We start from the raw sequence: 57,671 nt of genomic DNA on the forward strand, positions 1-57,671 counted from the left end.
TATTTAGAAAAGAATTAATTAAAGTTGATTTTCCTACATTGGGACGTCCTATTATTGAAAAACGAGGAATAAATTCGTTTTTCAATATTTCTTCTTTTTCTTTTAAAAATTTTTCCTTTTTGAATATTTCTATTAATTTATCTAGTAATTCTCCCGTACCACTTCCATTTATAGCTGATATATAGTAATATTTTTCAAATCCTAAATAAAAAAAATCTGTGTCAGAATATATAGATTTTACGTTATCTACTTTATTCACAACTAATAAAATTATTTTTTGACATTTTCTTAATATTTTCGCAATTTCTCTATCTGCATCTAATATTCCTATTTTTATATCTACTAAAAATAAAATAACATCAGATTCTTTGATAGCTATGAAAATTTGATTTTTAATTTCTTTTTCAAGTACATCATTTTTTGAAATATAAAAACCACCAGTGTCTACCACAGAAAATTTGATTCCATTCCATTCTGAATTTCCATAAATACGATCTCTTGTTATTCCACTTGTTACATGAACAATCGCTTTTCTTCTTCCTACAAGACGATTAAACAAAGTTGATTTCCCTACATTGGGACGTCCTATTATAGATACGATATAATTCATTTGAAATAGATTATTCACAAAGGTAGAATTTTTTCATTAGTTTCATTATTAGATTATTAGTCAAAGTGTATATTGATAAATAAAAAATAATACGTTGCGGATAGATATTGTAAGTATAATGCCTGAAATTTTTCATAGCCCTTTTTCAAATTCTGTTATTAAAAGAGCTTTGAAGAAAGGGTTAATTGATATTCATGTTCATGATTTACGTAAATATGGTTTAGGAAAACGAAAAAATGTGGATGATTATCCTTATGGAGGGGGATCAGGGATGGTAATTAGAATAGAACCTGTATATCAATGTTTTTCGAAGCTTTTATCCGAAAGAGATTATGATGAAAAAATTTTTATGACCCCTGATGGAAAGTTATTTTCACAAAAATATGCTCAAGATTTAACTAATAAAAAAAATATTATCATTCTTTGTGGACGTTATAAAGGAATTGATCAAAGAATTAGAGATCACCTAATATCCAAAGAAATATCTATTGGAAATTACATTTTATCTGGAGGAGAACTAGCTGCTGCTGTTGTTGTAGAATCTGTAGTTAGATTGTTGCCTGGAGTCATACAAAATCAAGATTCCATTTTTACAGACTCTTTTCAAAAAGAATCCTTTATCGCTCCTCCCATTTATACTCGTCCAGTGATTTATAAAGGATGGTCTGTTCCAAAAATACTTGTGTCTGGACATCATAAAAAAATAAAAGATTGGTTGTATAAAAAATCTATGCAATTCAAACAAAAATTGGATCCTTACGAGGATTCGTCAAAATAAATTTCGCTATAAATTAAACGTTTTATAACTTGGTTAGTTTTATGAAAGTAAAATTTATTTATTACATTTTGCATTAAATTTCTAATTTGTGTGTTACACAAATTACCTATACTTCCTTCGTGAGAATAACAACCCTGAGTAAAGGGTTTAAAATATCCATTTTGTATATCTAAACCTACTTTTTTATAAGCTTCTCTAAAAGAATATCCTTTTTCAATAACTAGTTTGTTTACAACTTCTACACTAAACAAGTATTTATATTTATCATCCTGAATAATATCCTTTTTTACTATGATATGATTCAACATATATTGAAACATGGAAAAACATTTTTTCGTTTCTTCAAAAATAGGAATAAATCTTTCTTTAATAAGCTGAAAATCTCTATGATATCCAGAACATAAATTAGAAGAAATCAAAGAAATTTCGTTGGGTAACGAAGTCATTCTATTACATTTAGCTCGTATGAGCTCAAAAACATCTGGATTTTTCTTATGAGGCATAATGCTAGACCCGGTAGTAAGGTGATCAGGAAAGCTAATGAAATTGAAATTCTGACTTAAATATAAGCAAATGTCTTGTGCCATTTTACTTAAAGTTCTTGCTAAAGAAGCAATAGATTCTGAAACGATTCTTTCCATTTTTCCACGTCCCATTTGAGCATACACCACATTATAATTTAAGTCTTCGAAGCCCAATAAATCAGTTGTCATTTTTCTATTTAAAGGAAAAGAAGATCCATAACCTGCAGCTGAACCTAAAGGGTTTTTGTTCACAATACGATATGCAGTGCGCATTAATAGTAAATCATCTATTAAACTTTCTGCATATGCGGCAAACCAAAGACCAAAAGAAGAAGGCATTGCTATTTGATAATGAGTATAACCAGGCATCAATATGTTTTTATGTTGTTCACTTAGTTTTAATAATAAATCAAAAAAAGAATAAGTCATATATACAATTTCTTTTATTTCTGCTCGAATAAAAAGTTTCAAATCAACCAAAATTTGATCATTTCTAGATCTACCACTATGTATTTTTTGTCCTACGTTTCCTAAACGATGAGTTAACATAAATTCTATCTGAGAATGAATATCTTCTATTCCTTCATCTATCTTGAAATTATTATTTAAAATTTCGTGAACATAAATGTTACGCAATTCTTGAATTAAAATTTTTAAATCTTTTTGGTTTAATAATCCTACGCTTTTCAACATAATAACATGAGCAATGGTCCCTATAACATCATGTGGAGCTAAAAGTAAATCTATTTTTGAATCTCTGCTTGAAGTGAAACTTCCTATTTCTTTATCAAAACTAAAATTCGTTTTTTTTTCCCAGATTTTCATGGAATAATTTATTTTATGAATTCTATATAAATAAATTTTATGTAAATAAGAAAAATTTATAATAAAATTAATGTATTATGAATAAAAATAAAAAACATAATTATACAGCAGATAGTATTCAATCCCTAGAAGGGATCGAACATATTAGACTCAGACCCTCTATGTATATTGGAGATATAGGAATTAGAGGATTGCATCATTTAGTTAATGAAGTAATAGATAATTCTGTAGATGAAGCTTTAGCAGGTTTTTGTAATAAAATATGGGTTACAATTCATAAAAATGGATTTATCACTGTACTTGATAATGGTCGTGGAATTCCAATAGATATTCACAAAAAAGAAGGAAAATCGGCACTAGAAGTAGTTATGACTAAAATTGGTGCAGGAGGAAAATTTGATAAAAATTCTTATAAAGTTTCTGGAGGATTACACGGTGTAGGAATTTCTTGTGTCAATGCTTTATCTAAAAAACTTATAGTGACAATTTATCGTAACGGAAAAATTTATCAACAAGAATATTTTAAGGGAAAACCCCTTTATTCTGTAAAATGTTTAGGAAAAACGAATATGCAAGGAACAAAAATTTATTATCTTGCTGATCATTCTATTTTTAATTCCATTATATATAATTATGAAATTTTATCTCATAGATTAAAAGAATTATCTTTTTTAAATAAAGGTCTGTCCTTATTTTTTAAAGACGAGAGAGAAGATATGAAAGAACATTTCTTTTCTAAAAATGGATTAAAAGAATATCTTACAATTTTAAATAAAAATCAGGAATCTTTAACTAAAGATATAATCTTTATTGAAGGAGAGAAAGATAATACTTTTTTAGAAGTTGCAATGCAATATAATACTTCTTTTAAAGAAAAAATTTATTCTTATGTTAACAACATCAATACTTATGAAGGAGGAACTCATATTTCTGGATTCCGAAGAGCATTAACAAGAACGTTAAAAAAATATGCAGATGGATATGGTAGTATTTTATCTAATAAAATAGAATTAACTGGAGACGATTTTAGAGAAGGAGTTACAGCTATTATATCTGTTAGAGTAATGGATCCTCAATTTGAAGGACAAACTAAAACAAAATTAAGTAATCACGAAGTAGGAGGAATTGTGGACAAAATTGTAGGAGAGATGTTGTATAGTTATTTAGAAGAACACCCTGGGGATAGAAAAAAAATTATTGATAAAATTATATTAGCAGCTAAAGCGCGTCAAGCCGCTAAAAAGGCTCGAGAATTAATACAAAAAAAAACTTCTATAAGTAGTATTTTACCTGGAAAATTAGCAGATTGTTCTTTCAATAATCCAGAAAACTGTGAAATTTATTTAGTAGAAGGAGATTCTGCCGGAGGGACGGCTAAACAAGGTAGAGATAGAAATTTTCAAGCTATTTTGCCTTTACGAGGTAAAATACTAAATGTAGAAAAAGCGATGCAATATAAAATATTTGAAAATGAGGAAATAAGAAATATATTTACTTCTTTAGGGGTTTCTATGGGAACAGAAGAAGATCAAAAAATATTAAATATAAAAAAACTAAGGTATAATAAAATTATTATTATGACAGATGCGGATATAGATGGAAGTCATATTTCTACTTTAATTTTAACATTGTTCTTTCGTTATATGAAACCATTAATAGAAAAAGGACATATTTATATTGCTACACCTCCACTTTATTTAATTCGAAAAGGAAATCATTATCAATATGCTTGGAATGATCAAGCAAGAGAAAATATTATCCATAAATTAGGAGGAAGAAAATATGTCAATATACAACGATACAAAGGATTAGGAGAAATGAATGCAGAACAACTTTGGGAAACAACTATGAATCCAAAAAAAAGAACTTTACGTAAAGTGAATATAGACGATTATTCGGAAGCAGACAAAATCTTCTCCATTCTTATGGGAGATGAAGTTCCACCACGAAGAAATTTTATAGAAAAAAATGCGATACATGCAAAAATTAATGTTTAGTTAATTAAATCGATCATATCGTTATGAATTATATTCAATCAATCCTATTAGGGATTATTGAAGGAATTACAGAATTTTTTCCTATTTCTTCTACAGGTCATATGATCCTTGCGGCTTCCATAATGGGAATACTAAAAAATAAAATAACGAATTTATTTCTTGTTTCTGTTCAATTTGGAGCCGTTTTATCTGTAGTTTTTTTGTATAGAAACAAATTTTTTATGAAAAAATTGAATTTTTATCTAAAAATTTTTATAGCTAGTTTTCCTGTTGGTATTTTTGGTTTTTTATTGAACAAAATCATAAATTTTTTTTTAGACAAACCACTCATAGTGGCTTTATCTCTTTTAATAGGAGGATGGGTAATTTTGAAAGTAGAAATTTTTTATGAAAAAAATTTTTGTAATAGAAAAAAAAATAGTATTACTTATTTTAAAGCTTTTATTATTGGATTATTTCAATGTTTGGCTTTAATTCCAGGAGTATCTAGAAGTGCCGCTATTATTGTCGCTTGCATGCTCCAAAATGTGAATAGAATAAAAGCTATTGAATTTTCTTTTTTTTTATCTGTCCCTGTTATCGGAATTGCTACGTGTAAAAAATTATTTGACTACTATTTTCAATTAAATTCTTTCACATTTAAAGATATAGAATTATTGTTATTAGGAAATATAGTATCTTTTGTCACTGGAATGATAGCTATCAAATGTTTCACAAAATATTTAAAAAATTTTAAATTTTTCGGATACTACAGAATTGTTTTAGGTACTTTTTTTCTGATTATCCATTATTTAAATTTAATAAAACCGATTGTAAAATTTTGATTCAAAATTTTTCACAAGTAATAATAAAAGTTATATTTTTACAGCTATGATAAAAAAATTTTAAAATCGGACATGCAGGGACTTTAGTTTTTACATTAATTAATCGTCCTAAGGAAAGAAATCATAATCTAAAGTATAAAATTTTTTTTTGCGGAAAAGAAACTTATATTTAGCCCAAATTAAATGTTTAAAATCATTTCCATGTTATTTAACTTATTATATTAAATTTTATATTTTTTGTACCATGTATGAAACTTTTTTTGGAATTCTTCATTAGTTAATACGCCTTTTTTGACTCCTTGTAATAAATGTTTTTTAAATAATACACCGGTTTTAGAAAAAATGGATTTTACCGTATTGGTTGGTTGTGCTCCTTTCATTAACCAGGATACAGCATTTTTCATTTTTAATACAGTTGAAGGAGGATCCGTGTGAGGATTATAAGTTCCTAATTTTTCAATAAATTTTCCATCTCGTGGAGCACGAGAATCCGCTACAACTATATGATAAATAGGTTTATGTTTTTTTCCAATTCTTTTTAAACGAATTTTTACGGACATAATTTGATTAATTTATGTTATACATGAAACCTTTAAAGGTTTTTATAGTAAAAGTAAAGTCGCCCAAATTTAGATATAATTATCATGTTTTTGAAAAAAAATGGTATATATTTACATTTTTCATAGACCCGTTGTGTAACGGTAGCACAGCAGATTTTGGTTCTGTTAGTTGGGGTTCGAGTCCCTACGGGTCTGTTACCTTACCATATTGGTTAATTTTTTGAAATGAGTATTGGAATGAAAATAAAAAAAGAAAAAGTTTTATTAATTGCTTTTTTAAGTGTTTTGGCATATGTATTTATTCATTTATCAAAATCCTTGTTAGGATTGGATAAATTTACTCTTTGCATATTAAGATGTTTCGTGATATCTATTTTCATATTGTATTCTTTGATGAAAAAAGACTTAACTACTTGGATATTATTATCCATTATCATAGGAATAGAAATAGGATTAGATATACCAAAAATTGCTGTAGAACTAAGATTTTTATCAAAAATATTTTTGAGATTAATCAAAACGATCATTGCTCCAATATTGTTTTCAACTTTGGTAGTTGGAATCGCAAGTCATTCTAATATTAAACAATTAGGGAGCATGGGATGGAAATCCCTACTATATTTTGAAGTGGTGACCACTTTAGCTTTGTTTATTGGTCTTATTGCTATTAATGTATCCCAAGCTGGAGTTGGCATTGTTATGCCTTCAGGAATCACGGAACAACAATTACCAAAAGTAGAAAGTAAAACTTGGCAAGACACAATTATTCATGTATTTCCTGAAAATTTTATAAAATCCATATATCATGGAGATGTATTACCGATAGTGGTATTTTCCGTTATATTTGGCATATCCATGGTTTTTTTAGAAGATAAAAAACGAAGTTCTATATTATTATTTGCAGAGAGTCTTTCCGAAATCATGTTTAAATTTACTAAAATTATTATGTATTTTGCTCCTATAGGAGTTGGATCTGCCATTGCTTATACAGTAGGACATATGGGTTTGGATATTTTATATAATTTATTTCAGTTATTGTTGACTCTTTATATTGCTTTACTGATTTTTTTGATGGTTGTTTTGCTCCCTATTCTCTTATGGATTAAAGTTCCTTTAAAAGCTTTTATCAAAGCATTAACTGAACCTGTATCACTTGCATTTGCGACTACAAGTTCGGAATCAGCTTTACCTTTACTTATGGAAAATTTAGAAAAATTAGGTGTTCCCAGAAAAATTATAGCTTTTGTGATTCCTACAGGTTATAGCTTTAACTTAGATGGGACAACTCTTTATTTATCTTTAGCAACTGTTTTTGTTGCACAAGCATCTGGGATTCCTTTGAGTTTTAGTCAACAAATATTTATAGGACTTACGTTAATTTTAACAAGTAAAGGAGTCGCTGGAGTTCCTAGAGCATCTTTAGTAATTCTTTTAGCCACTGTCGCTTCTTTTGGATTACCAACTTGGCCTATTTTAGCGATTATAGGTATAGATGAATTAATGGATATGGCTAGGACTACCGTAAATGTGATAGGAAACGGATTAGCTAGTTGTGTCATAGCTCGTTCTGAAGGAGAATTGGACGATAACAAAATGTTAGATTATATAAAAAAATGAAAATGATTTGTAATTGAATTATGAAAACTAATTGTTTTTTTTATAGGAAAAAAAAATATTATATACCCCCTAATGGAGTCGTCACGAGGAAAAGTTATTCCAATATTGCTTTAATTAAATACTGGGGAAAACAGAATAATAAAATTCAAATACCATTGAATTCATCTATTAGTTATTCTTTAGGAGAAGTATACACGGTGACTCGATTAATTTATAAAGAAAAAAAAAAAAGTAATTTACCTATAAGAATATTTTTTTCAGGAAAAGAAAAAACTAGTTTTCTTCCAAAAATTTTAGAATTTTTTCATAGAATTTCACTATATTGTTCCTATTTGCGAAATTATAATTTCACTATAGAAACCTATAATACTTTTCCACACAGTAGTGGAATCGCTTCTTCTGCTTCTTCCATGAGTTCTTTAGCATTATGTATTATGGAAATAGAAAAAAAATTAGTTTCTTCTTTAAAAGAAGATTTTTTTTTAAAAAAAGCTTCTTTTTTAGCCAGATTAGGCTCTGGAAGTGCTTGCAGATCTATTTATCCTGGACTTGTTGTTTGGGGATGTCATCAATCTATAAAAAGAAGCAATAATCTTTATGCTATACCATATCCATATGATGTACATTCCATTTTTACAAAAATAGAAGATACTATTTTAATTGTAGATGATGAGCCTAAAAAAATATTGAGTTCAAAAGGGCATCAATTAATGAATAATCATCCTTATGCTAGAGATAGATTAAAATGTGCTAATAAAAATATGAATAAACTTATATCTATATTAAAAATAGGAGATTTCCAAGAATTTGGAGAATTAATAGAACATGAAGCTTTGACTCTTCATGCCATGATCATGACCTCTCGTCCCTATTTTTTATGGATGAAACCAAATACTCTGAACGTGATTCATACGGTATGGGATTTTAGAAAACAGAGTAAGAAAAATATCTATTTTACATTAGATGCAGGAGCCAATGTTCATCTTTTATATCCTATTCAAGAAAAAACATTCATTATAAAATGGATATATAGTGATTTATTTGCTTATTCTAAAAAAATTATAGAAAGTTTTTGTTTATAATTATATTGGTGGACGTAGCTCAGTTGGTTTAGAGCATCAGATTGTGGTTCTGAGGGTCGCCGGTTCGAATCCGGTCGTCCACCCAAAATTAATTACAATAATTTAATTAATTAACTTAATCCCTTTTTAATTCTTGTAAAAGCTTCTATGATTTTATCGTCTGATGATGCGTAAGAAATTCGTAAACATTGATGATCACCAAAAGCACTTCCACTAACGGTAGCTACTTTAGTTTTTTCAAGTAAAAATTCAGAAAATTCATCTGAATTTTGAATTATTTTTCCATGTAACTTTTTTCCAAAAAAATATGAAACTTTTGGAAAAATATAAAAAGCTCCATTTGGTTTATAAAATTGAAATCCATCAATTTCTTTGATCATATCCAAAACTATATTTCTTCTTTTCTCAAATTCTTTGATCATATATTCTATTTTATTGGGATGAGCTTCTAATGCAGTAATAGCAGCTATCTGTGCAATAGAATTGGCACAAGACGTCATTTGACCTTGTATTTTATCACAAGATTGAGCAATCCATTTTGGAGCTCCAATATATCCAATTCTCCAACCTGTCATTGAAAAAGCCTTCGATAATCCATTAACTGTGATAACTTGATGATAAATATCAGGAAATATAGCAATACTAGTATGTTTTTCTGAGTAACAAATATGTTCATAAATTTCATCAGAAATAATCATGATTTCGGGATGTTTTTTTAAAACTTCCGATAAATCTTTTAATTCTTTATAAGAATATACGCTTCCTGTAGGATTACAAGGAGTACTGAAAAGAAATAATTTTGTTTTAGATGTAATCGCTTTTTCTAATTGTTCTGGATGAATCTTAAAATCATTCTTCATTATTGTTGGAATTATAACTGGATAAGATTCACAAAACTTTACCATTTGTAAATAACTAACCCAATAAGGCGCAGGAATAATAACTTCATCATCTTTATTCAACAAAGATAAAAGAACATTCATTATAGCTTGTTTTGCTCCGGTAGAAACTACAATTTGAGAAGGTGAATATTTTAAACGATTATCACGATAGAATTTTTTGCATATTGTTTTTTTAAGTTCTAAGTATCCAGATACGGGTGTATAATAATGATATCCTTCATCTATAGCTTTTTTTGCAGAGGATAAAACAAAATTAGGAGGAAGAAAATCTGGTTCCCCCAAACTTAAGTTTATAATGTCATAACCTTTATTTTTTAATTCTCTGGCTTTCGATGACATAGCTATGGTTTGTGAATAAGATATATTCTGTAAACGATGGGATAATCTATTTTTCATATCATAAATATATTAATTATTTGAAATGATATTACAAATCTAAATAAATTTGGGTACTAAGCTAAGTTTAGTGATTCAAATAATTAAAATATGAAATTAATTGAAAAATATTTTCCAAATCTATTGGATCAACAAATCTATAGATTGTCTTCTTTAAAAAATTTATATATGTATTGGAATGCATATGTAAATCTAGTCTCTAGAAAAACATTTCATGATTTTTATCAACAACATGTTCTTTTTTGTTTAGGAATAGCTAAAGTATTTTATTTTTATCCTGGATCATGTGTTTTGGATTTAGGAACAGGAGGAGGATTCCCTGGAATTCCTTTATCTATAATTTTTCCTCATACAAAATTTATATTAGTAGATTCTATTAGAAAAAAAATTAAAATTATAGAAAAAATTATAGATAATCTTCATTTAAAAAATGTGTATCCTATTTGGATACGTGCAGAAAAATTAGAAAATAAATTTGATTTTGTGGTAACTAGAGCTGTAAATAAAATAGATATTATCCATAATTGGATAAAAGATAAATTTAAATATAAATCCAATTATAAAATTATAAATGGAACTTTCTACCTGAAAGGAGGAAATCTTTATGATGAATTAAAAAAATTTCCTCATGCCATAGAATATCCTTTAAATCATTATTTTGAAGAACCATTTTTTATAACTAAAAAAGTTGTTTGGATTTCTAATATTTAAATAGAATAGAAAAATGAATCCTAAAAAAATTTTTGTAGAAAAAGTAAAACAAAAAGGTGGATGGGTGAATGCTCATGCTCATTTAGATAGAGCTTATACTCTCACAAAAAAAAATTTTAAATATTCTTATTCTCCCCTTCAAAAAAAATGGTATCTGATTGATGAAATGAAACGTTTAGCTACAGAAGAAGATATTTATATTCGTATGGAAAAAGCTTTAGAATATTTTTTAATGCAAGGGACACAAGCTTTATGTTCTTTTATCGATGTAGATGAAATTATAGAAGACAGAGCCTTGAAAGCCGCTAAAAAGTTAAAAAATAATTATGGAAATTCTATTCATATTTGTTTTGCAAATCAAGTTCTTAAAGGCGTATTGAATCAAAAATCAAAATATTGGTTCGATAAATCAATAGAATTTGTGGACATTATTGGAGGATTACCTGCAATAGATTTTGGAAAAGAAGATGACCATTTAGATATCTTATTACAAACAGCTAAAAAAAAAGGAAAAATGGTGCATGTCCATGTAGATCAATTTAATACTAGCGGAGAAAAAGAAACTGAAAAATTAGCAAAAAAAACGATTGAATATGAAATGCAAGGAAAGGTAGTAGCGATACATAGTATTTCTTTAGCTGCACATGCTAGAGATTATCGTTATAAAATATACCAATTAATGAAAAAAGCGGATTTAATGGTAATATCTTGTCCCATTGCTTGGATTGATCATACCAGAAGTGAACGTTTAACTCCTAGCCATAATTCTATCACTCCAGTGGATGAAATGGTTCCTGAAGGAATTATAGTAGCTTTTGGAACAGATAATATTTGTGACATATATAAACCTTTTTCTGATGGAAATCTATGGATAGAGCTACGAGTTATGTTGGAAGCTTGTCATTATTATGATATAGATCATTTGGTGAAAATTGCGACAATAAATGGATTAAAAGTATTAGGATTGGTAGATAAGTAACTTATTTTTTCACTATTTTTTCGGGACGCATTTGTGGAAAAAGTAAAACTTCTTGAATCGATTTTTTTTGAGTAAGTAACATAACTAAACGATCTATTCCAATTCCAATACCTGCAGTAGGAGGCATACCAAATTCTAAAGCACGTATAAAATCTTGATCTATAAATAGAGATTCGTCTTTTATGTTCTCTCTTTCAGAGAATTTCATCTGTTCTCGTAAACGATCAAGTTGATCGATAGGATCATTAAGTTCTGAATAAGCATTAGCAATTTCTTGTCCATTTATAATGAGTTCAAAACGTTCTGATAAATTTTCTTTATCACGATGTCTTTTAGTTAAAGGACTCATTTCAACAGGATAATCAATAATAAAAGTAGGATTTATGTAATTTTTTTCGCATTTTTCTTCAAAAATGTTCTCAATCAGTTTAGCTTTACTCATTTTTATATTTTCTTCTATATGCAATTTTTTACAAACTTTTCTTAACTCTTCTTTTCCCATTTCTTTAAGATCAAATCCGGTATATTTTTTAATAGAATCCAATATGGAAATCCTAGGAAAAGGAGTTTGAAAACTAATAAGATTATTTTCTTTTTTTGTAAATTCGTTCCAGATACATTTCATAAACTTTTCTGTAAAATTCATCATCCAGTAATAATCTTTATAAGCGACATAAAGTTCTAATACAGTAAATTCTGGATTATGAAGACGATCCATTCCCTCATTTCTAAAATTTCTAGAGAATTCATATACACCGTGAAATCCACCAATAATCAATCTTTTTAAATAAAGTTCATTAGCTATACGTAAATACAATGGAATTCCTAGTGTATTATGATACGTTTCAAAAGGACGAGCTATAGCTCCTCCAGGGATAGATTGTAAAATAGGAGTATCTACTTCTAGATATCCTTTATCATCCAAAAAATTTCTTATTTTTTGGATGATACGAGTTCGTTTCAAAAAAATTTCTTTTACATGATCATTGACAATAAGATCAACATAACGCATACGATAACGTTGTTCCGTATTAGAAAAAGCATCATATATTTTTTTATTTTTATCCATTTTTACTTGTGGTAAGGGTCGTATAGATTTGGATAGTAAAGTCAATTGATGAACATGTATGGTCATTTCATCCATTTTTGTCTTAAATAAAATTCCTTTTATTCCAATAATATCTCCTGTGTCTATAAGTTTTTTTAAAAAAATATTGTAAGCATCTTCTTTTTTTATTTGATCCGAAAATAAATGATTATGAGTCAAATATATTTGCATACAACCCGTATGATCTTTAATCTCTCCAAAAGAGGCTTTTCCTAAAATTCGCAAACGCATTAACCGTCCAGCTATACTTATAGTTTCTTTTTCCGTGAAATTTTTTTGTATATTATAAATGGTAGTAGTTACTACATATTCTTCTGCTGGATAAGGGTTTATTCCCAACATTTTCAGTTGATCTAGTTTTTTTCTTCGGATAATCTGTTGTTCTGATAAATAGGTCATAGACTGATTTGTGTATATGTCTACTATATGAAACGAATGAATTGAACAAAACGAAGGTACATTTGTTTTTTTTATTATATAAATTTTTCAAAAACTATGAAAAAAAAAATACTTTTTTTTGAAGATCTAGGAAAAAAAGAATATCAAGAAACTTGGAAATATCAGAAAAAATTATTTGATGACATCATACAAAAAAAAGTCAATAATATACCGGATAAAAAAGCAGGATATCTTCTCTTTGTAGAGCACCCTCATGTATATACTATAGGTAAAAATGGTAAAAAAGATAAACATTTGTTGGTTTCGTCAGATTTTTTAAAAAAAATCGATGTTTCTTTTCATCAAACAGATAGAGGGGGTGATATCACTTACCATGGACCTGGACAGTTGATCGGATACCCTATTTTAAATATGGATTATTTTTTTATGGATATTCATAAATACCTTCGTCTTTTAGAAGAAGTGATGATCCATTTTTTATGGAAAAATTATGCAATAAAGGGAGAAAGAAAAAAAGGAAAAACAGGGGTTTGGTTTAGGGTAAAAAACGGAAAATCCAGAAAAATATGTTCAATAGGAATCAGAATGAGTAGATGGGTTACTATGCATGGATTTGCTTTAAATGTAAATACAGATTTACAGTATTTTAATTATATTATTCCTTGTGGAATTTATAATCAAGAAGTGACTTCTTTAAAAAAAGAATTGAAAAAGAATGATATTTCTTTTCAAAAAGTTAAAAGTATGGTAAAAAAATCTTTTCAAGAAATTTTTAATGTAGAATTCATCAACGTACCGAAAAAATTGAATTTTTAATTTATTGGTTCGGCGATCATAATTCCATCTTTGTCTACTTTTGTGATTAATACATCTTGTAATGTATTTTCATATGTAGTATAAGAGTTGTATAAATTTAATGGCATCTTAATTCGAATATAATTTTCTGTATATCCATACAAATATTTTTTATTGTGATTATTCTTTTCGAATAAGACGGTTTTTTTAGTAAAAATTTGCTTTTTACAAAAAAAACGATATTTTTTGTTTGAAAGGATTCTCAAAATTTTATTCCGTTTCCATTGTATTTTTTTAGATACATTTTCCTGCATAGCACTGGATTTTGTATTTGGTCTCGCAGAATAGGTAAATATATGTAAAGATGAAATTTCTAATTTTTTCAAAAAATGATAAGTTTCCAAAAAATGTTTATGTGTTTCTCCAGGATACCCAACAATAATATCTGAACCGATATAAGCATCTGGCATTAAACATCGAATTTTTTTTACTTTTTCTTGATAAAGTTCTCGTATGTAACGTCTATGCATTTTTCCCAAAATATCATTGCTTCCAGACTGTAAAGGGATATGAAAATGTGGGACAAAATGTTTGCTTTTAGACAAAAATTCAATACATTCATTTTTAAGTAAATTCGGCTCTATAGAGGATAAACGGATTCTTCCTTTTTCTTGTATTTGATCTATAGCTTGTATTAAATCAAAAAATGTGTATAACCGTCGATTTTCTCCGTATATATTTTTTCCATAGTCTCCTATATTAACACCTGTTAACACGATTTCTTTGACTCCTTGATTAAAAAGAAATCTAATATTTTTCAATATATTTTCTATACTCTCAGAACGAGACTCCCCTCTCAACATAGGAATAATGCAATAACTGCATTTATAATCACATCCATCCTGTATTTTTAAAAAAGAACGAGTTCTATCTCCAATGGAAAACGATGAATAATAAGTTCTTTTCGAAAGAAAATTTGCATAATATTTATTTTCTTTATCTCTATTAAGATAATCTATGATTTTAAATTTTTCTTCATTTCCTAGAACGATATCTACTCCAATAATAGAAGACACTTCTTTAGGATTCAGTTGAGCATAACATCCTATTGCTACAATAATAGCTTCTGAATTTTTATTCATAGCAGAACGTACAATATGCTTCAATTCCATTTCTGCATTTTTTGTTACAGAACAACTATTGATCACATAAATATCTGCATAACTCTTGAAAGAAACATGTTGATAATATAAGTTAGAAAATTTTCTTGCTATAGTAGAGGTCTCTGCGTAATTGAGTTTACACCCCATGGTATAAAATGCTACTTTTTTTTTCAACATTCTGTCCGTAGAATACAATTCTCTTTAATTAATTAAGATGAAAAATAATCTTCAATCCCACTATGACTGGCTTTTATAGCTTTTTTTCCTTTTTTCCAATTTGCTGGACATACTTCTCCACTTTTTTCATAATATTGAAGAGCATCTATCATACGAATAGCTTCATGTACATTTCGACCTAAAGGAAAATCATTAATTAAAAGATGTCTTATGATTCCTTCTTTATCTATTAAAAATAATCCTCTATAAGCAATAAGTTCTCCAGTCGCTTTCAATCCTTCATTATTACAAATCCAATTTCCAGATAATACTCCATAATTATGAGATATGGTCTTATTTATGTCAGAAACAATAGGATAAGTGATCCCATGAATTCCCCCTTTTTCTTTTGGTATCTGTAACCAAGCCCAATGAGATTGTTCTGTATCCGTAGATACAGCAATAATTTGTACATTTCTCATTTCAAAATCCTGAATTTTTTCTTGAAATGCATATATTTCTGTAGGACAAACAAAAGTAAAATCTTTAGGATAAAAAAAAAGTAAAACATATTTACTTCCTTTAAATTGTTCTAAAGTAAAATTTGGTACAATATTTTTTCCATTTAATACCGCACTAGCCGTAAAATTAGGCGCTTTTTTTGAAATCAATGTATTCATTTTTTCGTATTTATATGCACGAATTTACCAAAACTTAAAAAAAGAAAAAAATAATTAAAAAAAAGAATTATACATATCTATGTAACTTTTTATGAAGTTTATTTTTTATATTTGTTAAATGCATAATTTTTTTTATAAAAACTTTTCTATCTTCATCTTTTGCAAGATAATTCTGATAATGTATGATTTCTTTTTGAATCAATTTAGAAATATATAAAGATTTATATCTCAATAAAATATCAATCATATATTGATTCATGTGATCCTCTTTAGAGGAAACTTGTATTCCTTTTTTATCCCATTTGGATAATGAATAAAATTTTGTATTTTTTTTATAAAAAAATTTTGATAAATTCGTTTTTTTCTTTTGTAAACAAATTTGATCAAATATTTCTTGGTTCTTATTCAAAGAAAAACGTAAATTCCAGCATTTAAAAACGTGTAATACTTCTTCTAAAACCGTTGTGTTGTATTTTTCTTTTTTTATGATTTGATTTCCATGATTTAAAATCAATTGAATTAATTCATCTTCAAGAACAAGAATAGTGTTTGTTTTTTTTGAAAAAAACGTTATGTTTTCCTTAACGAAACTAAGTTTATGCACATTCTTTTCGCTTATTCTTTTCAGTTCTGAAATCAGAATTTTTTGACGAATATTCAGTATTTTTGAAGCTTCTTGCAGATATAATTCTTTTTGAATAACATTGGATATTTTTGAAATACTATTCAAAATATTTTTTACTAAAAATGATTTTTTTATGGGATCATGTTTATGAAACTTTTCATATATTTTTTGTTTAAAGGAAACAAAATTATAACTATTTTTTGCTAAAAAATCTCTGAGTTGAGAAAAAGAATATTTTTTGGATATAAAATCTGGATCTTCTCCATTATAAATAAATAATATGCGTAAATTCATTTCTTGTTCTAGCATCATATTAATTCCTCTTAAAGAGGCTTTAATTCCAGAACGATCTCCATCATAAAAAAGAACAATATTTTTTGTAAATTTTTTTATTAATAAAATTTGATCCACAGTAAGTGAAATGCCAGAAGAAGATACTACATTTTTTATCCTAGATTGATATAAAGAAATAACATCTGTATATCCTTCCACTAAATAACAAAAATTTTCTTTTAAAATGTTTTTTTTAGCTTGAAACAAGCCATATAAAATTTTACTTTTTTGAAAAATATTACTTTCTGATGAATTTATATATTTAGTGGAATATCTATAATCAATATTTCGACCTCCAAAACCTATAACTTTTCCTGATAAATTATGGATTGGAAACATCACACGTTGACGGAAACAATCAAAAAAATGATTGTATTTATTGAGAACTGTTAACCCAGATTTTTTTATATTACGTATTGTAAATCCTTGTTTTAATGCTGTTTTTGTAAGTATATTCCAAGAAATTGGAGCATATCCTAATTCGAATTTTTTAATTATTTTTATGTCAAAACCCCTTTTTTGAATTAAATAATTCAATCCATTTTCCTGTCCTTCTTTGGTAGAATGTAATTGATTCATAAAAAAACGTTTTGCATAATCTTGTATCAAGTATAATTGATCATATTCTTCTTCTTTATATTTACTACGTTTATGATCGTTATTATCTATCTTAATATTATATTTCTTGGCAAGAAAACGTAATGATTCTTCATAAGTAAAATGTTCATGTTCCATAAGAAAAGTGATGATATTCCCTCCTTTTCCAGAACTAAAATCTTTCCATATTTTTTTCGTAGGAGAAACTATAAGAGAAGGTGTTTTTTCATGAGAAAAAGGACTTAGTCCTCTATAATTTAAACCACTTTTTTTTAATTCTACAAAATTTCCAATAACATCTTCTATGCAAGAAACAGAAAGTATTTTTTTTATAGTTTCTTTATAAATCATAACATAATATCATTGTTTAATTTCCGAATTTCATTCTATGAATAATTTTTTTTGGGTTAGAATCAGAAAAAATAGTAGTGCCTGCCACTAATATATCTGCTCCATTTTTGAATAATAAAGAAGAATTTTCTAAATTAATTCCTCCATCTACTTCTATAAGAGCAGGAGAATCTTTTTTTAAGATTAAATCTTTAGTATCTTCTAATTTTTTATATGTTTGATAAATGAATTTTTGTCCACTATAACCAGGATTTACACTCATCAATAAAACAAAATCTATATCTTTAATAATATCTTGTAAAAGAAAAATTGGAGTATGTGGATTCACAGCGACACCCACCTTCATTCCATTTTTTTTAATATAATAAATGGTTCTGTTTAAATGAATGCAAGCTTCATAATGAATATGTAAATGATCGGCTCCACAAGCTTTTAACTGTTCTATATAGCGTTCTGGTTGCAATATCATTAAATGTACATCTATAGGTTTATGAGCGTATTTTTTAACATATTTAGTAAACAAAAATCCAAAAGAAATATTAGAAACAAAAGAAGAATCCATTATATCAATATGAAACCAATCTGCTTCACTTTTATTCAGCATTTCTATATCACGATATAAAAAAGCTAAATTTGCTGAAAGTAAAGATGGAGATATAATTTTTTTCATATTTAAGAGTTCATTCAGATTTAGAGGTTTTTTTTTGATTATGAAATCATAGCTTCACTAATTCCAGTATGAGAAAAACCTCCATCATGATATAAATTTTGCATAGTTACTTTTCTTGTTAAATCTGAAAAAAGTGTAATTATATAATTAGCACAATCTTGTGTAGAAGCGTTTCCTAACGGAGATATTTTTTCAGATAATATGAAAAGTTTATTAAACCCTTTAATGCCTTTTGCTGATCGTGTGATACTAGGAGATTGTGATACCGTATTCACCCTTACCTTTTCTTTGATTCCCCAATGATATCCAAAATTACGTGTAATACTTTCTAAATATGATTTATAATCTGACATATCTCCATAATGTGGAAAACTTCGTTGAGAAGCTATATATGTTATAGCTACAATAGAACCCCATTTATTCATCGCTTTTTTATTCCAAGCAGTTTGCATAATTTTATGATAAGAGACAGCAGATATTTCCCATCCTTTTCTTAAAAAATCATAATTTAAAGAGGGATAAGTTAAATCTTTTCGTATATTCATAGACATAGCTATAGAATGCAATATAAAATCTATTTTTCCTCCAAAATGATCCAATGTTTTTTCAAATAAAATATTTAGATCTGGGATGGAAGTAGCATCTGCTGGAATCACCATAGATTTTGTTTTATTAGATAATTCATAAATTTTACCTATTCTTAAAGAAGCTGGCGTATTGGTTAATACGAAAGATGCTTTTTCTTCATAAGCGCGTTCTGCAACCTTCCAAGCAATAGAATTCTCATCCAAGGCTCCAAATATAATTCCTTTTTTTCCTTTCAATAGATTGTAAGACATAGTTAAAAAATATTTCACTAATAAAAATACCTATTTTTTGAAATATTAAATATTTCCTTTATAACGGATAAATAGTCTAACTTTTCCCATGTGAAAAGTTCTACTTCTTGTTTTTTTTGATTCCCTTCTGTATCCAAAAAAGATTTATTCACTTTTTTTGGAATTTTTCCCATATGTCCATACACAGATGTTTCTTCATACATTGGGTTCCGCAATTTTAATCTTTTTTCTATAGCATAAGGACGTAAATCAAAAATTTTATTTATATTCGACACAATGTTTTCATTATCTATTTTTGATTTACCATAAGTATTTACAAAAATTCCTATGGGTTCTGCAATGCCTGCCGCGTAAGATATTTGAATCTGTAATTCATCTGAAATTCCTGCTGCCACTAAGTTCTTAGCTATATGTCGAGCCGCATAAGATCCAGATCTATCCATCTTAGATGGATCTTTTCCAGAAAAAGCTCCTCCTCCATGAGATCCTCTTCCTCCATAAGTATCTACTATAATCTTTCTTCCGGTAAGACCCGTATCACCATGAGGTCCTCCCGTGACAAATTTTCCTGTTGAATTGATGTAATATTTTGTTTGATCCGTAAATAATTTTTTTACATTCTTTATATTATTCATTACTCTTGGTATGAGAATATTTTTAACATCATCAACTATCCGTTGATGCATTCTTTCTTTTGTATCAAATTCATCATGTTGAGTTGAAATGACAATAGCGTGAATATGAACTGGAACATTAGCATCAGAATATTCTAAAGTTACTTGAGATTTTGCATCTGGACGTAAATAAGTCATTTTTTTTCCTTCATTTCTAAGATATGAAAGTTCCTTTAATATATGATGTGATATCTCTAATGACAAAGGCATATAATTTTCTGTTTCTTTCACAGCATAACCAAAAACAATACATTGATCCCCAGACCCTTGTTCTTCTTTTTTTGATCGTTGAATCCCTTCTAATAAATCCAAAGATTGTTCTTGAATAGAAGAAAGAACACCACAAGAATCTGCATTGAATCTATATTCATTTTTAGTATACCCTATTTTCCTAAGAGTGTCACGAGCTATTTTTTTAACATTAACCCAGGTATTAGAATTGACTTCTCCAGCTAATATAATTTGTCCCGTGGTGACTAGAGTTTCTATAGCTACTTTTGCATCTGGGTCACACGCTAAAAAATGATCTAATATAGAATCAGATATTTGATCTGAAATTTTGTCAGGATGACCTTCTGAAACAGATTCACTGGTGAATAAATAAGCCATTTTTAGGACTAAAAATTTATAAATTACCTGATTTGATTCTGAATTTTAATAGATTCTTGATGCAAAAGTTGAAAAATTCCTTCAAGAAATTCTTCAGAAATTCCTAAACTTTTACCCAAATTAAGAGATTTTTTCATTATATCTTTCCACCTATTGGGTTGAAAAATTGCAATATCTGAAGATTTTTTCAAAGTCCCTAATTTTTTAGAAATCTTCATTCTTTCTGCTAAAAGTGCAATAATATTTTCATCTAGTTCATCAATTAAAATCCTAAAAGAATCTAAATTTAAATATCTTTTACTTTTTTGATCACATTTTTTGATATATGTTAATTCTTTTAACATTTCCAAAAGATTTTCGGGAGTAATTTGTTGTTGAGCGTCGCTCCAAGCATGATCGGGATCACAATGACTTTCTACCATTAATCCTTCATATTGAAAATGATAAGCTTTTTTTGCTATATCTAAAATTCCTTCTTTATTTCCACAAATATGTGAAGGATCACATATAATAGGGATTCTAGGAATAAGACTTCTAAAATTTAACAAAAGACTCCAATTAGGTTGATTTCTATATTTGTAATTTTTATAGGTATAAAACCCACGATGTATGACTCCTAATTTTTTAATTCCTTTACCTAATAAACGCTCTAAAGCTCCTGTCCATAATTCTATATCAGGATGAATAGGATTTTTTACCAGAATAATTTTATTATTTTCTCCTTCCAAAGCGTCCGCTATTTCTTGAATTGTAAAAGGACTAGCCGTGCTTCTAGCTCCTATCCAAAGAATATCTATTCCAAAAGAAATGGCTAATTTCACATGTTCAGCATTTGCTATTTCTGTAGCCACCATGAATCCCGTACTTTTTTTTACTTTACGAAGCCATTCAAGTCCTTTTTGTCCAACTCCCTCAAAATTATTGGGCTTTGTTCTAGGTTTCCATATTCCAGCTCGAAAAACTTGAACATAAGAAGGATTCAATCGATTAGCGGTTTCTAATATTTGTTGTTCATTTTCCGCACTACAAGGACCAGATATAATGAAAGGTTTATTACATTGATCAATCCAAGATCTGTCTATACTATTGTTCAATTTATCCATCACATTAATTTACACATATTTTTTATCTTTTATATTGTTAGCCTTTTTCATATATTGATCTATTTTATGAAATTCTTTGTTTATTAAATGATTACGAAATTTATTTAAATGATCAATATAAAAATCTATAGCTTGAATCATATTTTTTCTATTAGAAATAAAAATAGGCAACCATGTTTCAGGCTTACTTTTCGCTAAACGTGTAGTAGAATCTAATCCACTCCCCATCATATTATTAAAAATTTTTTCTTCATGTTTAAATTTTTTTAAAACTGTATTAGCTAAAGCAAAGGAAACTACATGAGGTAAATGGGATATATAAGCAATATATGAATCATGTTCTTTAGAAGTCATATAAATCATCCGCATTTTCATAATAGAATAGATTTTTGTAACTACATTCATTGCATCTGGATCACTAAGTTCAGAATCACAAATGATGCATTTTTTTTTATAAAACAAATCAGAATAAGCTGAAATAGGTCCAGAATTTTCAATTCCTGCAATCGGATGTGTCGCTACAAAGCGACTTCTTTTAGGATGAGAATCAATCTTATTACAAATATCATATTTAGTAGATCCCGTATCTAAAATAACTGTATCCGTACTGATTATATTCAGAATACTTGGAAGTATTTTTTCTATTTCATCTACGGGAATAGATAAAACAATTACTGAAGATTGCAGGATGAGATCCTGCAAAGGAATTATTTCATCTACAATTCCAAGTTTCACAGCATGTAAAGCATTTTTTTTATTCGAATCTGTTCCTATAAATTTATCTCCGAAATTGGATTTTCTTAATCCTAACCCAATGGATCCCCCAATCAATCCTAATCCTATGATTCCAATATTCATGAACAAATTCTATTTTTTGCCTGTTCCAAAATTTTTACTGGACAACACATAGAAAATCTTACATATCCTTTGCCATTATGACCAAATACTCTTCCAGGAGTGACAAATATGTGATAAGTTTCTAGAAATTTTTTGGACCATATATAATCATTTTTATTTGCATCAGTGATTTTCGCCCAAACAAATATTCCAGAACTTTTTATTGTATATTTTAAATTTAAAAAATCACATATATCCCATATAATTTTTCTTCGTTTAAGATATTCTATATTGAGTTTTTCAAACCATTTTGAATCATGATTCATGGCTTCTATGGCTCCAATTTGTATGGGATAATACATACCGGAATCCATTTGACTTTTTACTTTCAATATATTTTTAATAAATTCCTTTTTTCCTATTATCATTCCAACACGCCATCCAGGCATATTATAACTTTTACTTAAAGAATTTAATTCCAAAGCTATATTTTTAGCTCCTTTTACATTAAAAATACTTAAAGGACGTTCTTGATTCAAGATAAAACCATAAGGATTGTCATGAACAAGTAATACATGATTTTTTTTCGCAAAAAAAACAATTTTTTCTAATTCTTCAAAAGAAATGGTTGCCCCAGTAGGCATGTGAGGATAATTGATCCACATCATTTTTGCCTTTGTATTAGATATATTTTCCAATCTTGGAACCCAATTATCATTCTCATAAAGATCATAATAAACAATTTTTGCTTCCAAAAGTTTTGATATAGAGGAATAAGTAGGATATCCCGGATCAGAAATTAATACTTTATCCCCTTTATTTAAATAAGACATGCTTATATACATAATTCCTTCCTTAGAACCCATTAATGGTAAAATTTCATTTTCAGGATCCACATCAACTTGATATACTTTTTTATACCAATTAGAAATGGAATGACGAAATGCTTCAATTCCAATATAGCTTTGATAAGTATTAGCATGTTTTAATTCTGACGCTTTTTTCATTTTATGTACCACCCCATATGGTGGAAGAAGATCAGGATTACCGATTCCCAAATTAATGATTTTCACTCCATTTTTTTCTAAATTATGAATTTCCTTCATTTTTTCTGAAAAAAAATATTCCGATATTTTATGCGTTCTTTTTGCTGCTACAATCATTACATTAGGATCTAATTCTACCATTTTTATATTCTCCCATAATAGACAATTTATGAAGACAGGGTATTTTTTGTATTTGTTTTTTCATCTTTTCATAATCTTTTATATCGTTGAATATAATATCCACATAAAATGAATATTCCCAAGGCCTTTGTATGATAGGAATGGATTGTATTTTCGTCATGTTAATTCCAAGACTCGATATAAAACTCAATATCTTAGACAAACTACCAGTAGTATGGAATATTTTAAATATTAATGAAGCTTTATTGAAATAATTATTTTCTTGTTTATAATAATTTTTAATAATGAAGAATCTAGTAAAATTACTTGTAATCGTTTGTATATTTTTGGAAATGATTTCCAAACCGTATTCTTTAGCCGCATTTTCAGACGCTATTGCAGCCAAACCTTTTTTTTCGCATGTAGAAATATATTTAGCAGCAGCAGCTGTATCTGAATATTCGGATATTTTTATATAAGGATGCGCACCTATGAATGATTCACATTGTAAAATAGCCATAGGATGAGAATATATTTCCTTAATATCTTCTATATTTTGTACGGTATAAGCCATGAGATGATGTTGTATCGGCATATAGACCTCTCCCACTATTTTTAAATTATATTCAGATAAAAGACTGTAATTTGTCAAAATTGTTCCCGCTATAGTATTTTCTATAGCCATAACTCCAATATCTACATCAGATTTGGCAACAGAAACAGCCAATTCTCTAAAAGAAGAACATTCTATCAACTTATAATTACATCCTTCAAAATATCTGGAAACAGCTGCATGATGAAAACACCCCTTAACCCCTTGTATCGCTATTTTTTTCATGAACCCAAAAAAAAGATTGAATCATTATCAATCAAGCGGATAAAACTTGAAGCAAATATAAAAAATTATTCTATTTTATACAATTTTTTCAATTTTTCACAATGTAAAATGATTCAAAATGATTCAATATGAATTGACAACAAAAGATTAAAACAGTTAACTTTATGTTTTCGTATTCTACTATTTATTTATGCATATGCAAAAGAAAAAATCTTCTATAGGATGGAGGAATGAAAACAAGCACCCTTCTCTATCAGAAGTTTTTTCTTCCGTTTCTGTCCCTAAACAGAAAGGAATATGGAAAAAACTTTTTGCTTTTACTGGTCCAGGATTATTAATTGCTGTAGGATATATGGATCCAGGAAATTGGGCTACAGATATTGCTGGAGGAGCTAAATTTGGTTATATGCTTTTATCCGTCATTTTTATATCTAATTTTTTTGCTATTATTTTGCAACATTTAGCTTTAAAATTAGGAATTGTTTGTGAAAGAGATTTAGCACAAGCTTGTAGGGATCATTATCCCCCCTTTATAAGCTTTAGCTTATGGATATTATGCGAAATTTCTATTGCAGCTTGTGATTTAGCTGAAATCATTGGTTCCGTATTAGCTTTAAAATTGCTTTTTGGCATTCCTATTACATGGGGCGTATTAATTACAGCTATAGATGTTTTAATTATTTTATTTTTCCAATATAAAGGGTTTAGATATATTGAAAGTGTAGTCGCCGCTTTAATTTTTACAATTTTAATTTGTTTTAGTTTTGAAATTATTAGCTCTAAACCTGAAATTTTTCCTATATTAAAAGGAATTGTCCCTAATCCTGAAATTATAAAAAATTCGCGTTCTTTTTATATATCTATAGGAATATTAGGAGCTACAGTAATGCCTCATAATCTTTATCTTCACTCAAGTATCATACAAACCAGAGATTATCCACGGACTATTGAAGGAAAAAAAATGGCTATAAAATACGCGACTATAGACAGTACCTTATCTTTATCTTTAGCATTTTTTATTAATGCAGCTATATTAATTATATCAGCAGCCACTTTTCATAAAACTGGACATACAGAAATTTCAGACATTATGGATGCACACAAACTTCTAACTCCTATACTAGGTTCTAGCCTTGCAGGAGTTTTTTTTGCATTAGCTTTACTCGCATCAGGACAAAATTCCACATTAACTGGAACTTTAGCTGGACAAATAGTTATGGAAGGCTTTATTAATATAAAATTAAAACCTTGGATACGAAGATTAATTACGAGACTTATAGCTATTGTTCCAGCTATGATTGCCTCTATTGTTTATGGAGAAAAAGGAACAACTGAATTATTAATAATTAGTCAAATCATTTTATCCGTACAATTAAGTTTTGCGATTATTCCATTAGTTAATTTTACAGGAGATAATGAAAAAATGGGATCATTTGTAAATGGGCCCATTTTAAAAATATCAGCTTGGTTGATTACCGTCATCATTGTCTTTCTAAATTTATTTTTGTTATATGATACTTTATTGGGATGAAGATAATATTTCAAAATTTAACGTAAACTCACGTTTTTGATGTAATCGAATACTTGCTTGATGTTTTCCTATTGTTTTAATTACTTTATTTCCAGGTATTCTAATAAATTTTTTATCTATATCAATTCCTTCTTTTTTAAGAATTTTTATCAAATATTGATTATTAATCGAACCGAAAAGTTTTCCTCCTTTTCCAACCTTAACTGATATTTTAATAGTTAATTTACTTAATTTTTCTTCTATTTCTTTCGATTTTTCAATTAAAAAATTTTCTTTTTTAGAACGTTGTTTTAATATTTCATGAATATTTTTTATAGTCCCAGGCAATGCTAATACAGCATATCCTTTAGGAATTAGATAGTTTCTAGCATAACCAGGTTTTACATCTAATTCATCGTATTGAAATCCTAAATTTTCTACGTCTTTTTTGAGAAGAATTTTCATTTTATCTTAAATCATCTGTAACAAAAGGTAAAAGCCCAATCTGTCTACATCTTTTTATCGCCGCATTTAATTTATTTTGATTTTTTTGTAAAGTACCTGTGATACGACGTGGTAGAATTTTTCCTTGCGAATTCAAAAATTTGATTAAAAATGTAGGATCTTTATAATCTATATATTTTATATTATTTTTTTCAAAGAAGCAATATCTTTTTTCTACTTTGGTTTCTATTTTAATAGGAGATAAATATCTTAATTCATTATCTACTACTTGTACTTTTTTTGCATGTTGAGAGGTTTCCTCTAATATCATAATTATAATTATTCGTCTTTTTTTAACAATTTTTTTATTCTTTTTTCTGCATATTCTATTCCATATTTATTTAATTTTACAGTCAAAAAACGTAAAATACGCTCATCTTGTCTTAATTTCAATTCTAAATTAGAAATTAAATCAGAATTTAACAAAAATTCAAATAAGTGATAACAACCGCTTTGTTTTTTTTGAATGGAATAAGCTAATTTTTTCAAACCCCAATGTTCCTGATGAACGATTTTTCCTTTTTTTTGTATGATATAATCTTCATATTCTTTTGCTGTTTTTTTTGCTTGATCATCAGATAATATGGGGGTTATTATGATAACATTTTCATAATGTTTAAGCATTGAATTTTTTTTTACGAAAATATAAATCTATATTTTTATGTTCTTTTTTCAAAAATATTCTAAATTTTTTCTTTAATTCGATTGATCAATTTTTCGATTCTTCGTATACTTTCTTGTTTTCCTAGCATTTCCAAAATAATGAAAATATCAATTCCTTTTAGAGAACCCACTAAAGCTAAACGAAATAATGGCATGATTTTATGTTTATTTTTTATTGTTTGAAACAAAAATTTCAAATTTACAGATGTAAATGGATTCATATCATATAACAATATTTTGGCGTTATCTAATTGAAGTATGGTATTTTTATGACAAATTTTATTGAAAAAATTATCTTCATAAGAACTAGGAGAAACAAAAAAATAAAAAGAATGTTTCCATATTTCATGAATAAAATGAATCCTATTTATTGTTAAATGAATTACTTTCCATAAATAATCTTTTTTGCATAAAATAGAACGTGTTTTTATTTCTTCGAAAAGAAATGCAAATATTTCTTCTTTTTTTTTATTTAAATGTTTTTTATTAAACCAATTTATTTTTTTAATATCAAAATAAACTCCAGATTTATTTATTTTTTCTAAAGAAAATAAGTGGATTAATTCTTGTAAAGAAAAAATTTCCTTTTCAACTCCAGGATTCCAACCTAATAAAGCTAACATATTCACAAATGCTTCTGGCAAATAACCTAATTCCCTATATCCTGGTATGATAATTTTTGTTTTTGGAATTTTCCATTGTATAGGATATATAGGAAAATTTAAACTACCTGTATTTCTTTTGCTAATTTTTCCTTTTCCATTATTTCTTAAAATTAAAGGCAAATGTGCAAAATGAGGAAGGGACCACCCAAAAGCCTTATATAACAATACATGCAAGAACGTAGATGAAAGCCATTCTTCTCCTCTGATCACATGAGTAATTTTCATTAAATGATCGTCTATTGTATTTGCTAGATGATAAGTGGGGGCCCCATCAGATTTCAATAAAATTTTATCGTCTAAATGATCTGTATCAACAATTATATTGCCACGAATGATATCATACATTTTCAATTTTTCTCCAGGTTTTATTTTAAATCGAATCACATAAGAACAAGATCGCAATTTATCATGTAATTGTTCTGTTGTCAGAGTTAAAGAATTATTCAAGTCCATTCTAATTATAGAATTATAAGAAAAAGTTAATCCACGTTTGTTATATTCTTTTCTTTTTTTATCTATATCTTTATCTGTATCAAATGCATAATAAGCATAACCTTTTTTTAACAACTGATTGATGTACAAATGATAAATATCAATTCTTTTAGATTGATAATAAGGATAATAAGGACCTCCATATCCTACTCCTTCATCAGGTTCTATATGGCACCATTTTAATGTATTCAAAATATACAATTCAGAATTTTCAACAAATCTTTTTCGATCAGTATCTTCTATTCTCAGAATGAATGTTCCACCATGTTTTTTAGCAAAAAGATAATTATATAATGCGGTTCTGATTCCACCTAAATGAAGTGGGCCTGTAGGACTAGGAGCAAAACGAACTCTTACAGAATGTGATGACATAATTTTTAATTTTTATTAATCTAATAAATCTTATTTATTTGCCAATGCAAAATTTTGAAAAAATGTTTTTGAGTATATCTTCACTTGTGATTTCTCCCGTAATTTCTCCTAAATATCGTAATGCTTCTTTAAGATATATTGATATTAAATCTACTGAAAGTCCTTTATTAAAAGCATTATGTGCCAATGTAAGTTCTCTTAATGAAAGTTTTAAAGCTTCATAATGCCTGTATTGAGTTACCACTATTTTTTTTTCTTTTAATTTATCCAAAAACAAAGAACTCAAAGCATTGAGAACTCTTTTCACTTCATTATAATTTTTTGCCGAAATTTCAAAAAAATTTGAAATCTTTAACTTGAAATTTTCAAAATCATGAAAAGAGGATATATCTGATTTATTTGCTATGGCAAAAATGTTTTTTAATGGATATTTTTTGTAAATTTTTTTAATATCACTAACAATTTTTTGTTTTTTTTGATTTGAAACATCAAAAAGATATAATATTACTTGAGCTTCTTCTATTTTTTTCATGGTTTTTTCCACACCCATAGTTTCTATAGGATCTTTGGTTTTTCTAATTCCTGCTGTATCCAAAAAACGAAAAAGAATTCCATTTAAAATGATTTCTCCTTCCACACAATCTCTAGTGGTCCCTTCTATATGGGATATAATAGAACGATCTTCCTGAATCACCTGATTAAAAAAAGTAGATTTTCCCACATTGGGTTCTCCAATAATAACCACATAAATTCCTTTTTTTATAGCATTTCCTAACGAAAAAGATTCAATTAAATCTTTCAAAATCCCCTTTAATTCTTGTAAAAAAGAAAAAAGGTCTTCTCTCTTGACAAAGAGAAGATGATCTTCAGAAAAATCCAATTCCAATTCTAGTAAAGATGCAAAATCCAATAATTTTTTTCTTAAATCCTTAATAGTGTTAGCTAACGTTCCTTTAATCTGTTGTAAAGACATTTCATGACTGATTTTGTTTTCAGATACAATCAAATCAGCTATCGCCTCAGCTTGTGATAAATCCACTTTTTTATTTATAAAAGCACGAAATGTAAATTCTCCAGGACGAGCCAAACGAATTCCTTTTCTAACAAGCAATTGCAAAATCTGTTGTTGAATATAATCAGATCCATGACAAGAAATCTCTATCATATTCTCTCCTGTATAAGAAAAAGGAGATTTAAAAATAGAAACTAAAACTTGATCTAATAAATTATTATTTTCTGCTACAATATACCCTAAATGAATTGTATGTGTAGATTGGTTTTCCAATTTTTTTCCAGTTTTAATAGAAATAAAAATATTTTCAACAGTAGATATAGAATTTTTGCCAGAAATACGAATGACAGAAATAGCACTAGATCCAATAGGTGTTGCTAAAGCAACAATGGTATCATGATCTAAATCTAACATAAAAAAAATAATTATGTAAGATAAAATAAGTATTTTTTTTTGAAATTCGCATCATTTTAACATATGAAATCTTTTTACAAATTTTACCGTTTTTTTCAAAACACTCTTAAAAATTTATATCCAGAAGCTAAAGAAGTAGAAAATATCTTTTTTTTACTCACTACCCATATTTTTCAATGTGATAAAACAACTATTTTATTACGATTAAGTAGAAAAGAAAAAATAAATTTTTTTACTTATGATAAATTAATAAAAAAATTATGGGAATTAAAAAAAAATAGACCTATACAATATGTCATTGGTCATACCTATTTTTTTGACATGAAATTCATAGTTAATGAAAAAGTATTCATTCCAAGACCAGAAACAGAAGAACTTGTATATTGGATTCTACAGGATCATCACAAGGTCAATCGTAATCATTCTGTTCAAGTATTTGATATTGGAACAGGGAGTGGATGCATAAGTATTACTTTAAAAAAAAAAAAACCTGAAATTATACACATTTATGCCATTGACTCTGCTCAAGGGGCTCTTGATATAGCTAGTGAAAATGCAAAATTACATAATGTTAAAATTTCATTAAAAAATATAGATATTTTGAAAAACAGCATGAACATCCCTACAAAAATGAATAAAAATACTGTTAACATTGTCGTAAGTAATCCTCCTTATATCAGACTTTCTGAAAAAAAACTATTACATCCAAATATTGTTCAATATGAACCTTATCAAGCTTTATTTGTTCCTGACGAAGACCCTCTTATTTTTTATAAAAAAATTTCTTTTTGGATTAAAAAAAGATTTACTGGAATCGTTTATGTTTATTTTGAAATAAACCAATTTATTTACTTAGATATCATTGATTGTTTAAAACAAATAGGATTTACAAATATAGAAATAAGAAGAGATTTTCAAGGATTTTTTAGAATGATTCGTGCAATTTATTACGAAAAAAAATAATATAAATAATATAAAACAATATGGATAAAGATAAAATATATAAACTCAGAAAAGAATTGTTGAAATATAATGATCAATATTATAATTTTGATAATTCAGAAATATCAGACTTACATTTTGATAAAAAATTAAAAAAATTATCTTTTTTAGAAAAGAAATATCCTGAATTATATGATCCGACTTCACCTACAATAAAAATAGGAGCAGAAGTTCATGAAAGAAACTTTATATCTTCTGTTTATCATAAATACAAAATGTACTCTATTCAAAATACCTATTCTAAAAAAGAATTAATGATTTGGAAAACAAAAATAAGTAAATCAGTTCATTCTTTATCTTTTGTATGCGAACCCAAATATGATGGAGTTTCTATTAATTTAATTTATAAAAACGGATTTTTAATAAATGCGGTCACTCGTGGTGATGGAGAAAAAGGAGAAGATGTTACAAAAAATATAAAAACGATAAAATATATTCCTTTCGAATTAAGTGGAAAGAACCATCCTCCATATCTTGAAATACGTGGAGAAATTTTTCTTCCGATAAAGAATTTTATAGAAATCAATAAAAAACGTATCAAAAATGGACACAAACCTTATGCGAATCCAAGAAATACGGCCAGTGGAACATTGAAAATTCATGATACTCAAGAAGTACGTAAAAGAAATTTATTTTGTATAGCATTTCATGTTGTAGGAAATAATTTACCTTTTGATACACAATATGAAGCGATAAAATACATAAAATATTGGGGGTTTAAAACTCCGGAAACAACACGTTTTTGTAGGAACATGAAAGAAGTATATCATTTTATAGATTTTTGGAATATCTATCAAAATAAACGACCGTATCACACGGACGGAATAGTTATTAAAGTCAATGAACATAAAAAACAATCCATTTTAGGATTTACCAATAAATATCCACGTTGGGCTATAGCCTATAAATTTAGACAAAAATCGTATGAAACCAAATTATTAAATATTACGTTTCAAGTGGGACGTACAGGAATCATTACTCCTGTTGCCAATGTTATTCCTATTTTAATTGATGGAACTACAATCAAAAGAGTAGCACTTTATAATGATAATTTCATACAAAAAATGGGAATCCATTATGACGATGCACTTTTATTAGAAAAAGGAGGGAACATCATTCCAAAAGTCACAGAAATAAATATAAAAAAAAGATCAAATCAAACCTTTCCTGTATTTTTTTTAAAAAAATGCCCATCATGTAATAATATTTTAACGAAAAAAAATGAATTATTTTACTGCATTAATCAAAACTGTTTTTCTCAAAGAATAAAAAAAATCATACACTTTGTAAATGTTATGAATATAAAAAAAATCGGAAGCAAAATGATAAATAAACTATACGAAAAAGGTTTTTTATATAATTTTTATGATTTATATGAATTGAGAAAAGAAGAACTCCTTCAAATAGAAGGTATAAAAGAAAAATTGGCATGTAGCATTTTGAACAATATAGAAAAATCTAAAAAAAATCCCTATTGCAGAGTATTATTTTCCTTAGGGATTCGTTATGTAGGAGAATATATTTCCAAAAAACTGACAGAAAATTTTTTGGATCTCAATTCTTTGAGACATGCAAATTATCATCATCTAATTTCTATTTCTGGTATAGGAAAAAGAATTACAAAAAGCATCATTACTTATTTTTCAATGACAGAACATCAACGCATAGTTAAAATGCTTATAAAATACGGATTACATATTTATAAACGTCCTATAATGAAAAAATATTCTTTTATTGAAGGAAAATCTTTTGTATTTACAGGAAAATTATCTTCTATGACCCGTCATGAAGCTAAAAATATAGTAGAATTTTTAGGAGGAAGAGTCTATAATACTGTCAACAATAAAATTAATTTTATAGTAGTTGGAAAAAATTTTGGTTCCAAATTAAAAAAAAGTATGAAAAAAAATCATGTAAAAATTTTGACAGAACATATTTTTTTGAATGCGCTTCAAAAAGAAAAAAAAATAAAATAAATCAATTTTTAACGATTGTCAGCAATTCATTTAAGTCCGTATAGATGGTTTTGTTTTTCATATAGAAAACAGTATATTTAATTTATAAGTGGTGATATTGATTCTTCAATGAGTTAATCCATCATTTAAGTAAGAAATCTATTTTTTTTATGTTATTAAAAAATATATTTACAGAATCTGGATTTGAGTCTGAAGCGGAGTTTATACCCTTAATGAGTCAAGATGAAGAAGATCAATTACTCAAAGACGATATTCCTGAACAATTATGTATCTTAACAGTAAGAAATATGGTTTTGTATTCTGGAATTGTTTTTCCAATTATAGCAGGAAAAAGTGGATCTATCCAATTATTACAAGATGCTTATGGATTAGATAAAACAGTTGGAGTATTAACACAAAAAAATTCTGGTATAGAAAATCTTAGTGAAAAAGATTTGTATTCTATTGGAACGGTTGCTAAAATATTGAAATTATTGAAAATGCCTGATGGGAATACCACCGTTATTTTGCAGGGAAAAAGAAGATTTAAAGTCAATCGTTTTATTCAAAACGATCCATATTTTAAAGCAGAAATTATAGCGTTAGAAGAAAATAAACCTTCTTGTAAGGATAAAGAATACCTTGCTTTAGTAGAATCTATAAAAGAAATCGCAATAAAAATTATTCAAGATAATCCCAATATTCCATCAGAAGCAAGCATTGCTATTCGCAATATTGAAAGTCCTTCTTTTTTAATAAATTTTGTAGCAGCTAATATGAATTTAGCTACTAGAGATAAACAAAAATTGTTAGAATACGATGATTTGAAAAAAAGAGCAATGGAAACATTACGTTTTTTAAACGTAGAACATCAACAAATTAAATTAAAAAACGATATTCAATCTCGTGTTCGTAGTGATATGGACCAACAACAGAGAGAATATTTTTTGCATCAGCAAATTAAAGCCATACAAGAAGAACTAGGAGATATTTCTTATGAAAAAGAGATAGATGAAATGAGGGCTAAAGCTACCAGAAAAAAATGGCCTAAGGAAGCAAAAAAACAGTTTGATAGGGAATTACTAAAAATGCAAAGAACTAATCCTCAAATGCCAGAATATACGGTACAAAGAAATTATCTGGAATTGATGATAGATCTCCCTTGGGGGAGATATTCAAAAGATAATTTTGATTTGGAATATGCACAAAAAATATTAGACAGGGATCATTATGGATTGGAAAAAGTAAAAGAACGTATTATAGAATATTTAGCTGTATTAAAATTAAGGGGTGACATGCGTTCTCCTATTCTATGCTTTTATGGCCCCCCTGGAGTAGGAAAAACTTCTTTAGGAAGATCTATAGCTACTGCACTGAAAAGAAAATACGTTCGTATTTCTTTGGGAGGATTACATGATGAATCAGAAATACGGGGACACAGAAGAACTTATATAGGAGCGATGCCGGGTAGGTTATTACAATCTATTCGAAAAATAGGAACTTCAAATCCCGTTTTTGTTATAGATGAAATAGATAAAATGGGGATAGGAACAAATGGGGATCCTTCTTCTGCTATGTTAGAAGTTTTAGATCCGGAACAAAATACCTCGTTTTACGATAACTTTTTAGAAATGGGTTACGATTTATCAAAAGTATTGTTTATTGCTACAGCAAATTCTCTTTCCCATATTCAACCCGCTTTAATAGATAGAATGGAGGTTATAGAAATGAATGGATATACGGTAGAAGAAAAAACGCAAATTGTAAGAAAACATATATTACCTAAACAATTGAAAGATAATGGATTAAAAAAGTCAGATTTAGTCCTTGGAACAAAACAAATAGAAAAAGTTATTGAAAGCTATACAAGAGAATCTGGATTGAGAACTTTGGAAAAACATGTTGCTAAATTAGCACGTTATGTAGCTAAACATATTGCTATGAATAAGAAATATGTAAAGCATTTGAGTATTGAAAAAATAGAAAGCATTCTTGGAATTCCTAATGATCCAGATCGTTATGAAGAAAATAATATCCCAGGGGTCGTTACTGGTTTGGCTTGGACTCATTTTGGTGGAGATATTTTATATATTGAATCCAGTTTATCGAAAGGAAAAGGTCATTTAAGTATTACCGGAAATTTAGGAGAAGTGATGAAAGAATCTGCAACAATTGCTTTACAGTATATTAAAGCTCATTATCAAGAATTTAACATAGATCCTATAATGTTTGAAGAAAAAAATGTACATGTTCATGTTCCTGAAGGAGCTGTTCCTAAAGATGGGCCATCTGCAGGAATAACAATGTTAACATCTCTAGTATCAAGTTTTACGAAAAGAAAGTTAAGACCTCATTTAGCTATGACAGGAGAAATTACTTTAAGAGGAAAGGTAATTTCTGTTGGTGGAATTAAAGAAAAAATTCTAGCGGCTAAACGTGCTAATATTAAAGAAATTATTCTTTCACAGGATAATAAAAAAGATGTAGAAGAAATTAAACCCGAACACTTAAAAGGATTAACTTTTGATTATGTTAGAAATATGAATGATGTGATTCATTTAGCTTTATTGTAAATTATGATGCATGAATTAGAAAAGAATAGCTCCCCAGTTCATAGAGAATACTTAATTCAACTTGCAAAAAAATATGGAACTCCACTTTACGTATATGATTCTTTCAAAATCAAAAAACAATATATAAAGATGAAAAAAGCTTTTAGTGGTATAAAAAATTTAATCATTAATTATGCCTGTAAAGCTAATACAAATCTGAATATATTAAAATTTTTGAAAAAATTGGGAAGTGGATTAGATACCGTGTCTATTCAAGAAGTTGAATTAGGATTAAAAGCAGGGTTTCATCCTAAAAAAATTATATTCACCCCTAATTGTGTTTCTATTCAAGAAATTAAAAAGGCAGTTGGCTTCGGTGTTAGAATTAATCTAGATAATCTATCCATTTTAGAACAATTTGGAGAATATTACCCAGATTATGCTATAGGAATCAGAATCAATCCTCATATTATGGCAGGAGGAAATTACAAAATTTCAGTAGGACATATTGATTCTAAATTTGGAATTTCTTACTATCAAATTCCTCATATGAAAAGAATATTAAAAAATACCGGCCTTAAAATAGAAGGATTTCATATGCATACAGGATCTGATATATCAGATATCAAAACATTTTTAGAAGGAGCAAAAGTTTTGTTTCAAACAGCTATAAATTTTCCAAATCTTGATTATATTGATTTTGGAAGTGGATTTAAAGTTCCATACACAAAAAATGATATAAAAACGGATCTTAATTCTTTAAGTTCTTCCATGAAAGAAAAATTTGAAGATTTTTGTAAAAAATATGGAAGTCAAATTACTTTGATCTTTGAACCAGGAAAATTTATAGTTAGTGAATCTGGATTTTTTTTAGTTAATGTAAATGTCATTAAACATACTACTTCTACTGTATTTGCAGGAGTAGATTCAGGATTTAATCATTTTCTTCGTCCTATGTTTTACGATGCTTATCACTGTATTGAAAATATTTCTAATCCCAACGGTCGTTTTCGTTTTTATACAGTGGTGGGATATATTTGCGAATCGGATACCTTTGGTTTAAATAGAAAAGTTAAAGAAATCCGTGAAGGAGATATTTTATGCATTAAAAATGCGGGAGCTTACTGTTTTTCTATGTCTTCTAATTATAATTCTCGTTATAGACCTTCTGAGGTTATGATTTTTGAAGGAAAAGATTTTCTTATAAGAAAAAGAGAAACGATGCAAGATCTTATGAGAAACATAGTAGAAATACACAACATGTAGTGTATGGTGGAGAGATGGCAGAGTGGTTAATTGCGGCGGTCTTGAAAACCGTTGAGGGTGATACCTCCGGGGGTTCGAATCCCTCTCTCTCCGCAAAATTGTACCAATCATAAATGTTAATTATTTATTTTTGTATTTTTTCCAGTTTTTTTATCTGTTTTTCAATACTTTCGTTGTTTATTTTTTTAAATAAAAATGTGGTATTTCCTAATACATGTCCTGGACATAAAATTTCTTCTATGTTTTTTATTCTATTCCAAAAAAAAGTTTTCAAACGAAGCATGTTTAACAATTTTTTTGCCGTATGTGGAAGAAAAGGTTCTGCCAATTGAGCTAACATCCCAACAATTTGCAATGATACATAAAGTATAGTATTGATACGTTTTTCTTTTTTTTTATTCCAAGGTTCTTCTTCTGTTAAATATTTATTTCCTAGTCTAGCTAAATCCATAAAACATGCTAACGATTCTCGAAATTTATAGGATTCAATTAAATTACCTATATGTTCTGGATAATTTTTAATTTTTGTTAAAATATTTTTATCCTTTATAGATAACATTTCAGGATGAGGAACAATGCCTTTATTGTACTTTTGTATTAAAGTGAGACTTCTATTTACAAAATTTCCTAATATAGCAACCAATTCAGTATTATTTTTTCTTTGAAAATCTATCCAATTAAAATTATTATCTTTTTTTTCGGGCATATTAGCTATGAGAATATAACGAAGTGTGTCCTGTTGATTTGGAAAATCTTTTAAATATTCATGAACCCATACAGCCCAATTCTTAGAAGTAGATATTTTTTTATTTTCTAAATGAAGAAATTCATTAGCCAATATTTGATCCGGAAGAATATATCCACTATTATATGCTTTAAGTATAACTGGAAAAATAATGCAGTGAAAAACAATATTATCTTTTCCTATGAACTGAATTAATTTGGTTTTTTCATTTTTCCAATAAGGTTTCCAATCTTTTTTTTTTTGTCTAGCCCACTCTATAGTAGCAGAAATATATCCTATAGGAGCTTCAAACCATACATATAGAACTTTTCCTGGATGTTTTGGAACAGGAACTCCCCAATTCAAATCTCTTGTTATAGCACGAGGTTTTAATCCTTTATCTAACCAAGATTTTGCTTGTCCATATACATTTATTTTCCAATCTTTTTTATGATTAATTAAAATCCATTTTTCCAATAATTTTTGATATTGATTTAAAGGAAAGTACCAATGTTTGGTTTTTTTCAAAACTGGAAAGCTTCCACTTATAGTTGATTTTGGATATATTAAATCTTCAGGAATTAGCGAACTTCCACAATTTTCGCATTGATCTCCATAAGCTTCTTCATTTTTGCAATGTGGGCATGTACCAGATATATATCTATCTGCTAAAAATTGTTGAGCTTCTTTATCATAATATTGTTCAGATATTTTTTCAAAAATTTTTTTTTTTTCATGAAATTTTTTAAAAAAAGAAATAGAAATTTCGTGATGAATTTTTGTAGAGGTTCTGGAATAGTGGTCAAATTGTATCCCAAAATTATTAAAACAATCTTTAATCATAGAATGATATTTATTTACTATTTCTTGAGGAGTTTTTTTTTCTTTTTTAGCTTGCATAGCAATAGGGACTCCATGTTCATCAGATCCACATATAAAAATAACATCTATTTTTCTTCGTCTTAGATAACGAACAAAAACATCTGCAGGCAAATAAACTCCCGCCAAATGTCCTATATGAATTGGTCCATTTGCATAAGGTAAAGCAGCAGTGACTGTATATTTATTATTTGATTTTTTCATGTTATCGTATAGTTAATTTTAATTAGTTAAAAAATATAGTTTATGAATAATAATAAAAAATTATTTTTAATTGACGCATATCCTCTTATTTATCAGAGTTATTATGCTTATATACGGAATCCCCTTTTCACTTCTAAAGGAATCAACACTTCGCCTATCATAAATTTCACATATTTTTTAATGAACACATTGAATAACGAAAAACCATCCTATATGGCTACTATTTTTGATGCTGGAACTTCTTTCAGAAAGAAAGAATATGAAAAATATAAAGCGCACAGGAAAAAAACACCGGAAGCTATTTACATGGCTATTCCTTATATTATCAAAATTTTAAAAACCTTTAAAATTTCTTTTTTTTATGCTCCTAAGGGATATGAGGCCGATGATTTTATCGGAACCATAGCTAAAATAGCAGAAAATAAAGGATATATTATTTATATAATCACTTTAGATAAAGATTTTTTTCAACTAATAACAGAAAATATTAAAGTTTATATTCCACCTTTTAAAGGAAATGCAAAAAAAATCTTGGGTATAGAAGAAATAAAAGAAAAATTTGGGGTAAATCATCCAAAACAAGTTATAGATTTATGGAGTATGACGGGAGATCCTTCTGATAATATACCAGGATTGCCAGGAGTCGGAATAAAAAATGCCATGAAATTTATTAAAAAATATGGAAGTATTGAAAAATTATTAAATTCAACTCATGATCTTAACGGAAAAATTCAAAAAAACATTGAAGAAAATAAATATTTAGGTCTTTTATCAAAAAAATTAATTACTATTGTTACTAATATTCCCTTTTTTTCTTTTCATGAAGAAAAATTTTATATAAAAAAACCAAATTGGCATTCCATAAAAAAAATATTCGGAGAACTTGAGTTTATAAAATTGTTAAAAAAAGCTCATGAATATTATAAATTTAAAACGAAAGAATAATTTTACTTTTTTATATAAAATTTATATTTTTTCATATAATTCCAAACTTCTGCATGAAGCATAGGTTTCATATTTTTTCCTTCTTGAATAGATTTTCTAATAAAAGAAGAAGATATTTCAATAATTGGAGCTTTCAAAAAAATTATGTTATCCCTTTTCTGTTTAAAAATAGAATGAGAAAAAGATCCAATTCTAGGATAAACCAAAATATCATATTTATTTAAAATCATTTTATAATTTTTCCACTTTTTTAATGAAAAAAATGAATCTTTTCCCAAAAGAATATAAAATTGATTTTTAGGATATTTTTTTTTTATCTTGTAAAGTGTATGAATTGTATAAGAAGGAAAATATCCATATTCAATATCTAAAACACTCATTTTTTCATAATCAGAAACAGCGATTCTAACCATTTCAATTCTATGTTCATAATCTAAAAGATACTTTTTTTTTTAATGGATTTTGAGGGGAAACCACAAACCAAACATAATCTATATCTAAAAATTCTGTTATATGATTAGCAATAATTGTATGTCCTAAATGAATAGGATTAAATGATCCAAAATAAAGTCCGATTTTCATACTGATAAAATAAAAAATACCGAGCCGACATATTTATTGCATTTTGGCATCTATATATTTTTTATTATGATTTTTTAAATCATTTTAACACGATAACTCAATCCTAAAATGATTATTCTCATTTTCTTGAAAAAATAGAATAATACCATCTGTTTTGTATAATTTTATCATTTAAAAAATTCTAATTTCAATTCACAGAACATTCCATACATAGGATGATTCACTTCTTTAACCATATTTTCTTCCTTGTTTTTTATTTTATTCCATTAACAATTTGAAATTATAACTCATAATCTTTTATGGAGAGATAAATAAAACTAATTCATTGAATACTATATTACTATTAGCATACTCCATACTTCCAAAAGAAAAAAGTTGTTTTCCTAACAAAAGTTTATCATTCCACTTATATTTGAAATAAGCTAAATCAATCGTTTCAGATATTTCGTAATTTTATATTTTTTAAACTGTTTTGCAAAACGATAACTGATTTTATCATTTACCTTCATGTAAAAATTATAATTTTCATCTGTTGTTTTTTTTTTTTTTTTGCTGTATGATTTATGCAAATTTATGAAAAGGATAAAAAAATACTAAAAAAAGAATAAGAAAAATAATTTTTGTTTTTTCATTTGATTATATCAATCATAATATAATAAATTTTCCAGTATAAAAATTTTATTAAATCAAAACAAATAGTTTAAAAAAGATTAAATTTTTTTTCATAATTATAAAAAAAATGAACAAAGATAAAATAAAAAAAAAAGAAAAAAAAATTCTTAAAACCATTTTTGGATTTTTTTTATTAGGAAATAGTATTTTTTTATTTTTAAGTTTTTTTTCTTTTCTTTTTCATTGGAAAAATGATCAAAGTCAAATAGAAAAACTTTTCGATAAAGAAATTATAGCAGAAAATTTACTCGGAAAAATGGGAGCTACCGTATCTCACTATTTTATTCATTGTGGAATAGGAGTTAGTGCTTTTTTTATTCCTGTACTTCTATTTTTCACAGGATTAAAAATTCTTTTTATGAATCAAAAATTATTAAATAATTTTTACAAATCCACAATATATAAATTACTATTTTTTAGCATATGGCTTCCCATATTTTTTTATGTTATGATCCCTGATCAAGGAATATTCAGTGGAATTTTTGGATTTGAAATAGGAAACTATTTGATTCATTTATTTGGAAAAGTTGGATTATATATGCTTCTTTTGACAAGTATCATTTTTTATTTGATTATCATTTTTCGGATCAGTGCTCCAACCATAAGAAATGACATAAAAAAAAAAATACAAAATATTAACCAAAAAATAGATACAAGATTAAATACAATTTATCAGCTAGAAATGGCTTCTTCTTTCAGTCAAGAAAAAAACTTTCTTCATTCTATTCTTTTTTCTAGAAAAAAGGAGGATTTTTCATCCATTGATTTGAAAACAGATTTAGAATCTAATAAAAAAAAAATAGTTCAAATTCTGAATTGTTATAATATAGAAATATATGAAATCAAAGCGAGTATAGGACCGACTATCATTTTATATGAAATCTTTCCTAAAGTGGGAACACGTATTTCTAAAATTAAAAACTTAAAAAATGAGATAGCCTTAAATTTGTCCGCTATATCCATAAGAATTATAGCTCCCATACCTGGAAAAAAATCCATTGGAATCGAAATCCCCAATCATCATCGTTATCCCGTTTACATGAAAGACATTTTGTTTTCAGAAGAAAGTAACAAAAAAAGTCATAAAATGGAACTTCCTATTTCTTTAGGAAAAACAGTATTTAATGAGATTTTTATTGTAGATTTAGCAAAAATGCCCCATTTACTTATAGCAGGATCAACAGGACAAGGAAAATCCGTAGGATTAAATGTTATGATTATTTTTCTATTATATAAAAAAAATTCAAAAGATATCAAGTTTATTTTAATTGATCCAAAAAAAGTAGAATTATCAATATATAAAAAAATTTCAAAATCTTATTTTGCTACACTTCCGAATTCTATAGAACCCATTATTACAGATTTACACGAAGTAAAAAATATATTAAATTCCTTATGCAAAGAGATGGATAAAAGATATGCTATTTTAGAAAAACATAAGGTTAGAAATATTCAAGAATATAATAAATACAATAAATATAACTTACCTTATATCATATTAATTATTGATGAATTTGCAGATTTAAATATTTACAACAATCAAAAAAAACAAATAGAAACATACATAACCCGGTTAGCACAGTTAGCTCGCGCTGTAGGGATTCATTTAATTATAGCAACACAACGTCCATCAGTAGATGTAATTACGGGATTAATTAAGTCAAATTTTACTGCAAGAATTGCATTTAAAGTGAGTTCTAAAATAGATTCTAGAACCATATTAGATTGTACAGGTGCTGAACAATTAATAGGAAAAGGAGATCTTCTATTTTCTAATAAAAATGAATTGATACGATTACAATGTCCATTCATGGAATTATCAGATATTAGAAAAATCGTTGATTTTTATGGAAAAAAAAATAAAAAAAATGAGTACTTTTTTTTGCCAGAACCGGATATAATGAATGAGTAAATTATAATTGATTTTATCATGATAATAAAAAAACTTGATTTATACATGATTCGTCTGTTTATACCTCCTTTTTTAATTATTTATTCTACAATATTTATCATTTTTATGATCCAATTCTTTTGGAGTCAAATAGATGAACTAACAGGAAAAAACATTAGTGTTTTCATTATATTAAAATTTATATTTTACTTCGGTATATCGATTATTCCATTAGTAACTCCCATTGCCTTATTACTGACTTCTATTATAATATTTGGGGATTTTTCAGAAAATCAAGAATTGATCGCAATCAAATCTTCTGGAATATCTCTTTTTCGTGTCATGATTCCTATTTTAGGGATAACCTTTATTTTATCCATTGTATTATATTTTTTTTCAGATTTTGCAATTCCAAAAGCAAAAATGAAAGCTAAAAAATTAGGATATCAAATATCCTTCACTCATCCATCTTTAAAATTAAAGGAAGGATTTTTTGTAAATCTCTTACCAAATTTTTACATAAAAATAGATAGAAAATCTATGAATAGTAATTACTTACATAATATATTTATTTTTTTTTATGGGAAAAATTCACTTGTAAGTACTATTATTTCTAAAAAAGGAGTTTTAATCCCTAATGAAAAAGATGAATCCATTCAATTGAAATTAATGAATGGAGTTTTATATTGTGAAAATTTTCATGAACCTAAAAAAAAAAAAGAACAAAATTCTTATCAAATTGTAGAATTTGATACTTTAATTCAAAACTTTAAAATTCCTTCAGAATCAAAAATTAAAAACTTAGATGATTATGATTTTTATCAAACCCTAAATACAAAAAATATTATTAAAAAAATTTCTTTTTTAAAGAAAAAAATTAATACCAATCCCAATAATAAAAATAAAATATACTTAGCCAAATTGCAATTAGAATTGCAAAAAAAATTTACATTTCCAGTAACATGCATTATAATGTTTCTTATTGGAGCACCATTAGGGGCTATTATTAGAAAAGGAGGAATAGGTTATCCAACTATGATAGCACTGATTATATTCACCATTTATTATATTTTACTAACCATCACTCAAAATAAAGTAGAAAAAGCTGAAATATATCCATGGATAGGAGCCTGGATACCTAATTTTATTTTTTTTCCAGTAAGTATATGGATGACTTATAAAACTGTCATGGATGATTTTTATATTAAATATTAATTAAATAAATATGATTTTTGATTTTGATCAAAATTTTAATAGAATAGAAGAGGCCATACAGGATATACAAAATGGAAAAATTATTATTGTAGTTGATGATAACCATCGTGAAAACGAAGGAGATTTCATAGTAGCTGCTGAAAAAATAACTCCTAAAATTGTAAATTTTCTCATTACTCATGGAAGAGGATTAGTTTGTGTTTCCTTAACAAAGGAAAAATGTGATCAATTAAAACTTAAAATGATGGTAAAAAATAACACAGATCCTAGAAAAACGGCTTTTACAGTTTCCGTAGATTTACGAGGATATGGTGTGAGCACTGGCATTTCTGTTTCAGATAGAGCCAAAACTATTCTAGCCCTAGTTAATGAAGTGAAACCAGAAGCATTCAATAAGCCAGGACATATATTTCCTCTTTGCGCAAAAGAAGGGGGTGTTTTAGCAAGACCTGGGCATACAGAAGCTGCAATTGATATAACTAAAATAGCAGGATGTATTCCTGGAGGAGTTTTGGTAGAAATATTGAATAAAAATGGATCTATGGCACGTCTCCCACAATTAATTCAAATTGCAAAAAAATTTCATATGAAAATTATATCCATAGAAGATCTTATTAAATATAAGATGAAATATAAAAATGATAGCGGTCTGGACGGGATTTGAACCCGCGACCCCATGCGTGACAGGCATGTATTCTAACCAACTGAACTACCAGACCAAAAATTATGTAACAATTAAAGCGTCTAATTTTTTTCTTATATCTTCTTTAGAAAGAATTCCAATATGGAGATCTTTTTTTTTCCCATTTTTAAAAAAAATCATAGTAGGAATACTCCGTATTCCATATTTAGAAGAAATCTTCGGATTATTGTCTACATTCAACTTAAAAACTGATACTTTTGTATGATATTCAGAAAATATTTCTTCTAATAGAATAGACAAAGCTCTACATGGAGCACACCATGGAGCCCAAAAATCTACCATAACAGGGTTTTTCGATTCGGAAATCAACTTTTCAAAATTTCCATCGTTTATTTCTTGTAACATACTTTTTCCAATAAATAAAAATATAACAAATTTACGTTTTAAATTCAAAAGTTAAAATCTTTCAATAAACAGATATAAATATCGATTCCCTCCATGATTTCTGAAATCAAAACGTATTCATTAGGTGTATGAGAACGTACGCTATCTCCTACTCCCATTTTAATAGTAGAAAAAGGCATTGTGCTTTGATCTGAAAGAGTAGGAGATCCATAAGTATTTATTCCTATAAATTTAGCCTTTAAAACAATAGGATGCATAGGATTTATGAAAGATGAATTTAAATGTAAAGAACGCAGTTTCATTTTAGAATGAATTTTTTTTTGTATCATATCAATCAATTCCTCATTTTCATATAACTCATTTGTTCTAATATCTATAACAAAAGAACAAATATCAGGGATAACATTATGTTGTATTCCTCCTTGTATTTGAGTTACATTCAAAGTAGTAAAACCAAGAAAATCAGATTTTCTATCGAAAGATAAACTTCTTAAATATTCGATATCTCTTATAGCTATATAAATAGCGTTGATTCCTGTATTTCTCGCAGAATGTCCTGTCTTTCCTTCAGCTATACAATCTAAAACTATTAGTCCTTTTTCAGCTATAGCTACTTGCATTTTTGTTGGTTCTCCCACAATTCCTAAATTTATAGATCCCAATTCAGGTAAAATGGATCTTACACCTAAATTTCCAGATATTTCTTCCTCTGCAGTAATGGATAGGACTAATCTATAAGGCAATTCAGATAAACTACTTAAATATATAAAAGTAGATATTAATGAAACGACAGAAGCTCCAGCATCATTACTTCCTAATCCTATTAGTTGATCTTCTTGTTTTATGGTAGCAGAAAAAGGATCTGTTATCCAATTTTTTCCTGGTTTTACCGTATCATGATGAGAATTTAATAATATGGTTTGTATGTCTTTTTTTTTAGAATAATTGTTATTTTCAGTCCATATATTGTTAAATTTTCTTTTAACATAAAATCCATATTGATGGAGATAATCCTCTATCAGGATAGAAACCTTATTTTCTTGTTTAGATATAGAAGGCGTATTGATTATCTGAATCAGAAGTTGTATGGCTTCTTTTTTTAAAATTTGCAAATTGACTATAGACATAGCATAGTTTTATTCTTAACATCATTTAAATAGTTAGGTAGACCTATACTAACCTTAGAGACTCCATTTTGTAATGCAAAAAAAGCATTTTCCAATTTAGGTATCATCCCATTTGTTATAGTATGATTTTGTTTCATTTTTTTAAATAAATGAAAATTTATTTCTCGAAAATAAGATTCCGAATCTTTCACATTTCGTAAAACCCCTTTTTTTTCAAAACAAAAATGTAACTCTACTTCACAACCTTTTTCACTAGCTAAAGACATAGCTATATAAGCTGCTATTGTATCTGCATTTGTGTTGAGTAGATGACCTGTTCCGTTATGTGTTATGGAACATAATACAGGAATGATATTGTTTTTTAATAAAAATTTTATTAAATATGTATTAACACTTTTTAGATTAATATCTCCTACGTATCCATAATCAATATTTTTAATTTTTCGTAAATATGATTTAATGCAGTTTCCATCTGCTCCACATAATCCTAAAGCATTACAATGATAAGATTGTAATAGAGCTACAATATTTTTATTGATTATTCCTGCATAAGTCATAACAACTATATCCAAAGTTTCTTTATCTGTCATTCTTCTACCTTGTATCATTTTAGGGTAAATACCCATTTTTTTTGAAATCAAATCTGCTTTTCTTCCTCCTCCATGAATCAAGACTTTATATCCTTGTAATTTACAAAAAGCATTCAAAGAATCATGAAGATACTTACGATCATTAATTAAATGACCTCCAATTTTTACTATATGTATTTTCATGATAAAGATTCTAACATTTTTAAAAAAATTATTTGCGAAGCATAAACTCTATTTTTTGCTTGTTCCAATACAATGGAATATTTACTGTCTAAAACCGCATCTTCCACTACCACATTTCTCCTTACAGGCAAACAATGCATAAATTTAGCTTGATTCGTTAGTTTCATTTTATTTTCAGTAATCATCCAATCTGAACTTTGACAAAGTATTTTTCCATAATCTAAATAACTGCTCCAATTTTTAGCATAAATAAAATCTGCATTTATAAATGCTTTGTTTTGATTATGCGTTGTATAGGCTCCATTAGAAAATCTTTTATGTAGATTGTATCTTTCTGGACACGTAATTGTAAAATCTATCTGTTCTATTTTTGATATCCATTGAGAAAAAGAATTCGCTACGGAATGAGGTAATGATTTTACATGAGGGGCCCAAGTTAATACGACTTTACATCTCTTTCTAAAAAAAGATGTAAATTCTGCAATAGTCATAACATCTGCCAAAGACTGTAAAGGATGCAAAGTGGCACTTTCCATATTCACGACTGGAACTTTGGAATAATTCAATATTTTATTAAAAATAATTTCTTGATAATCATAATCTTTATCAACAAGATTTGGAAAAGTTCTTACTGCAAGAATATCACAATACATACTCATTACAGAAATAGCCTCTTTAATATGTTCTTGTGTAAGATTCATGATACTTCCATCATTCATTTCAATTTTCCAAGAATCTCTATGTATATCTAATACCCAAGTATGACATCCTAAGTTAGAAGCCGCTTTTTGACAACTAATTCTTGTGCGTAAACTAGGATTAAAAAAAACCAATCCTATTGTTTTGTTTTTTCCAATATGTTGAAAGTCATATGGATTTTTTTTTAAAAAAAGACCATCTTTAATGAGATCATGGACATTGATAACATCTTCTACACTAAAAAATTTTTTCATAAACTTATTTATATTCAATATTCATCCCAAGCTTTTATAAATAATTTATCCATAGATAAATTACAAAATGCTTGTATAAAAGCTTTTGCTAAACGCGCATTAGTGAGTAAAGGAATATTAAAATCTACGGCATAACGTCTAATAGCATAATCATTATTCAATTCTGATTTACTGAGATTCTTTGGAATATTAATAATAAGATCCAATTTTTTATTTTTTATTAACTCAATAACATTTGAATATTTTTTGACATTAGGCCAATAAACTTTTATTGAAGGAATCCCATTCTGGGATAAAAAATTATTAGTTCCTTCTGTTGCAAATAATATATATCCTTTTTTATGTAAAAGTTTTACAACCTCTAAAAGATCTAATTTAGATTCAATAGGCCCTCCAGATATCAATATATTTTTTTTGGGAACGGTGTACCCCACAGAAAGCATAGATTTTAAAAGCGCTTCATCAAAAGTATTCCCTAAACATCCAACTTCTCCTGTAGAAGCCATATCTACCCCCAAAATAGGATCTGCATCTTGCAAACGGGAAAAAGAAAATTGAGAAGCTTTTATTCCCAAAAAATTTGTAATAAAAAAATTAGGTTTTATTTTATTTATATTCTTTCCAAGAAGAACTTGAGTCGCCAATTCAATCATATTAAAATGAGATACTTTTGATACAAAAGGAAAACTTCTGGATGCTCTCAAATTACATTCAATGACTTTTATTTCATTATTTTTGGATAAAAATTGAATATTGAAAGGACCAGATATATTAAAATGTTTGGATATTTTTTCAGATATGCGAATAATTTCTTTTAATGTAGATAAATATAAATTATGTGGAGGATATACCAATGTAGCATCTCCTGAATGTACTCCTGCAAATTCTACATGTTCTGATATAGCATAATATAAAACTTCTCCATTTTGAGAAACAGCATCGAATTCAATTTCTTTAGCATTTTTTATAAATTCTGTAATAACTAATGGATATTCAGAAGATATAGACACTTTTTCACGAAGATAATGCTGCAATTCCTCTTGATTAGAAATCACATTCATATCCGCTCCAGAAAGAACATAAGAAGGTCTAACTAATATAGGAAAATCTACTTCTTTTATAAATTGAAAAATAGCATCAAAATCGGATAATTCTTTCCATCTAGGTTGTCTAATTTTTAAATGATCCATCGCATTAGAAAATTTATATCTGTTTTCCACTTTGTCTATGGAAACAGGAGAAGTCCCTAAAATTTTTACCTTTTTTTCATAAAGTTTTAAAACTAAATTATTGGGGATTTGTCCTCCCATAGATACAATTGTTCCTTTAGGGTTTTCCAGTTCTATAATATCTAATACACGTTCTAAAGTAAGTTCCTCAAAATATAATCTATCACATACATCAAAATCAGTGCTGACCGTTTCTGGATTATAATTTATCATTATGGATCTATAAGATTCTTTATGAATCGTACTCAATGCATTCACACAACACCAATCAAATTCTACACTACTTCCAATTCTATAAACTCCAGATCCTAGTGTAATAACAGATCTTCCATCTTTCTCATAAATAATATCATGTTGAATGGCATGATATGTTAAATATAAATAATTTGTATGTGCGGGATATTCAGAAGCTAAAGTATCAATTTGTCGAACATATGGAACTATATTTTTTACTTTTCTATGTTCTCTTATTTTTTGTTCTAAATTAGAAATATTGTGATTTCTATTTTTTTTAAAAAAAATACTAGCTATTTGTATATCAGAAAAACCTTCTTTTTTGGCTTTTCGTAATAATTCATCCGGTATATCTTTAAAATTATCAAAACGATCTATCTTTTTTTTTGTTTGAAAAATATTATCAAGTTGGTATAAAAACCATGGATCAATCTTTGTTAAATAATGTATTTCTTTTATGGAAAGACCTTTTTCTAAAGCCTCTTCTAAAAAGAAAATTCTTTGATCTGTAGGTTTTTTTAGATATTCTTTCAATAATTGAACAGATTTCAACTTTTTTTTAATAATATTAATGAATCCTTGCATCCCTATATCTAACATACGAATTCCTTTTTGCAAAGCTTCTTCAAAAGAACCTCCAATAGCCATGACTTCTCCTACACTTTTCATACTACTTCCAATCCTATTAGAAACACCGTAAAATTTGTTTAGATCCCATCTAGGAATTTTACATACTACATAATCCAATGCAGGTTCAAAAAAAGCAGAAGTATTTTTAGTTACAGAATTTTTTAATTCGTTCAATCCGTATCCTAAAGATAATTTTGCTGCAACAAAAGCTAAAGGATAACCTGTTGCTTTAGAAGCAAGAGCACTAGAGCGAGAAAGACGCGCATTAACTTCAATAACACGATAATCTTCCGAACTCGGATTTAACGCAAATTGAACATTACATTCTCCTACTATGTGAAAATCTCTAGCTATATGTATAGCTAATTTTCTTAAATTATAATATTCAGAATTTGTTAAGGTTTGCGACGGTGCAACAACAATACTTTCTCCTGTATGAATTCCTATGGGATCAAAGTTTTCCATATTACACACAGCAATACAATTATCGTATTGATCTCTAACTATTTCATATTCAATTTCTTTCCATCCTTCCAAATATTCTTCTACAACAATTTGAGAAGAATAAGAAAAAGCCTTACTTACTATTTTCTTTAAATCATTAACATTTTTAGCAAAACCACTTCCCAATCCTCCAAGAGTATAAGCCGATCTAATAATAATAGGAAATCCTATTTCTAAAGAATAGGAAATGGCATCATCCATAGAATAAACCACAAAACTTTTTGCCGTTTTTATGTTAATATGAGTTAACCTATTCCTGAATAAGTTTCTATCTTCACTGTGAATAATAGATTCAATAGAAGTACCTAAAACCTGAATTTGATATTTTTCTATAATACCTTTTTTAAAAAGCTGAATTCCACAATTTAATGCAGTTTGTCCTCCAAAAGATAATAAAATACCTTGTGGTCTTTCCTTATCTATAACACGTTTAATAAAAAATAAAGTCAAAGGAAGGAAATAAACTTTGTCCGCAATTCCTTTAGAAGTCTGAACCGTGGCAATATTTGGATTAATTAATATAGTATAAATTCCCTCCTCTTTAAGAGATTTTAATGCTTGTGTTCCAGAATAATCAAATTCACCAGCTTCTCCTATTTTTAATGCACCTGATCCCAGGATGAGTACTTTCTCTATTTTCATACTTATTTTGAAAGATTCTTGAATTATTTATTTTTTTTAATTGAATCTATAAAAAAATCGAATAAAAATTCGGTATCTTTAGGTCCACTTGAAGCTTCTGGATGAAATTGCACCGAAAAAAAAGGTCTATCATTATGAATGATCCCTTCACAAGTATCATCATTTAAATTTTTAAAAAATACTTTCCATTCTCTAGAAATATTTTTCGCATCCAAAACATATCCATGATTTTGTGATGTAATAAAACTTTTTCCTGTTATTAATGACAAAACTGGTTGATTATGACTTCTATGTGCATATTTCAATTTATACGTCTCGCCTCCTGCTGCTATACCCAAAAGTTGATTTCCTAAACATATGCCAAATATAGGTTGTTTTTTTTTCATAGCTATACGAAGATAATGTATCGGTTTTTTATAAATCTTAGGATCCCCAGGTCCATTAGAAAGAACCAATCCATCATATTCTTCTTTCGTAAAATCATAATTCCATGGGACTCTGATAATAGAACAATTTCTTCGTAATAAACAACGTAATATATTATTCTTTAACCCAAAATCTACAAGTAATATTTTGTATTTTCCATTTCCATATATAATTTTTTCTTGTATTGATACTTTTTCAGAAAGATTATCCTGATTTGGATCATAAAAAGGAAGATTTTCACTTTTCATCAAAATTTTACCTAACATAGATCCTCCATTTTTTCTAAGTTTTTTTGCAATAAATCTAGTATCTACACCATACAATCCAGGAATTCCATTTTCATACAACCAATCCGATAAAGATTGATTCATACTCCAATGATACGGACGACTAGAATAATAAGAAATAATAAGTCCAGATACTTGAATTCTATCGGATTCATAAAATGAATAAATACATTCTTCACTATAAGAAGAAGATGGAATTCCATAATTTCCTATTATAGGATAAGTATAAGTCAATATTTGTCCTTTGTAAGAAGGGTCTGTTATACTTTCAGTATAACCGGTCATTGCTGTATTAAATACAACTTCTCCAGAAGAAGATACTGGTGCTCCAAAATGATCCGCTTCATATCTAGTTCCGTCTTCTAATACAAGTATCGCTTTTTTTATTTTATTTTCCATTTTTTTTATCTATACTATACAAGGCATTTTTTAATTTTTTAAGGAATGATTTTATGTGATTTTCATTTATATTTAATGGAGGAAGTAATCGTAAAACATATGGATTATTAGATGTACCAACAAATACTTTCTCTTTATAAATTAAAAAATTTTTCAAATCTTGAATGGGAAAATCAAATTCTAATCCTATCATGAGCCCCCTACCTCTAATTTCTTTAATCTCAGGAATGAGACGCAATTTTTGTAACAAGATCTTTCCCATTTTTTTTGCATTTTCAATTAAATTTTCTTGTTTAATAATTTCCAATACAGCAATACTAGCTGCACAAGCTAAATGATTTCCTCCAAAAGTGGTTCCTAACATTCCATAATATGGTTTAAATTTCGGATGTATAAGCACTCCTCCTATAGGAAATCCGTTCCCCATACCTTTAGCGACAGTAATTAAATCTGGTTTTACAGGATATAATTGATGAGAAAAAAAAGATCCTGTTCTTCCATATCCACTTTGAACCTCATCTATAATCAATACGGTATCATATTTTTTACAAAGATTTTCAATTTTATAAAAAAAATCTAACCCAGGATCTATAATTCCAGAGACCCCTTGGATCCCTTCAGTAATTACGGCACAAATATCTTGATTTTTTAATTTCTCTTCTAAAGAATCAAAATCTAAATAATTTAAAAATATGGTTTCATGTTGAGTATTAAAAGGGGATATAAATTTATAGTTATCCGTTACCGAAAGACTTCCACTTGTTCTTCCATGAAAAGAACCTTTAAAAGCAATTATTTTTTTTTTTCCTGTATGAAAAGAAGCTATTTTCAATGCATTTTCATTAGATTCCGTACCAGAATTACATACAAACAATGAATAATCTTCATATCCTGAAATATTTCCAAGTAGATAAGCTAATTTTTTTTTTTGTAAAATATAAACGCTATTAGAATAATATGATATTTTATGAATTTGTTCTGTTATAGCTTTTACGTAATATGGATGTGAATGTCCAATGGAAATCACAGCATGTCCTCCATAAAAATCTAAATACATATTTCCATGCACATCAAAAACATAAGATCCTTTACTCTTACTTAATTCTATATTTAGAATAGGATAAACGTCAAATAATTTCATTTTTAGAAACGAACGGATTTTAATCTTAAACCACAAGTTTCATCCAAATCAAACATAATATTCATATTTTGTATGGCTTGACCAGAAGCTCCTTTTATGAGATTATCTATGATGCTTATGACAATCAGTTGATCTTTCTCTTTCATAAGATATAAAATACATTTATTGGTATTGATCACTTGTTTTATGTCAATATTAACATAAGAAATCTTTACAAATGGATCATTTTTATAATATTCTTCATATATTTCTTGATTTCTTTCTAAAGAAAGAACAGAATGAGTATATAAAGTAGTTATAATTCCCCTAGAAAAATTTCCTCTGTAAGGTACAAAATAAATTTTAGAATAAAAATTGTTTTGTACTTGATGAATGATTTGTTCAATTTCCTTCAAATGCTGATGTTTAAATATTTTATAAGCAGAAATATTATTATTTCTCCAACTAAAATGATTATTGTCACTCAATCTTCTTCCAGATCCTGTAGAACCTGTTATGGCACTAATATGGATATCTTTTTCTAATAATTGATTTTTAGCTAATGGTAAAATTGCTAAAAGAATCGCTGTAGCAAAACATCCAGGATTAGCTATATTATTGGATTTTTTTATTGTTTTTTTTTGTAATTCTGGTAATCCATATACAAAATTTCTATTATTAAAAATGGATTGAATTTTTATCCTGAAATCTTGACTCAAATCAATCACTTTTATATTTTCTGATATATTATTTAATTCTTTTCTAGATTGTCCATGTCCAGAACAAAGAAATACAATATCTATTTTTTTGTTTAAATCATGGGAAAATTTCATATTCTCTATTTCTCCTAACAAATCTTGATGAATCAAATGAATCCATTTTCCTGGATTACTTTTACTAACTATACTTTTAATACTAATTTTTGGATGATGGATCATCAATCTTATTAATTCTCCAGCAGTGTATCCAGTTCCTCCTATAATACCTATTTCAATCATGATTTTTTTTATTTAAATTGTGATACATTTTCATTTGATTGCTCAAAATCTTTGTAAATCCCTTTACATCTTCAGCAGTCCAAGCATAATTCATTTCTCCATATTGAGCCATATTAGAAGATGTCATTAAATCGAATTTAGATTTGATTCCTACTAAATGAAATCTATAAGGATAAAGAATAATATCTACTGTTCCGGTTAATCTTTCTTGTGTACTTTTTAAAAATTTTTCTATATCACGCATGACAGGATCTAAGTATTGAGCTTCATGAAGTAACATACCATACCAATTGGATAATTGTTCTTTCCAATATAGTTGCCATTTTGTAAGAATATGTTTTTCCAACAAATGATGAGCTTTTATAATAATAATAGCAGCTGAAGCTTCGAATGCCACTCTTCCTTTAATACCCAAAATAGTGTCTCCTATATGAATTCCTCTTCCTATGGCAAATTCTGAAGCGATTTTTTCAATTTTTATTATATTATTTATAGCATTTCCTTTTTCTTTATTAACACTTACTAATTCTCCCTTTTCAAATTCTAATTCTAAGTTTTCGCTTTTTTTTCTTCTTAATTTTGTTAGATAAGCCTCTTCCGGAAAATCGTGATAAGAAGTAAGAGTTTCCTTTCCTCCTATACTTGTACCCCAAATTCCTTTGTTGATAGAATATTTAGTTTGATCCCAACAAATCGATACTCCTTTATTTTTTAAATATTCAATTTCCTCTTTTCTAGATACTTTCATATCTCTTATCGGAGATAAAGTTATTTTGTCCGGACAAATAATTTGAAAGGCTATATCGAATCTAATTTGATCATTTCCTGCCCCTGTACTTCCGTGAGCAATAGCTTTTGCTTGAATATAAGTGGCATATTGTGCTATTTTAATAGCCTGAAAAATCCTTTCTGAACTTACTGAAAGTGGATAAGTATTATTTTTAAGAATGTTTCCGAATATAAGATATTTTATACAATTTTGATAGTATTCTTCTATAGCGTCAATAGTCTTATGCGACTTAGATCCAATGCTTAAAGCTCTTTCTTCAATTTTATCTAATTCTTCTTTTTTAAATCCTCCCGTATTAATAATAACTGTATGAACTTCATATTTTTCCTGTATTAAATATTTTAAACAATAAGAGGTATCTAATCCACCACTATAAGCTAAAACGATTTTATCTCCAATAGATAAAAAATAATTTCTATCTTTTTTATGTTTATCCGTGTTTGGATTATACAAAAGACCTGTACATAAACACATTTTTCTTTGATTTCTGGTTAATATATCAAAGTTTGCACAACTTTGACATCCTTTCCAAAATTCTTCTGAATGAGTTAATTCACTAAAAGTAACAGGGTTAAAACCCAATTCTGTATTAATTTTAATAACAGTATTACTTGTTGTAATACTAAAAATTTTAGAATTTGGAAATTTTTTTCTAGAAAGTTTAAAAATTTCAATCTTAATGATTTTTGCTAATCCTTTCTTTCTAAATTCAGGAAAAACAATTAAACCGGAATTAACGACAAATTCTTCATTATGAAAAATTTCAAGGTAGCTAAATCCCGCTAATCTTTCATCACAAAAAGCAATTACTGCATTTCCATGAATCATTTTTGATTTAATATATTCTGGATCTTTTTTTGCAATTCCAGTTCCTCTTATTTTTGCTGATTCCTTAATTTTTTTGCAAATTAAGAAAGCATATTTCGTATCCTCTTCATGAGAGACTCTAACTTTTATTTTCATCTCTGTAAGAAACCACTAAAGAAAATAAATGCGTTGTTGTCCCAATTTATTATAATAGAATAATGCTTCATATATTTATTTATTCATTTTATTTTTTCACAGAACAAATACAAATTTAATAAAGTCTTTTTAATTAACTTATGAGTTAAATTTTAGTTTAAACAAAAATCTAATCCTTTTATTTTTTCTAATTCTTTTAAAAAACTTGAATTAATATTAACTTCATATTTTTTAGATTCAAAATTTAAAAAGATTTTATCTTCTTTATCATAAAGAACTATATTCAATTTTTTATTTCCTATTTGTTGGAAAAAAAGTTTTTCTATACTATTTATAAATACACTATTTAAACTCTTTATATTGATTTTTATCGTCAATTTGTGTGCTAATTTTTTCAAAACATTTTGTAAATATTCTATATGTAAAATGTTGATTTTATATTTTTGATATTTTGATTTATCAATATAAATACATAAATACAATAGATTATTGTGAATCAAAAAAGGCTCATATTTAAAATATTGTTGTCCATAAATTCTAAATTCTTTATAGGAGTTATAATCTTCTAATAAAAAAATACCATATTTGATTCCATTTCTTATATATGTTTTTTTTTCTATTTTGGATAAAATTCCACATACATACATTTTTTTTCCTATAAGTTGAGATTCATTCTTATTTAATTGTTCTAAAGATATATTCGTAAAATATTTCATTTCATAATAAAAATCATCTAAAGGATGTGCAGACGTATAAACACCTAACACTTCTTTTTCTTTTGATAATTTATATATGTTATTCCATAAATCACATTTTACAATAGTAGGTTTATCTACTTTATTTTTTGTTTTTTGTAACTTGGATCCAAATCTAATAACTTTCTCTAAAGTGCTTAATTTGTCATTATATACAATATGAAAATATTGTTCTCTATAAATGTGAAAACTGTCTAAAGATCCAGATAAAATTAAACTTTCTAAAGTTTTTTTATTCACTACACGTAAATCCATTCTTTTAACCAGATTAAAAATAGAGGTATAGGGACCGTTTTTTTCTCGGTCTTTTAAAATAATTTTTACAGCATTTTTTCCAACTCCTTTTATCCCCGCAAGACCAAATCTAATACGATTAGAATCAGTAACTTTAAAAAATGAATCACTTTGATTTATGTCTGGACCGATTACAGAGATATTCATTCTTTTACATTCTTCTATGAAGAAAGTAAGCTGTTTAATATTATCCATATTATTACTTAATACAGAAGCCATATATTCACATGGA

General features: G+C 27.3%; 48 protein-coding genes, 4 tRNA genes and 1 pseudogene (2 of these 53 only partly in view). 20 read left to right on the top strand and 33 right to left on the bottom strand.

What is annotated here, in order from left to right; genetic code table 11:
- A protein-coding gene (gene der / locus BGIGA_RS01355) for a ribosome biogenesis GTPase Der (RefSeq protein WP_014726589.1) crosses the window boundary here: on the bottom strand, positions 1–610 show its 5' end (the start). 722 nt of this gene lie to the left of the window's left edge; the window shows 610 of its 1,332 coding nt (coding positions 1–610); its start codon is at positions 608–610; the stop codon falls past the left edge of the window.
- Between the two features lie 94 nt (positions 611–704).
- Here der and trmD point away from each other — a divergent pair, with 94 nt between their 5' ends.
- A complete protein-coding gene (gene trmD / locus BGIGA_RS01360; protein ID WP_014726590.1) occupies positions 705–1,388 on the top strand; it encodes a tRNA (guanosine(37)-N1)-methyltransferase TrmD in 684 nt (227 codons plus the stop codon).
- On the opposite strand, the gene argH is transcribed toward trmD, so the two are convergent.
- Positions 1,367–2,737 (bottom strand): argininosuccinate lyase, encoded by a 1,371-nt coding sequence (gene argH / locus BGIGA_RS01365; protein ID WP_014726591.1) that lies wholly within the window; start codon positions 2,735–2,737, stop codon positions 1,367–1,369. The two genes, trmD and argH, sit on opposite strands and share 22 nt — an antisense overlap.
- A 77-nt stretch (positions 2,738–2,814) precedes the next feature.
- On the opposite strand from argH, the gene gyrB reads away from it, so the two are divergent.
- Together gyrB and BGIGA_RS01375 are read left to right on the top strand one after the other, a co-directional pair.
- Entirely contained in the window at positions 2,815–4,734 is a 1,920-nt protein-coding gene (gyrB, locus tag BGIGA_RS01370; protein WP_014726592.1) for a DNA topoisomerase (ATP-hydrolyzing) subunit B, read from the top strand.
- 23 nt (positions 4,735–4,757) lie between these two features.
- A complete protein-coding gene (locus BGIGA_RS01375; protein WP_014726593.1) occupies positions 4,758–5,558 on the top strand; it encodes an undecaprenyl-diphosphate phosphatase in 801 nt (266 codons plus the stop codon).
- A gap of 221 nt (positions 5,559–5,779) precedes the next feature.
- Here BGIGA_RS01375 and rpsP read toward each other — a convergent pair whose 3' ends face one another.
- Complete coding sequence (gene rpsP / locus BGIGA_RS01380) at positions 5,780–6,118, bottom strand: 30S ribosomal protein S16 (RefSeq protein WP_014726594.1); 339 nt, start codon at positions 6,116–6,118, stop codon at positions 5,780–5,782.
- 124 nt (positions 6,119–6,242) lie between these two features.
- Between rpsP and BGIGA_RS01385 the strand changes: the two genes are divergently transcribed.
- From BGIGA_RS01385 to BGIGA_RS01400, 4 genes are all read left to right on the top strand, one after another.
- Positions 6,243–6,313: transfer RNA gene (locus BGIGA_RS01385), tRNA-Gln, on the top strand.
- Positions 6,314–6,343: 30 nt separating this feature from the next.
- Positions 6,344–7,735, top strand: a complete 1,392-nt coding sequence (locus BGIGA_RS01390) for a dicarboxylate/amino acid:cation symporter (protein ID WP_014726595.1) — start codon at positions 6,344–6,346, stop codon at positions 7,733–7,735.
- 20 nt (positions 7,736–7,755) lie between these two features.
- On the top strand, positions 7,756–8,817 hold the full coding sequence (locus BGIGA_RS01395) for a diphosphomevalonate/mevalonate 3,5-bisphosphate decarboxylase family protein (RefSeq protein ID WP_014726596.1): 1,062 nt from the start codon (positions 7,756–7,758) through the stop codon (positions 8,815–8,817).
- Between the two features lie 8 nt (positions 8,818–8,825).
- Positions 8,826–8,900 (top strand) — tRNA-His (locus BGIGA_RS01400).
- A gap of 27 nt (positions 8,901–8,927) precedes the next feature.
- Here BGIGA_RS01400 and BGIGA_RS01405 read toward each other — a convergent pair.
- Positions 8,928–10,115, bottom strand: coding sequence for a pyridoxal phosphate-dependent aminotransferase (locus tag BGIGA_RS01405; protein ID WP_014726597.1), 1,188 nt, complete (start codon positions 10,113–10,115; stop codon positions 8,928–8,930).
- Positions 10,116–10,205: 90 nt separating this feature from the next.
- Between BGIGA_RS01405 and rsmG the strand changes: the two genes are divergently transcribed.
- Both rsmG and BGIGA_RS01415 read left to right on the top strand, forming a co-directional pair.
- Entirely contained in the window at positions 10,206–10,826 is a 621-nt protein-coding gene (rsmG, locus tag BGIGA_RS01410) for a 16S rRNA (guanine(527)-N(7))-methyltransferase RsmG (protein ID WP_014726598.1), read from the top strand.
- Positions 10,827–10,839: 13 nt separating this feature from the next.
- On the top strand, positions 10,840–11,805 hold the full coding sequence (locus BGIGA_RS01415; RefSeq protein WP_014726599.1) for an amidohydrolase family protein: 966 nt from the start codon (positions 10,840–10,842) through the stop codon (positions 11,803–11,805).
- A 1-nt stretch (position 11,806) separates the two neighbouring features.
- Here BGIGA_RS01415 and lysS read toward each other — a convergent pair whose 3' ends face one another.
- Entirely contained in the window at positions 11,807–13,312 is a 1,506-nt protein-coding gene (gene lysS / locus BGIGA_RS01420; RefSeq protein WP_014726600.1) for a lysine--tRNA ligase, read from the bottom strand.
- A gap of 96 nt (positions 13,313–13,408) precedes the next feature.
- Between lysS and lipB the strand changes: the two genes are divergently transcribed.
- Complete coding sequence (lipB, locus tag BGIGA_RS01425) at positions 13,409–14,128, top strand: lipoyl(octanoyl) transferase LipB (protein WP_014726601.1); 720 nt, start codon at positions 13,409–13,411, stop codon at positions 14,126–14,128.
- Here the strand turns inward: lipB and mtaB are convergent.
- The 10 genes from mtaB to BGIGA_RS01475 all read right to left on the bottom strand — a co-directional run bounded on the left by mtaB (position 14,125) and on the right by BGIGA_RS01475 (position 24,748).
- Positions 14,125–15,447: a tRNA (N(6)-L-threonylcarbamoyladenosine(37)-C(2))-methylthiotransferase MtaB gene (mtaB, locus tag BGIGA_RS01430; protein ID WP_014726602.1), complete on the bottom strand. Its 1,323-nt coding sequence runs from the start codon at positions 15,445–15,447 to the stop codon at positions 14,125–14,127. The genes lipB and mtaB overlap by 4 nt on opposite strands.
- Before the next feature lie 32 nt (positions 15,448–15,479).
- Positions 15,480–16,106, bottom strand: coding sequence for a peroxiredoxin (locus BGIGA_RS01435; protein WP_014726603.1), 627 nt, complete (start codon positions 16,104–16,106; stop codon positions 15,480–15,482).
- 67 nt (positions 16,107–16,173) lie between these two features.
- Positions 16,174–18,012, bottom strand: a complete 1,839-nt coding sequence (gene dnaG, locus BGIGA_RS01440) for a DNA primase (protein WP_014726604.1) — start codon at positions 18,010–18,012, stop codon at positions 16,174–16,176.
- A 16-nt stretch (positions 18,013–18,028) separates the two neighbouring features.
- Positions 18,029–18,682 carry a ribulose-phosphate 3-epimerase gene (gene rpe, locus BGIGA_RS01445; RefSeq protein ID WP_014726605.1) on the bottom strand — a complete coding sequence of 218 codons (654 nt, stop codon included), beginning with the start codon at positions 18,680–18,682 and terminating at the stop codon, positions 18,029–18,031.
- 38 nt (positions 18,683–18,720) lie between these two features.
- A complete protein-coding gene (locus BGIGA_RS01450; protein WP_014726606.1) occupies positions 18,721–19,521 on the bottom strand; it encodes an enoyl-ACP reductase in 801 nt (266 codons plus the stop codon).
- Between the two features lie 17 nt (positions 19,522–19,538).
- A complete protein-coding gene (gene metK / locus BGIGA_RS01455; RefSeq protein ID WP_014726607.1) occupies positions 19,539–20,804 on the bottom strand; it encodes a methionine adenosyltransferase in 1,266 nt (421 codons plus the stop codon).
- Positions 20,805–20,827: 23 nt separating this feature from the next.
- A complete protein-coding gene (locus BGIGA_RS01460) occupies positions 20,828–21,907 on the bottom strand; it encodes a bifunctional 3-deoxy-7-phosphoheptulonate synthase/chorismate mutase type II (RefSeq protein WP_014726608.1) in 1,080 nt (359 codons plus the stop codon).
- A 9-nt stretch (positions 21,908–21,916) separates the two neighbouring features.
- Positions 21,917–22,765, bottom strand: a complete 849-nt coding sequence (locus tag BGIGA_RS01465) for a prephenate dehydrogenase (protein ID WP_014726609.1) — start codon at positions 22,763–22,765, stop codon at positions 21,917–21,919.
- Positions 22,762–23,907, bottom strand: coding sequence for a pyridoxal phosphate-dependent aminotransferase (locus tag BGIGA_RS01470; protein WP_014726610.1), 1,146 nt, complete (start codon positions 23,905–23,907; stop codon positions 22,762–22,764). The genes BGIGA_RS01465 and BGIGA_RS01470 overlap by 4 nt, the downstream gene beginning before the upstream one ends.
- Before the next feature lie 4 nt (positions 23,908–23,911).
- Positions 23,912–24,748: a prephenate dehydratase gene (locus BGIGA_RS01475; RefSeq protein WP_014726611.1), complete on the bottom strand. Its 837-nt coding sequence runs from the start codon at positions 24,746–24,748 to the stop codon at positions 23,912–23,914.
- A gap of 196 nt (positions 24,749–24,944) precedes the next feature.
- Here BGIGA_RS01475 and BGIGA_RS01480 point away from each other — a divergent pair, with 196 nt between their 5' ends.
- Entirely contained in the window at positions 24,945–26,279 is a 1,335-nt protein-coding gene (locus BGIGA_RS01480; RefSeq protein ID WP_014726612.1) for an Nramp family divalent metal transporter, read from the top strand.
- On the opposite strand, the gene rplI is transcribed toward BGIGA_RS01480, so the two are convergent.
- From rplI to mnmE, 5 genes are read right to left on the bottom strand one after another with little or no spacing between them, the layout of a single operon-like run.
- Positions 26,268–26,723, bottom strand: coding sequence for a 50S ribosomal protein L9 (rplI, locus tag BGIGA_RS01485; protein ID WP_014726613.1), 456 nt, complete (start codon positions 26,721–26,723; stop codon positions 26,268–26,270). The genes BGIGA_RS01480 and rplI overlap by 12 nt on opposite strands.
- A 1-nt stretch (position 26,724) precedes the next feature.
- Positions 26,725–27,033 (bottom strand): 30S ribosomal protein S18, encoded by a 309-nt coding sequence (gene rpsR, locus BGIGA_RS01490; protein ID WP_014726614.1) that lies wholly within the window; start codon positions 27,031–27,033, stop codon positions 26,725–26,727.
- An 8-nt stretch (positions 27,034–27,041) separates the two neighbouring features.
- Positions 27,042–27,386, bottom strand: a complete 345-nt coding sequence (gene rpsF, locus BGIGA_RS01495; protein WP_014726615.1) for a 30S ribosomal protein S6 — start codon at positions 27,384–27,386, stop codon at positions 27,042–27,044.
- A gap of 59 nt (positions 27,387–27,445) precedes the next feature.
- Positions 27,446–28,954, bottom strand: a complete 1,509-nt coding sequence (gene gltX, locus BGIGA_RS01500; protein WP_014726616.1) for a glutamate--tRNA ligase — start codon at positions 28,952–28,954, stop codon at positions 27,446–27,448.
- 34 nt (positions 28,955–28,988) lie between these two features.
- The gene (gene mnmE / locus BGIGA_RS01505) at positions 28,989–30,380 is read right to left on the bottom strand and encodes a tRNA uridine-5-carboxymethylaminomethyl(34) synthesis GTPase MnmE (RefSeq protein ID WP_014726617.1); all 1,392 of its coding nucleotides are present in this window, start codon (positions 30,378–30,380) and stop codon (positions 28,989–28,991) included.
- Positions 30,381–30,443: 63 nt separating this feature from the next.
- On the opposite strand from mnmE, the gene BGIGA_RS01510 reads away from it, so the two are divergent.
- From BGIGA_RS01510 to BGIGA_RS01530, 5 genes are all read left to right on the top strand, one after another.
- Positions 30,444–31,343, top strand: a complete 900-nt coding sequence (locus BGIGA_RS01510) for a HemK/PrmC family methyltransferase (RefSeq protein WP_014726618.1) — start codon at positions 30,444–30,446, stop codon at positions 31,341–31,343.
- 20 nt (positions 31,344–31,363) lie between these two features.
- Positions 31,364–33,358, top strand: a complete 1,995-nt coding sequence (gene ligA, locus BGIGA_RS01515; RefSeq protein ID WP_014726619.1) for an NAD-dependent DNA ligase LigA — start codon at positions 31,364–31,366, stop codon at positions 33,356–33,358.
- A 149-nt stretch (positions 33,359–33,507) separates the two neighbouring features.
- The gene (lon, locus tag BGIGA_RS01520) at positions 33,508–35,910 is read left to right on the top strand and encodes an endopeptidase La (RefSeq protein WP_014726620.1); all 2,403 of its coding nucleotides are present in this window, start codon (positions 33,508–33,510) and stop codon (positions 35,908–35,910) included.
- Between the two features lie 3 nt (positions 35,911–35,913).
- Positions 35,914–37,155 carry a diaminopimelate decarboxylase gene (gene lysA, locus BGIGA_RS01525; RefSeq protein WP_014726621.1) on the top strand — a complete coding sequence of 414 codons (1,242 nt, stop codon included), beginning with the start codon at positions 35,914–35,916 and terminating at the stop codon, positions 37,153–37,155.
- 8 nt (positions 37,156–37,163) lie between these two features.
- Positions 37,164–37,248, top strand: a tRNA-Ser gene (locus BGIGA_RS01530).
- A gap of 31 nt (positions 37,249–37,279) precedes the next feature.
- Here the strand turns inward: BGIGA_RS01530 and metG are convergent.
- Positions 37,280–38,962: a methionine--tRNA ligase gene (gene metG, locus BGIGA_RS01535; RefSeq protein ID WP_014726622.1), complete on the bottom strand. Its 1,683-nt coding sequence runs from the start codon at positions 38,960–38,962 to the stop codon at positions 37,280–37,282.
- Positions 38,963–39,004: 42 nt separating this feature from the next.
- On the opposite strand from metG, the gene BGIGA_RS01540 reads away from it, so the two are divergent.
- Positions 39,005–39,907, top strand: a complete 903-nt coding sequence (locus tag BGIGA_RS01540; protein ID WP_014726623.1) for a 5'-3' exonuclease H3TH domain-containing protein — start codon at positions 39,005–39,007, stop codon at positions 39,905–39,907.
- Between the two features lie 2 nt (positions 39,908–39,909).
- On the opposite strand, the pseudogene nadD reads toward BGIGA_RS01540, so the two are convergent.
- Positions 39,910–40,489, bottom strand: a pseudogene (gene nadD, locus BGIGA_RS01545) (nicotinate (nicotinamide) nucleotide adenylyltransferase).
- Positions 40,490–41,228: 739 nt separating this feature from the next.
- On the opposite strand from nadD, the gene BGIGA_RS01550 reads away from it, so the two are divergent.
- Genes BGIGA_RS01550 through ribB form a run of 3 tightly spaced genes read left to right on the top strand, consistent with a single transcriptional unit; the run spans position 41,229 to position 44,931 of the window.
- Positions 41,229–43,073: a DNA translocase FtsK 4TM domain-containing protein gene (locus BGIGA_RS01550; protein ID WP_014726625.1), complete on the top strand. Its 1,845-nt coding sequence runs from the start codon at positions 41,229–41,231 to the stop codon at positions 43,071–43,073.
- Between the two features lie 18 nt (positions 43,074–43,091).
- Complete coding sequence (locus tag BGIGA_RS01555) at positions 43,092–44,267, top strand: LptF/LptG family permease (RefSeq protein WP_014726626.1); 1,176 nt, start codon at positions 43,092–43,094, stop codon at positions 44,265–44,267.
- Between the two features lie 10 nt (positions 44,268–44,277).
- The gene (gene ribB, locus BGIGA_RS03105) at positions 44,278–44,931 is read left to right on the top strand and encodes a 3,4-dihydroxy-2-butanone-4-phosphate synthase (protein ID WP_014726627.1); all 654 of its coding nucleotides are present in this window, start codon (positions 44,278–44,280) and stop codon (positions 44,929–44,931) included.
- Here ribB and BGIGA_RS01560 read toward each other — a convergent pair.
- The 11 genes from BGIGA_RS01560 to dnaE form a co-directional block, all read right to left on the bottom strand.
- Positions 44,913–44,986: transfer RNA gene (locus tag BGIGA_RS01560), tRNA-Asp, on the bottom strand. The genes ribB and BGIGA_RS01560 overlap by 19 nt on opposite strands.
- Positions 44,987–44,991: 5 nt before the next feature.
- The gene (gene trxA / locus BGIGA_RS01565) at positions 44,992–45,315 is read right to left on the bottom strand and encodes a thioredoxin (RefSeq protein ID WP_014726628.1); all 324 of its coding nucleotides are present in this window, start codon (positions 45,313–45,315) and stop codon (positions 44,992–44,994) included.
- 44 nt (positions 45,316–45,359) lie between these two features.
- Entirely contained in the window at positions 45,360–46,442 is a 1,083-nt protein-coding gene (locus BGIGA_RS01570) for a M20 family metallo-hydrolase (protein ID WP_014726629.1), read from the bottom strand.
- Complete coding sequence (argB, locus tag BGIGA_RS01575) at positions 46,433–47,215, bottom strand: acetylglutamate kinase (RefSeq protein WP_014726630.1); 783 nt, start codon at positions 47,213–47,215, stop codon at positions 46,433–46,435. Before argB ends, BGIGA_RS01570 begins: the two co-directional genes overlap by 10 nt.
- The gene (locus tag BGIGA_RS01580) at positions 47,212–48,168 is read right to left on the bottom strand and encodes an N-acetylornithine carbamoyltransferase (protein ID WP_014726631.1); all 957 of its coding nucleotides are present in this window, start codon (positions 48,166–48,168) and stop codon (positions 47,212–47,214) included. Before BGIGA_RS01580 ends, argB begins: the two co-directional genes overlap by 4 nt.
- A 14-nt stretch (positions 48,169–48,182) precedes the next feature.
- The gene (gene carB / locus BGIGA_RS01585; RefSeq protein ID WP_014726632.1) at positions 48,183–51,407 is read right to left on the bottom strand and encodes a carbamoyl-phosphate synthase (glutamine-hydrolyzing) large subunit; all 3,225 of its coding nucleotides are present in this window, start codon (positions 51,405–51,407) and stop codon (positions 48,183–48,185) included.
- 23 nt (positions 51,408–51,430) lie between these two features.
- Positions 51,431–52,519 carry a glutamine-hydrolyzing carbamoyl-phosphate synthase small subunit gene (carA, locus tag BGIGA_RS01590; RefSeq protein ID WP_014726633.1) on the bottom strand — a complete coding sequence of 363 codons (1,089 nt, stop codon included), beginning with the start codon at positions 52,517–52,519 and terminating at the stop codon, positions 51,431–51,433.
- Positions 52,509–53,660, bottom strand: coding sequence for an aspartate aminotransferase family protein (locus tag BGIGA_RS01595; protein ID WP_014726634.1), 1,152 nt, complete (start codon positions 53,658–53,660; stop codon positions 52,509–52,511). The genes carA and BGIGA_RS01595 overlap by 11 nt, the downstream gene beginning before the upstream one ends.
- 2 nt (positions 53,661–53,662) lie before the next feature.
- Positions 53,663–54,637 carry an N-acetyl-gamma-glutamyl-phosphate reductase gene (gene argC, locus BGIGA_RS01600; protein WP_014726635.1) on the bottom strand — a complete coding sequence of 325 codons (975 nt, stop codon included), beginning with the start codon at positions 54,635–54,637 and terminating at the stop codon, positions 53,663–53,665.
- Entirely contained in the window at positions 54,630–56,390 is a 1,761-nt protein-coding gene (locus BGIGA_RS01605) for an argininosuccinate synthase domain-containing protein (protein WP_014726636.1), read from the bottom strand. Before BGIGA_RS01605 ends, argC begins: the two co-directional genes overlap by 8 nt.
- A gap of 152 nt (positions 56,391–56,542) precedes the next feature.
- Positions 56,543–57,671, bottom strand: the end of a protein-coding gene (gene dnaE / locus BGIGA_RS01610) for a DNA polymerase III subunit alpha (RefSeq protein WP_014726637.1). The gene runs 3,173 nt beyond the window's last position; the window shows 1,129 of its 4,302 coding nt (coding positions 3,174–4,302); the start codon falls outside the window, past its right edge — the gene reads right to left on this strand; the stop codon is at positions 56,543–56,545.

This window comes from Blattabacterium sp. (Blaberus giganteus), from assembly GCF_000262715.1.
Lineage (GTDB): Bacteria > Bacteroidota > Bacteroidia > Flavobacteriales > Blattabacteriaceae > Blattabacterium.

Coding starts and splice junctions, on each gene's coding strand:
- dnaG (WP_014726604.1), bottom strand. CDS start 18,012: ATGATTTATAAAGAAACTATAAAAAAAATACTTTCTGTTTCTTGCATA.
- argC (WP_014726635.1), bottom strand. CDS start 54,637: ATGATTGAAATAGGTATTATAGGAGGAACTGGATACACTGCTGGAGAA.
- lysA (WP_014726621.1), top strand. CDS start 35,914: ATGATGCATGAATTAGAAAAGAATAGCTCCCCAGTTCATAGAGAATAC.
- BGIGA_RS01435 (WP_014726603.1), bottom strand. CDS start 16,106: ATGAATACATTGATTTCAAAAAAAGCGCCTAATTTTACGGCTAGTGCG.
- carA (WP_014726633.1), bottom strand. CDS start 52,519: ATGGAAAATAAAATAAAAAAAGCGATACTTGTATTAGAAGACGGAACT.
- BGIGA_RS01390 (WP_014726595.1), top strand. CDS start 6,344: ATGAGTATTGGAATGAAAATAAAAAAAGAAAAAGTTTTATTAATTGCT.
- BGIGA_RS01470 (WP_014726610.1), bottom strand. CDS start 23,907: ATGATTGTAGCAGCAAAAAGAACGCATAAAATATCGGAATATTTTTTT.
- mtaB (WP_014726602.1), bottom strand. CDS start 15,447: ATGTTGAAAAAAAAAGTAGCATTTTATACCATGGGGTGTAAACTCAAT.
- argB (WP_014726630.1), bottom strand. CDS start 47,215: ATGAAAATACATATAGTAAAAATTGGAGGTCATTTAATTAATGATCGT.
- BGIGA_RS01375 (WP_014726593.1), top strand. CDS start 4,758: ATGAATTATATTCAATCAATCCTATTAGGGATTATTGAAGGAATTACA.
- trxA (WP_014726628.1), bottom strand. CDS start 45,315: ATGTTACAAGAAATAAACGATGGAAATTTTGAAAAGTTGATTTCCGAA.
- ligA (WP_014726619.1), top strand. CDS start 31,364: ATGGATAAAGATAAAATATATAAACTCAGAAAAGAATTGTTGAAATAT.
- BGIGA_RS01540 (WP_014726623.1), top strand. CDS start 39,005: ATGAATAATAATAAAAAATTATTTTTAATTGACGCATATCCTCTTATT.
- BGIGA_RS01450 (WP_014726606.1), bottom strand. CDS start 19,521: ATGTCTTACAATCTATTGAAAGGAAAAAAAGGAATTATATTTGGAGCC.
- ribB (WP_014726627.1), top strand. CDS start 44,278: ATGATTTTTGATTTTGATCAAAATTTTAATAGAATAGAAGAGGCCATA.
- BGIGA_RS01415 (WP_014726599.1), top strand. CDS start 10,840: ATGAATCCTAAAAAAATTTTTGTAGAAAAAGTAAAACAAAAAGGTGGA.
- BGIGA_RS01465 (WP_014726609.1), bottom strand. CDS start 22,765: ATGAATATTGGAATCATAGGATTAGGATTGATTGGGGGATCCATTGGG.
- argH (WP_014726591.1), bottom strand. CDS start 2,737: ATGAAAATCTGGGAAAAAAAAACGAATTTTAGTTTTGATAAAGAAATA.
- rpsF (WP_014726615.1), bottom strand. CDS start 27,386: ATGCTTAAACATTATGAAAATGTTATCATAATAACCCCCATATTATCT.
- BGIGA_RS01510 (WP_014726618.1), top strand. CDS start 30,444: ATGAAATCTTTTTACAAATTTTACCGTTTTTTTCAAAACACTCTTAAA.
- metK (WP_014726607.1), bottom strand. CDS start 20,804: ATGGCTTATTTATTCACCAGTGAATCTGTTTCAGAAGGTCATCCTGAC.
- gltX (WP_014726616.1), bottom strand. CDS start 28,954: ATGTCATCACATTCTGTAAGAGTTCGTTTTGCTCCTAGTCCTACAGGC.
- BGIGA_RS01395 (WP_014726596.1), top strand. CDS start 7,756: ATGAAAACTAATTGTTTTTTTTATAGGAAAAAAAAATATTATATACCC.
- BGIGA_RS01595 (WP_014726634.1), bottom strand. CDS start 53,660: ATGAAATTATTTGACGTTTATCCTATTCTAAATATAGAATTAAGTAAG.
- lipB (WP_014726601.1), top strand. CDS start 13,409: ATGAAAAAAAAAATACTTTTTTTTGAAGATCTAGGAAAAAAAGAATAT.
- gyrB (WP_014726592.1), top strand. CDS start 2,815: ATGAATAAAAATAAAAAACATAATTATACAGCAGATAGTATTCAATCC.
- rsmG (WP_014726598.1), top strand. CDS start 10,206: ATGAAATTAATTGAAAAATATTTTCCAAATCTATTGGATCAACAAATC.
- lysS (WP_014726600.1), bottom strand. CDS start 13,312: ATGACCTATTTATCAGAACAACAGATTATCCGAAGAAAAAAACTAGAT.
- BGIGA_RS01460 (WP_014726608.1), bottom strand. CDS start 21,907: ATGGATAAATTGAACAATAGTATAGACAGATCTTGGATTGATCAATGT.
- carB (WP_014726632.1), bottom strand. CDS start 51,407: ATGAAAATAGAGAAAGTACTCATCCTGGGATCAGGTGCATTAAAAATA.
- rplI (WP_014726613.1), bottom strand. CDS start 26,723: ATGAAAATTCTTCTCAAAAAAGACGTAGAAAATTTAGGATTTCAATAC.
- BGIGA_RS01475 (WP_014726611.1), bottom strand. CDS start 24,748: ATGAAAAAAATAGCGATACAAGGGGTTAAGGGGTGTTTTCATCATGCA.
- BGIGA_RS01405 (WP_014726597.1), bottom strand. CDS start 10,115: ATGAAAAATAGATTATCCCATCGTTTACAGAATATATCTTATTCACAA.
- BGIGA_RS01550 (WP_014726625.1), top strand. CDS start 41,229: ATGAACAAAGATAAAATAAAAAAAAAAGAAAAAAAAATTCTTAAAACC.
- metG (WP_014726622.1), bottom strand. CDS start 38,962: ATGAAAAAATCAAATAATAAATATACAGTCACTGCTGCTTTACCTTAT.
- BGIGA_RS01580 (WP_014726631.1), bottom strand. CDS start 48,168: ATGAAAAAATTTTTTAGTGTAGAAGATGTTATCAATGTCCATGATCTC.
- BGIGA_RS01605 (WP_014726636.1), bottom strand. CDS start 56,390: ATGAAAATAAAAGTTAGAGTCTCTCATGAAGAGGATACGAAATATGCT.
- BGIGA_RS01555 (WP_014726626.1), top strand. CDS start 43,092: ATGATAATAAAAAAACTTGATTTATACATGATTCGTCTGTTTATACCT.
- rpe (WP_014726605.1), bottom strand. CDS start 18,682: ATGAAAAAAATTATATCTCCATCTTTACTTTCAGCAAATTTAGCTTTT.
- mnmE (WP_014726617.1), bottom strand. CDS start 30,380: ATGTTAGATTTAGATCATGATACCATTGTTGCTTTAGCAACACCTATT.
- BGIGA_RS01570 (WP_014726629.1), bottom strand. CDS start 46,442: ATGTCTATAGTCAATTTGCAAATTTTAAAAAAAGAAGCCATACAACTT.
- BGIGA_RS01480 (WP_014726612.1), top strand. CDS start 24,945: ATGCAAAAGAAAAAATCTTCTATAGGATGGAGGAATGAAAACAAGCAC.
- lon (WP_014726620.1), top strand. CDS start 33,508: ATGTTATTAAAAAATATATTTACAGAATCTGGATTTGAGTCTGAAGCG.
- rpsR (WP_014726614.1), bottom strand. CDS start 27,033: ATGATATTAGAGGAAACCTCTCAACATGCAAAAAAAGTACAAGTAGTA.
- rpsP (WP_014726594.1), bottom strand. CDS start 6,118: ATGTCCGTAAAAATTCGTTTAAAAAGAATTGGAAAAAAACATAAACCT.